Origin of the sequence: Rhizobium sp. K102, assembly GCF_022385315.1 — a bacterium.
In the GTDB taxonomy this organism is placed as follows: Bacteria; Pseudomonadota; Alphaproteobacteria; order Rhizobiales; family Rhizobiaceae; genus Rhizobium; species Rhizobium croatiense.
The window spans coordinates 3718015-3775685 of sequence record NZ_CP092436.1 but is presented as its reverse complement, the minus strand read 5'-3'; the positions used below and the strand labels follow the sequence as shown (position 1 = coordinate 3775685).

48 protein-coding genes, 2 pseudogenes and 1 riboswitch (2 of these 51 only partly in view) are annotated in these 57671 nt (G+C 61.9%); of the genes and pseudogenes, 37 read left to right on the top strand and 13 right to left on the bottom strand.

All coding sequences use genetic code 11. The features are described 5' to 3' along the window. Nucleotides 1–3219, top strand: partial view of a glucoamylase family protein gene (locus tag MHI61_RS24540; RefSeq protein ID WP_239790925.1) — the 3' portion only. Its footprint begins 5301 nt before the window's first position; the window shows 3219 of its 8520 coding nt (coding positions 5302–8520); its start codon lies beyond the left edge, outside the window; it ends in the stop codon at nt 3217–3219. Nucleotides 3220–3320: 101 nt separating this feature from the next. Further along, nucleotides 3321–4559 carry an OpgC domain-containing protein gene (opgC, locus tag MHI61_RS24535; RefSeq protein ID WP_239790924.1) on the top strand — a complete coding sequence of 413 codons (1239 nt, stop codon included), beginning with the start codon at nt 3321–3323 and terminating at the stop codon, nt 4557–4559. Between the two features lie 50 nt (nt 4560–4609). Here opgC and MHI61_RS24530 read toward each other — a convergent pair whose 3' ends face one another. Continuing rightward, on the bottom strand, nt 4610–4963 hold the full coding sequence (locus tag MHI61_RS24530; protein WP_239790923.1) for a VOC family protein: 354 nt from the start codon (nt 4961–4963) through the stop codon (nt 4610–4612). A 360-nt stretch (nt 4964–5323) separates the two neighbouring features. After that, entirely contained in the window at nt 5324–7087 is a 1764-nt protein-coding gene (locus tag MHI61_RS24525; protein WP_064683884.1) for a glucan ABC transporter ATP-binding protein/ permease, read from the bottom strand. Nucleotides 7088–7474: 387 nt separating this feature from the next. Between MHI61_RS24525 and MHI61_RS24520 the strand changes: the two genes are divergently transcribed. The 3 genes from MHI61_RS24520 (at nt 7475) to MHI61_RS24510 (ending at nt 12622) form a co-directional block, all read left to right on the top strand. Next, on the top strand, nt 7475–8224 hold the full coding sequence (locus MHI61_RS24520) for a LuxR family transcriptional regulator (protein WP_239790922.1): 750 nt from the start codon (nt 7475–7477) through the stop codon (nt 8222–8224). Between the two features lie 174 nt (nt 8225–8398). Beyond that, nucleotides 8399–11863, top strand: a complete 3465-nt coding sequence (pyc, locus tag MHI61_RS24515; protein WP_239790921.1) for a pyruvate carboxylase — start codon at nt 8399–8401, stop codon at nt 11861–11863. Between the two features lie 186 nt (nt 11864–12049). Further along, complete coding sequence (locus tag MHI61_RS24510) at nt 12050–12622, top strand: NAD(P)H-dependent oxidoreductase (RefSeq protein ID WP_239790920.1); 573 nt, start codon at nt 12050–12052, stop codon at nt 12620–12622. A 41-nt stretch (nt 12623–12663) separates the two neighbouring features. On the opposite strand, the gene MHI61_RS24505 is transcribed toward MHI61_RS24510, so the two are convergent. From MHI61_RS24505 to MHI61_RS24495, 3 genes are all read right to left on the bottom strand, one after another. Next, nucleotides 12664–13425 carry an amino acid ABC transporter ATP-binding protein gene (locus MHI61_RS24505; RefSeq protein ID WP_239790919.1) on the bottom strand — a complete coding sequence of 254 codons (762 nt, stop codon included), beginning with the start codon at nt 13423–13425 and terminating at the stop codon, nt 12664–12666. After that, nucleotides 13422–14102: an amino acid ABC transporter permease gene (locus tag MHI61_RS24500; RefSeq protein ID WP_239790918.1), complete on the bottom strand. Its 681-nt coding sequence runs from the start codon at nt 14100–14102 to the stop codon at nt 13422–13424. The genes MHI61_RS24505 and MHI61_RS24500 overlap by 4 nt, the downstream gene beginning before the upstream one ends. A 207-nt stretch (nt 14103–14309) precedes the next feature. Next, nucleotides 14310–15083 carry an amino acid ABC transporter substrate-binding protein gene (locus MHI61_RS24495; protein ID WP_239790917.1) on the bottom strand — a complete coding sequence of 258 codons (774 nt, stop codon included), beginning with the start codon at nt 15081–15083 and terminating at the stop codon, nt 14310–14312. A 279-nt stretch (nt 15084–15362) separates the two neighbouring features. On the opposite strand from MHI61_RS24495, the pseudogene MHI61_RS24490 reads away from it, so the two are divergent. The 4 genes and pseudogenes from MHI61_RS24490 (at nt 15363) to hisC (ending at nt 19926) form a co-directional block, all read left to right on the top strand. Beyond that, nucleotides 15363–16138, top strand: a pseudogene (locus MHI61_RS24490) (DeoR/GlpR family DNA-binding transcription regulator). A gap of 66 nt (nt 16139–16204) precedes the next feature. After that, nucleotides 16205–17398, top strand: a complete 1194-nt coding sequence (locus MHI61_RS24485) for an MFS transporter (protein ID WP_239790916.1) — start codon at nt 16205–16207, stop codon at nt 17396–17398. 199 nt (nt 17399–17597) lie between these two features. Further along, nucleotides 17598–18848 (top strand): flavodoxin-dependent (E)-4-hydroxy-3-methylbut-2-enyl-diphosphate synthase, encoded by a 1251-nt coding sequence (gene ispG / locus MHI61_RS24480; RefSeq protein WP_239790915.1) that lies wholly within the window; start codon nt 17598–17600, stop codon nt 18846–18848. Between the two features lie 16 nt (nt 18849–18864). Further along, nucleotides 18865–19926: a histidinol-phosphate transaminase gene (gene hisC / locus MHI61_RS24475; RefSeq protein WP_239790914.1), complete on the top strand. Its 1062-nt coding sequence runs from the start codon at nt 18865–18867 to the stop codon at nt 19924–19926. A gap of 1 nt (nt 19927) precedes the next feature. On the opposite strand, the gene MHI61_RS24470 is transcribed toward hisC, so the two are convergent. Then, a complete protein-coding gene (locus MHI61_RS24470; protein WP_239790913.1) occupies nt 19928–20842 on the bottom strand; it encodes a polyprenyl synthetase family protein in 915 nt (304 codons plus the stop codon). Nucleotides 20843–20979: 137 nt separating this feature from the next. Between MHI61_RS24470 and mtgA the strand changes: the two genes are divergently transcribed. From mtgA to MHI61_RS24445, 5 genes and pseudogenes are all read left to right on the top strand, one after another. Next, complete coding sequence (mtgA, locus tag MHI61_RS24465) at nt 20980–21717, top strand: monofunctional biosynthetic peptidoglycan transglycosylase (RefSeq protein ID WP_239790912.1); 738 nt, start codon at nt 20980–20982, stop codon at nt 21715–21717. Nucleotides 21718–21813: 96 nt separating this feature from the next. Beyond that, a pseudogene (locus MHI61_RS24460) lies at nt 21814–22533 on the top strand (DUF1868 domain-containing protein). A gap of 13 nt (nt 22534–22546) precedes the next feature. Beyond that, entirely contained in the window at nt 22547–23194 is a 648-nt protein-coding gene (locus tag MHI61_RS24455; RefSeq protein ID WP_239790911.1) for a glutathione S-transferase family protein, read from the top strand. Between the two features lie 155 nt (nt 23195–23349). After that, the gene (rpmF, locus tag MHI61_RS24450; RefSeq protein WP_003543812.1) at nt 23350–23535 is read left to right on the top strand and encodes a 50S ribosomal protein L32; all 186 of its coding nucleotides are present in this window, start codon (nt 23350–23352) and stop codon (nt 23533–23535) included. A gap of 147 nt (nt 23536–23682) precedes the next feature. Beyond that, a complete protein-coding gene (locus tag MHI61_RS24445; protein WP_183840209.1) occupies nt 23683–24090 on the top strand; it encodes a hypothetical protein in 408 nt (135 codons plus the stop codon). Here MHI61_RS24445 and phaR read toward each other — a convergent pair. Next, the gene (gene phaR, locus MHI61_RS24440) at nt 24085–24660 is read right to left on the bottom strand and encodes a polyhydroxyalkanoate synthesis repressor PhaR (RefSeq protein ID WP_097583212.1); all 576 of its coding nucleotides are present in this window, start codon (nt 24658–24660) and stop codon (nt 24085–24087) included. The genes MHI61_RS24445 and phaR overlap by 6 nt on opposite strands. Before the next feature lie 238 nt (nt 24661–24898). Between phaR and MHI61_RS24435 the strand changes: the two genes are divergently transcribed. Together MHI61_RS24435 and MHI61_RS24430 are read left to right on the top strand one after the other, a co-directional pair. Then, nucleotides 24899–26080: an acetyl-CoA C-acetyltransferase gene (locus tag MHI61_RS24435; RefSeq protein WP_239790910.1), complete on the top strand. Its 1182-nt coding sequence runs from the start codon at nt 24899–24901 to the stop codon at nt 26078–26080. A 71-nt stretch (nt 26081–26151) separates the two neighbouring features. Then, nucleotides 26152–26877, top strand: coding sequence for a beta-ketoacyl-ACP reductase (locus MHI61_RS24430; RefSeq protein WP_038691952.1), 726 nt, complete (start codon nt 26152–26154; stop codon nt 26875–26877). Between the two features lie 166 nt (nt 26878–27043). Here the strand turns inward: MHI61_RS24430 and MHI61_RS24425 are convergent, their stop codons facing one another. Together MHI61_RS24425 and MHI61_RS24420 are read right to left on the bottom strand one after the other, a co-directional pair. After that, a complete protein-coding gene (locus tag MHI61_RS24425; RefSeq protein ID WP_010029962.1) occupies nt 27044–27304 on the bottom strand; it encodes a YMGG-like glycine zipper-containing protein in 261 nt (86 codons plus the stop codon). Nucleotides 27305–27330: 26 nt separating this feature from the next. Further along, nucleotides 27331–27486 (bottom strand): DUF3309 family protein, encoded by a 156-nt coding sequence (locus MHI61_RS24420; RefSeq protein ID WP_003543790.1) that lies wholly within the window; start codon nt 27484–27486, stop codon nt 27331–27333. A gap of 805 nt (nt 27487–28291) precedes the next feature. Between MHI61_RS24420 and MHI61_RS24415 the strand changes: the two genes are divergently transcribed. From MHI61_RS24415 to MHI61_RS24395, 5 genes are all read left to right on the top strand, one after another. After that, nucleotides 28292–31510 carry a helicase-related protein gene (locus MHI61_RS24415; protein WP_239790909.1) on the top strand — a complete coding sequence of 1073 codons (3219 nt, stop codon included), beginning with the start codon at nt 28292–28294 and terminating at the stop codon, nt 31508–31510. A gap of 2 nt (nt 31511–31512) precedes the next feature. Then, a complete protein-coding gene (locus tag MHI61_RS24410; RefSeq protein ID WP_239790908.1) occupies nt 31513–31917 on the top strand; it encodes an RNA-binding S4 domain-containing protein in 405 nt (134 codons plus the stop codon). 192 nt (nt 31918–32109) lie between these two features. After that, on the top strand, nt 32110–32448 hold the full coding sequence (fdxA, locus tag MHI61_RS24405; RefSeq protein ID WP_011427210.1) for a ferredoxin FdxA: 339 nt from the start codon (nt 32110–32112) through the stop codon (nt 32446–32448). A gap of 393 nt (nt 32449–32841) precedes the next feature. Next, on the top strand, nt 32842–33414 hold the full coding sequence (locus MHI61_RS24400; RefSeq protein ID WP_011427211.1) for a CarD family transcriptional regulator: 573 nt from the start codon (nt 32842–32844) through the stop codon (nt 33412–33414). 376 nt (nt 33415–33790) lie between these two features. Beyond that, entirely contained in the window at nt 33791–34654 is an 864-nt protein-coding gene (locus MHI61_RS24395) for an RNA polymerase factor sigma-32 (protein WP_018244054.1), read from the top strand. Nucleotides 34655–34758: 104 nt separating this feature from the next. Here the strand turns inward: MHI61_RS24395 and MHI61_RS24390 are convergent, their stop codons facing one another. Together MHI61_RS24390 and MHI61_RS24385 are read right to left on the bottom strand one after the other, a co-directional pair. Beyond that, nucleotides 34759–36303, bottom strand: a complete 1545-nt coding sequence (locus MHI61_RS24390) for a M48 family metalloprotease (protein WP_239790907.1) — start codon at nt 36301–36303, stop codon at nt 34759–34761. A 387-nt stretch (nt 36304–36690) separates the two neighbouring features. Beyond that, nucleotides 36691–38229 (bottom strand): MDR family MFS transporter, encoded by a 1539-nt coding sequence (locus MHI61_RS24385; RefSeq protein ID WP_239790906.1) that lies wholly within the window; start codon nt 38227–38229, stop codon nt 36691–36693. Between the two features lie 114 nt (nt 38230–38343). Here MHI61_RS24385 and MHI61_RS24380 point away from each other — a divergent pair, with 114 nt between their 5' ends. Genes MHI61_RS24380 through MHI61_RS24370 form a run of 3 tightly spaced genes read left to right on the top strand, consistent with a single transcriptional unit; the run spans nt 38344 to nt 41408 of the window. After that, the gene (locus MHI61_RS24380) at nt 38344–38871 is read left to right on the top strand and encodes a MarR family winged helix-turn-helix transcriptional regulator (RefSeq protein ID WP_239790905.1); all 528 of its coding nucleotides are present in this window, start codon (nt 38344–38346) and stop codon (nt 38869–38871) included. Nucleotides 38872–38927: 56 nt separating this feature from the next. Next, nucleotides 38928–39584 carry a thiamine diphosphokinase gene (locus MHI61_RS24375; RefSeq protein WP_239790904.1) on the top strand — a complete coding sequence of 219 codons (657 nt, stop codon included), beginning with the start codon at nt 38928–38930 and terminating at the stop codon, nt 39582–39584. Nucleotides 39585–39587: 3 nt separating this feature from the next. Continuing rightward, entirely contained in the window at nt 39588–41408 is a 1821-nt protein-coding gene (locus MHI61_RS24370) for an ABC-F family ATP-binding cassette domain-containing protein (RefSeq protein WP_239790903.1), read from the top strand. A 66-nt stretch (nt 41409–41474) separates the two neighbouring features. On the opposite strand, the gene MHI61_RS24365 is transcribed toward MHI61_RS24370, so the two are convergent. Then, on the bottom strand, nt 41475–43325 hold the full coding sequence (locus tag MHI61_RS24365) for an ABC transporter ATP-binding protein/permease (protein WP_239790902.1): 1851 nt from the start codon (nt 43323–43325) through the stop codon (nt 41475–41477). A gap of 155 nt (nt 43326–43480) precedes the next feature. Beyond that, nucleotides 43481–43558, top strand: a riboswitch (SAM riboswitch). 49 nt (nt 43559–43607) lie between these two features. Between MHI61_RS24365 and metA the strand changes: the two genes are divergently transcribed. The 6 genes from metA (at nt 43608) to MHI61_RS24335 (ending at nt 49500) form a co-directional block, all read left to right on the top strand. Further along, a complete protein-coding gene (gene metA / locus MHI61_RS24360; RefSeq protein WP_004674197.1) occupies nt 43608–44531 on the top strand; it encodes a homoserine O-succinyltransferase in 924 nt (307 codons plus the stop codon). 114 nt (nt 44532–44645) lie between these two features. After that, nucleotides 44646–45668, top strand: a complete 1023-nt coding sequence (locus MHI61_RS24355) for an aldose epimerase family protein (RefSeq protein WP_239790901.1) — start codon at nt 44646–44648, stop codon at nt 45666–45668. A 133-nt stretch (nt 45669–45801) separates the two neighbouring features. Next, a complete protein-coding gene (locus MHI61_RS24350) occupies nt 45802–46575 on the top strand; it encodes a GntR family transcriptional regulator (RefSeq protein ID WP_239790900.1) in 774 nt (257 codons plus the stop codon). Beyond that, nucleotides 46572–47603 (top strand): SIS domain-containing protein, encoded by a 1032-nt coding sequence (locus tag MHI61_RS24345; RefSeq protein ID WP_239790899.1) that lies wholly within the window; start codon nt 46572–46574, stop codon nt 47601–47603. The genes MHI61_RS24350 and MHI61_RS24345 overlap by 4 nt, the downstream gene beginning before the upstream one ends. Further along, a complete protein-coding gene (gene nagA, locus MHI61_RS24340; protein ID WP_239790898.1) occupies nt 47603–48754 on the top strand; it encodes an N-acetylglucosamine-6-phosphate deacetylase in 1152 nt (383 codons plus the stop codon). Before MHI61_RS24345 ends, nagA begins: the two co-directional genes overlap by 1 nt. A 17-nt stretch (nt 48755–48771) precedes the next feature. Further along, nucleotides 48772–49500, top strand: coding sequence for an SIS domain-containing protein (locus MHI61_RS24335; protein WP_097605852.1), 729 nt, complete (start codon nt 48772–48774; stop codon nt 49498–49500). Nucleotides 49501–49559: 59 nt separating this feature from the next. Here the strand turns inward: MHI61_RS24335 and efp are convergent, their stop codons facing one another. After that, nucleotides 49560–50129, bottom strand: coding sequence for an elongation factor P (gene efp, locus MHI61_RS24330; protein WP_010031711.1), 570 nt, complete (start codon nt 50127–50129; stop codon nt 49560–49562). Between the two features lie 147 nt (nt 50130–50276). Between efp and epmA the strand changes: the two genes are divergently transcribed. From epmA to MHI61_RS24295, 7 genes are all read left to right on the top strand, one after another. Continuing rightward, entirely contained in the window at nt 50277–51338 is a 1062-nt protein-coding gene (gene epmA / locus MHI61_RS24325; protein ID WP_239790897.1) for an EF-P lysine aminoacylase EpmA, read from the top strand. Beyond that, nucleotides 51335–52384, top strand: coding sequence for a lysine-2,3-aminomutase-like protein (locus MHI61_RS24320; RefSeq protein WP_239790896.1), 1050 nt, complete (start codon nt 51335–51337; stop codon nt 52382–52384). Before epmA ends, MHI61_RS24320 begins: the two co-directional genes overlap by 4 nt. 262 nt (nt 52385–52646) lie before the next feature. Further along, nucleotides 52647–52898: an acyl carrier protein gene (locus MHI61_RS24315; RefSeq protein WP_010031713.1), complete on the top strand. Its 252-nt coding sequence runs from the start codon at nt 52647–52649 to the stop codon at nt 52896–52898. Continuing rightward, complete coding sequence (locus tag MHI61_RS24310) at nt 52898–54079, top strand: acyl-CoA dehydrogenase family protein (protein WP_239790895.1); 1182 nt, start codon at nt 52898–52900, stop codon at nt 54077–54079. Before MHI61_RS24315 ends, MHI61_RS24310 begins: the two co-directional genes overlap by 1 nt. A gap of 5 nt (nt 54080–54084) precedes the next feature. Beyond that, the gene (locus MHI61_RS24305) at nt 54085–54993 is read left to right on the top strand and encodes an amino acid--[acyl-carrier-protein] ligase (protein WP_239790894.1); all 909 of its coding nucleotides are present in this window, start codon (nt 54085–54087) and stop codon (nt 54991–54993) included. An 8-nt stretch (nt 54994–55001) separates the two neighbouring features. Further along, nucleotides 55002–55964, top strand: coding sequence for a DUF1839 family protein (locus tag MHI61_RS24300; protein ID WP_239790893.1), 963 nt, complete (start codon nt 55002–55004; stop codon nt 55962–55964). A 16-nt stretch (nt 55965–55980) separates the two neighbouring features. Beyond that, nucleotides 55981–57671, top strand: partial view of a glycoside hydrolase family 2 protein gene (locus MHI61_RS24295; RefSeq protein WP_239790892.1) — the 5' portion only. The gene runs 790 nt beyond the window's last position; only the first 1691 of its 2481 coding nucleotides appear in the window; its start codon is at nt 55981–55983; its stop codon lies off the right edge, out of view.

Sequence of the window (57671 nt, the reverse complement as noted above, 5' to 3'; positions counted from 1 at the left end):
GATCCGGGCGCCACACTTTCCGGCAGCGACGGCTTCATGCTCGATCCCGTCATGTCGCTGCGTCGCACCGTGCGTGTGCCGGCCGGCAAAAAGGTCAGCGTGTTCTTCTGGACGATCGCCGCGCCAAACCGCGACGAGGTCGACAAGGCGGTCAATCGCTACCGTCATCCCGACGCCTTCAACCATGAGCTCGTCCAGGCCTGGACGCGCACGCAGGTGCAGATGCGCCACGTCGGCGTCACCTCGCAGCAGGCGGCAGCCTTCCAGCATCTCGGGCGCTACCTCGTCTATCCCGACATGCAGCTGCGCAAGGATGAAGCGACCGTCGAGGCCGGTCTGCAATCGCAATCGGCGCTGTGGCCTTTGGCGATCTCCGGCGATTTTCCGATTTTCACGTTGCGCGTCAACGACGACATGGATCTCGACATTGCCCGCGAGGCCCTGCTGGCGCAGGAATATCTGCGCTCGCGCGGCGTCACCGCCGATCTCATCATCATGAACGAACGTGCCTCTTCCTACGCACAGGACATGCAGCACGCGCTCGACGCCATGTGCGAGAACGTGCGCCGCATGGGCCAGGCCGACGGGTTGCGCCAGCATATCTTCGCGGTTCGAAAGGACCTGATGGAGGAGAGCACCTATCGTGCGGTGATCGCGGCCTCCCGCGTCACCCTGCATGCGAAGAACGGCAAAGTGATCGACCAGATCAACCGCGCCGTCGCCCTGTTTGCACCGTCGAAGGATGAGCTGCAGGAGATGGAACGCGCCGAGCGGAACAAGGCTCCGGTCAAGCGCGTCGCGCCGGTGCCGCCGCCTGTCGTGCCGGCTGTCGTCATCGAGGAGGAAGGCGATCTCGACTTCTGGAACGGCATCGGCGGCTTTGCCCAAGACGGCCGCGAATATGTCGTTCGCCTGCCCGGCGGTCATGCAACGCCCCAGCCCTGGATCAACGTCATTTCCAATGACAGGTTCGGCTTTCACGTGTCGGCCGAAGGTGCAGGCTTCACCTGGAGCGTCAATTCGCGCGACTACCAGCTGACCTCCTGGTCGAACGACGCGGTGGTCAACCGTTCGGGCGAGGCCTTCTATCTCGCCGATCTCGACAGCGGGGCAGTCATGACGCCGTTCGCAGCACTGTCGCGCCGGCCGGACATTCGTTTCGAAGCCCGCCATGGGCTCGGCTATTCGGTCTTCTCGAGCGTCCAGCACGATATCGCACTGGAGCTGACGCAGACGATCGCCCGCGACAAGCCGGTGAAGCTGCAGCGTCTGCGCCTGCGAAATACCGGCTCGACTGGCCGCAGGCTGCGTCTCTATGGTTATGTCGAATGGGTGCTCGGCAGCAATCCCGGACGCACCGCCCCCTTCATCCTGTCGAGCCAAGATGAGGAGACGGGCGCGCTGTTCGCCACCAATCCGTACAGCATCGATTTTTCCAACCGAACCGCCTTCTTCGCGGCGAGCGAGACGCCTTCGAGCGTCTGCGCAAGCCGGCGCGAGTTCATCGGCAAGGCGGGAACGATCCAGGCGCCGCAGGCCGTTACGTCAGCGGCTGCTCTTTCGGGTGCGACCGAACTCGACGGCGATCCGGCCGCGGCTCTGGCTATCGACATCGAGCTTAACGCCGGCGAGGAGCGCGACTTCACCTTCTTCCTCGGCGATACGCCGACGGAAGAAGAAGCGCGCGCCGTCATCGCCGATATCCGCAACGCTTCGTTCGACGAGGCCGTCGAGGCAAACCGCAGCTTCTGGCGGGATTTCACCGGCAGGCTGCAGATCTCGACGCCGGATCGCGGGATGAACAATCTCGTCAACACCTGGCTGCCCTATCAGAGCCTCGGCTGCCGGATCATGGCCCGCACCGCCTTCTACCAGGCAAGCGGCGCCTTCGGTTTCCGCGATCAGCTGCAGGACACGCTGGCCTTCCTGCTGCACGAACCCTCGATCGCCCGCAGGCAGATCCTGAACGCCGCCTCGCGCCAATTCCGCGAGGGCGACGTCCAGCATTGGTGGCTGCCTGGTACGGGTGCCGGCGTCCGCACGATGATCTCGGACGACGTCGTCTGGCTGAGCTATGCGATCCACCACTATTGCAGCGTCACCGGCGACAAGAGCGTGCTCGACGAGGAAATTGCCTTCCTGGAAGGTCCGGCGCTTCTCGAGGGACAGCATGACTCCTTCTACAAGCCGGAGATTTCCGAGGATAAGGCGAGCGTCTACGAACATGCGGCGCTGGCACTCGATCTCGCTATCGCTCGCAAGGGGGCTAACGGCCTGCCGCTGTTCCTCGGCGGCGACTGGAACGACGGCATGAACCGCGTCGGCATCGCCGGCCGCGGCACCAGCGTCTGGCTCGGCTGGTTCCTGGCAGGCGCGTTGCGCGCCTTCATTCCCTATGCCGAAGAACGCGGCGACACGGCGCGCGCAAAGCGCTGGTCTGCACATCTCAAGGACTTGAAGAAAGCGCTCGAAACCGCGGGATGGGACGGCGGCTACTATCGCCGCGGCACGTTCGACGATGGCGCACTGCTCGGTTCCAAGGAAAGCCCGGAATGCCGGATCGATTCGATCGCGCAGTCCTGGAGCGTTCTGTCCGGCGAGGGCGACCCGACCCGCGCCGTCAAGGCCATGGATGCCGTGCTCGATCAACTGGTCGACGAGGAAGCCCGCATCATCCGGCTGTTCACACCGCCTTTCATCAATTCCGCCAGGGATCCCGGTTATATCAAGGCTTATCCGCCGGGCGTGCGCGAAAACGGCGGCCAATATACCCATGCCGCGACCTGGGTGGTGATGGCGCTGGCGGAGCTCAAGCGGGGCGACGATGCCTTCCGCTGCTTCCAGATCCTCAACCCGATCACCCATGCGCTCGACAAGGCTTCGGCCGAGCAATACCGGGTCGAACCCTATGTCGTGGCCGCCGACGTCTATGGACATGAGCCTTATACGGCGCGAGGCGGCTGGACCTGGTACACCGGCTCGGCCGGCTGGCTCTACCGGGCTGCCGTCGAGGGCATCCTCGGTATCCGGTTGAAGGACGGCCGGCTTTATGTGCGTCCGTCGCTCCCGTCGGAATGGGACGGTTTTGCGGCAGAGGTGGAGCGGGGCGACGGCAAATACCGCATTTCGGTCTCAAAAGCGTCCAATGCCAGCGGCTACACTCTGTCCATCAACGGCAGCGAAATCGCCGATCCCGAAGAGGGATATCCGCTCGGATAAAAGCGTTTCTCCACGCAGACATCACGGCGATTCGCGAACGGCCAAAAGGGAACCCTTTTGGCCGTCGTCGCGTTTGCAAATCGGATAACAGGAGACACCCCATGGCAAGCACGCTGACCGAGGCCATCGGCGCCGAGCGCAGTTCCCTATCCGTAGCTGCGCCAGGGCGCGATACACGGCTTGACGTGCTGCGTGGCCTCGCCTTGATCATGATCTTCATCAATCATGTTCCCGGGCAGTTCTTCGAATATGCCACGACGAAGAATTTCGGCTTCTCCGATGCCGCCGAGGCCTTCGTGCTGATATCGGGCATTGCCGTCGGCCTTGCCTACGGCTCCCGCTTTCAGCCGGGAAACCGGCTCAGAATGGCGACCAAGGCGGCAAAGCGGGCCTTCACGCTTTACCTCGCCCATATGATCACGACCTTCATGACGCTGGCGCTGTTCATCTGCGGCGCCTGGCTGTTCCACCGGCCCGGACTGCTTGTCGAAATCAATATTCTGGCGGTTCTGATGAACCTCAAGGACGGCATCCCGGCGCTGCTCCTGCTCGGCCACCAGATCGGCTACAACAATATCCTGCCCATGTACGGGGCATTGCTGCTGATGGTGCCCATCCTCCTTCTCCTGAACGAGCGAAGCCCGCTGCTGGCGCTTGCCGTCTCGGGCACGGTCTGGCTGCTCGCCGGCATTTATCAGGTGGCGCCGCACAACATGCTGATCGAGGGCTATTGGTTCCTCAATCCGCTGTCCTGGCAGTTCCTGTTTTCGATCGGTATCGTCTCGATCCTGCATATCAAGCGCGGCGGCCGGATCCCGCGGCATCCGCTATTGCTTACGGTCGCCACCGCTTACGTCGTGCTGTCCTTCGTCTGGGTGACAGGTCATCTCTGGATTTTCGGCAACTCGCTGGCAGCGCTTGGCCTGCCGCCTGTTATCACCGGTTTCGACAAGACCTTCCTGTCGCTGCCGCGGCTGCTGCATGTGCTGGCGCTGACCTATCTGATTATCAGCATCCCCGCATGCTCCCGCATCCTGCGGCGTCCCGCGGACCACCCGCTGACGATCCTCGGCCGCCATTCGCTCAACATCTTTGTCGCCGGCACGATCCTCGCCATGGTCGGCCAGGTGGTGCTCTACATCACCAACAAGGATCCGCTGGTCGGCCCGATCTTCGTCATCGCCGGCATTGCGACGCAATTCACCTATGCCTACTATCTCGAGCACAAGCGTCAACAGGGCAAGGTCAAGAGCAAGCTCGTCACCGAGGTTGCCGCCGTCCCGGTGCCCGTGCGGATCGGCGGAGCGGCAAACACCTATCGCCGCACCAATCGGAAATAGCAGCCAGCCTTGCCTTGATATAAGTGAGCCGGCGGGCCATGCCCGCCGGCTCAGTTTTTGTGAACGAGGATGTTCACCAGCCTGCCCAGGGGATCGCGGACATAGAAGCGCCTGACGCCCCAGGGCTCGTCCACCGGGCCGTATTCGATCGGAAAACCGGCGGCCGACATCGCCGCGAAAGCAGCATCCAGATCGTCGACTTCGATCGAGAGGTCCGGCACCGGCGTGCCGGAGCCGCCTTGGCTGGCGACGCTCACCTGAACGTTCATAGGCCTTGCCGCGCCGAAGGTGGTGATCCAGCCGTGATCCATGATGACGTCGAGACCCAGGATATCCTGATAGAACCGCCGCGCCGGCGTGATGTCGCGTGCCGCAATATTGGCGACGATGCGCAGGACCTTCATGGGCTTTCCTTCCGATGCTTGGACAAGGCGGAAGGTAGGAAGATCGGCAGGGTGGTCAATCGGGGTTCGGCTTGGAATGGCGGTGTATGGCACCCCCTCTGCCCTGCCGGGCATCTCCCCTACAGGTGGGGAGATTGGTTGGGCGCACCGACTTCCCCAAACAACAACGAACCTATGTTCCACACGGCGACGGAAAGGGACTACGGGGTCAACCTTTTGCCGATCTCTCCACTTGTGGGGAGATGCCCGGCAGGGCAGAGGGGCTCATGGCACCCGGAGGAATTGGACTGGCCTTACCCCGCCAAAGCAAAAAGGCCGGAAGGAGCTACCCTTCCGGCCTTTGTTTTGAAACCCGACCGATCAGGCGGCTTCGGTGGCGTGGGCCTTGCGGACTTCGTCGTCCGTCAGGATGCCGCTGGCGCGCAGCAGGGCGGCGAAGCGGCCGTTGCTGTGGCTGAGCTCGTCGAAGCTGCCCTGCTCGGCGACGCGGCCGTTGTCCAGGAAGAGGACCATATCGGCTTCGCGGACCGTCGACAGACGGTGGGCGATGATGAAGGTAGTGCGGTTCTCACGCAGGTTGTCGATCGCGGCCTTGACGCGGGCTTCGGTCTCGACATCGAGCGCCGAGGTCGCCTCGTCGAGCACCAGGATCGGCGCATCCTTGAGGATGGCGCGGGCGATCGCGATGCGCTGGCGCTCGCCGCCGGAGAGCTTGTTGCCGCGTTCGCCGACATGCGTATCGTAACGGTCCTTGCGGGTTTCGATGAAGTCGGCGGCGGCGGCGGCCTCGGCCGCACGGCGCATTTCCTCTTCGCTGGCACCCTCGCGGCCGAGGCGGATATTGTCGCTGATCGAGCGGTTCAGCAGGCCGGCATCCTGGAAGACAGTGGCGATATGGCGACGCAGCGACTTGCGGGTCACCTTGGTGATATCGGTGCCGTCGACCAGAATCTGCCCACCCTGCGGGTCGTAAACGCGCTGCAGCAGGTTGACCAGCGTCGTCTTGCCGGCGCCGGTCGGGCCGACGATGGCAACCGTCTGGCCGGCCTTCACCGAGAAGGAGACATTGTGCAGACCCTGCGAGCTGTTGCCGAAGCCGAAGGAGACGTCGCGGAATTCGACCGCACCCTTGACGCTCTTGATCTCGCCGTTGCCGGCCGGCTCTTCGCGTTCACGCACCGAATCTTCGAGCGTGTAGAAGTCCTGCAGCTTGGAACGGGCCTCGAAGATCTGCGTGGCGAATTGGCGCATCAGGTCGAGGCGGGCAATCAGCAGGTTGGCAAAGCCGATGAAGGCAATGACGTCACCGACGCGCAGCTGGCCGGACTGGACGAGCATCGTGCCGATGATCAGAACAACCATCATCGCGATGGTCGAGGCCATGCGGTTCAGCGCACTGGCGATCGCCCACCAGTCGAGCACCGGATACTGGGCTTCGAGCAGCCGGTCGGCGAAGGATTTCAACGCCTTGGTTTCGGCCTCGATGCGGTTGTAGCTATGCAGAACGGACACGTTGCTGATCGAGTCGCTGACATGCGAGAAGACGGTATGGTAGTGGTTCTCGACCGAAGCCTGGCCATCCTTGGTGCGGCTCATGACCACACGACCGATCAGCCAGTAGGCAATGCCGAGCACGATGAGGACGGCCGACAGGCGCAGATCCATCGATATTGCGGTCGGCACCAGCAGGGCAAGCGCGATGACCGTCGACAGATGGTTGCGCATGAATTCCAGCCAGAGGCCGAACAGCGTCTCGCAGGCGCGCAGCAGCGTATGCAGCGCGTTGGAGGTGCCGCGCTGGTGGTGCCAGGCGAGCGGCATGGATATGATCCGGCCGAAAGCCTCTGTCAGCAACGTGGCCCGCCGCCCATGGGCAAGCCGGTCGGCTTCGCGCGACACCAGGACGAAGGCGATGGTGTTGAACACGGCGAAGCCCGCCCACATGAACAGGATGGGCTTGACTTCACCCTTGCCCGAGATCGCATCGATGATGCGACCGAACAGGATTGGTTCCGCAATGGTGATGGTCGCCAGAACAATATTGGCGATAACGACCAGGGATACGCGGAGCTTGTAGGCGCCAAGATAGCGCAGAGCTCTTGCATAGACCTTGAATAGCGACACGTCTAACCTCTTGTGCATCTGCGAAAAACGGGAATGGAGCAATGCTACGAAAGGCTACCTGAACCGGCGATTAACGGAGTATTCAGAGTTCATCCGAGGGTTAATCAACCTGGGCCGACTTTCGCGGCTTGCGGCTAATCCGAAGCGGCATCAACAACATAGAGCAGTGGATCGGGTGACAAAAACTCACATTTTTCGTTATCGGGGTCTGGCGCGGGAATTGCGGGCACCTTATATGCCGCAACAATTTGCGCTTGCATTTTAATAAATGTTTAGCACAGCATTAAATAGAGACTGCATATTTTGAAGAAGACCGTTCCGCGACCAAGGTGAGAATGCCGCCAACGGCCTCGATGCGGACTTGGGGTCCGGACAAAGGGCGTTTTTGTGAATATTAGTTCGTTAATTCAATTGCTTGTCATTTTGGAAGAATGCTCCGATCCGGACGCCGTCGTCGCCGAACTCGAGCAGGTCCTCCACCTTTCCGGCTTCGAGTATTACGGTCTGCTGCGCCATTTGCAGCAAAGTCCGGCGCAGCAGGAACTGCGGGCCGCGCCGCTCGCCGGCCGCTGGCCGGAACAATGGCTGCAGATATATGCCGCGAAAAAATATGTCCGGATCGATCCGATGGTGCGCTATCTCACCCATGCACAACGGCCGTTCCGCTGGCGGGAGAGTATGGCGGCGTTCAACGGCGATGCACATCGGCGCCGCATGGAGCAGATGATGGTCGATGCCTTCGGCCACGGATTGGAGGACGGCTATCTCTTTCCGATCCACGGGCGCAACGGCATTCTGGGCAGCCTCAGTCTCGGCGGCAGACCGGTCGAATTGTCGCCGGTGGAGATCGCCTTGCTCGAGGCCGTGGCGCGCAAGACGTTCTGGCGCTTGCTCGAGCTGACAGGCGAAGCCGAGGCGCTGGAGACGCTGTTGCCGTCTGAGACGCCGCTGACGCGGCGCGAGATGGAAATCCTGCACTATCTCGCCGAAGGCATGACGTCGATGGAGATCAGCAAGATGCTGAAGATCTCGAACCACACCGTCGATTGGTATATGAACGGCCTGCAGAACAAGCTGAAGGCGAAGAACAGGCAACAGGCGGTGGCGCTTGCTTTCCGTCATGGCCTGATAAGCTGAGCTTTTCCTTATCCATTTCGCCAAGATCGCTGCATACTGTCAGTCGACATGTCTTTGCATGGCGAGAAATTGCGTTTCGCAGTCGCAAGAGAAATTGAACTTCCTGTGACAAGAAGTTAAGAATTTTCTTCGCGGGTGCAGCATGCCCGCGTCTGAACGACGGAGGAGACCGTTTTGCCCATTTCCAAGATACTCGTTGCCAATCGCTCTGAAATAGCCATCCGCGTGTTCCGCGCGGCCAACGAGCTTGGAATAAAAACGGTGGCGATCTGGGCGGAAGAGGACAAGCTGGCGCTGCATCGCTTCAAGGCGGATGAGAGCTATCAGGTCGGGCGCGGCCCGCATCTTGCCCGCGATCTCGGGCCGATCGAAAGCTATCTGTCGATCGACGAGGTGATCCGGGTCGCCAAGCTTTCGGGCGCCGACGCCATTCACCCCGGCTACGGCCTCCTGTCGGAAAGCCCGGAGTTCGTCGATGCCTGCAACAAGGCCGGCATCATCTTCATCGGCCCGAAGGGCGATACCATGCGCCAGCTCGGCAACAAGGTGGCGGCGCGCAATCTGGCGATCTCGGTCGGCGTGCCCGTCGTGCCGGCGACTGAGCCGCTGCCGGACGATATGGCCGAAGTGGCTAAGATGGCCGAAGAGATCGGTTATCCCGTCATGCTGAAGGCTTCCTGGGGCGGCGGCGGGCGCGGCATGCGCGCGATCCGCGATCCGAAGGATCTCGCCCGCGAGGTGACGGAGGCCAAGCGCGAGGCGATGGCGGCCTTCGGCAAGGACGAGGTCTATCTGGAAAAGCTGGTCGAGCGCGCCCGCCATGTCGAAAGCCAGGTCCTCGGCGACACGCACGGCAATGTCGTGCATCTCTTCGAGCGCGACTGCTCGATCCAGCGCCGCAACCAGAAGGTCGTCGAGCGCGCGCCGGCACCCTATCTCTCGGAGGCGCAGCGCCAGGAGCTCGCCGCCTATTCGCTGAAGATCGCAGCGGCGACCAATTATATCGGCGCCGGTACCGTCGAATATCTGATGGATGCCGATACCGGCAAATTCTACTTCATCGAGGTCAACCCGCGCATCCAGGTCGAGCATACGGTGACCGAAGTCGTCACCGGCATCGATATCGTCAAGGCGCAGATCCATATCCTTGACGGGGCTGCGATCGGCACCCCGGAATCGGGCGTTCCCGCCCAGGCCGACATCCGCCTCAACGGCCATGCGCTGCAGTGCCGCATCACCACCGAAGATCCGGAGCACAACTTCATTCCGGATTACGGCCGCATCACCGCCTATCGCTCCGCTTCCGGATTCGGCATCCGTCTCGACGGCGGCACCTCCTATTCCGGCGCCATCATCACCCGCTATTACGATCCGCTGCTCGTCAAGGTGACGGCCTGGGCGCCGAACCCTTCCGAAGCGATCAGCCGCATGGACCGGGCGCTGCGCGAATTCCGCATCCGCGGCGTCGCCACCAACCTGACCTTCCTCGAAGCGATCATCGGCCACCCGAAATTCCGCGACAACAGCTATACCACCCGCTTCATCGACACGACGCCGGAGCTCTTCCAGCAGGTCAAGCGCCAGGATCGCGCGACGAAGCTCTTGACCTATCTCGCCGACGTCACCGTCAACGGCCATCCCGAGGCTAAGGACCGGCCGAAGCCGCTGGAAAACGCCGCCAAGCCCGTGGTGCCCTATGCCAACGGCGATGGCGTCAAGGACGGCACCAAGCAGCTGCTCGACACGCTCGGCCCGAAGAAGTTCGGCGAGTGGATGCGCAACGAGAAGCGCGTGCTTCTGACCGATACGACGATGCGCGACGGCCACCAGTCGCTGCTCGCCACCCGCATGCGTACCTACGATATCGCCCGCATCGCCGGCACCTATGCGCATGCGCTGCCGAACCTCTTGTCGCTCGAATGCTGGGGCGGGGCGACCTTCGATGTCTCGATGCGCTTCCTCACCGAAGATCCGTGGGAGCGTTTGGCACTGATCCGCGAGGGGGCGCCAAACCTGCTCCTGCAGATGCTGCTGCGCGGCGCCAACGGCGTCGGCTACACCAACTATCCCGACAATGTCGTCAAATATTTCGTCCGACAGGCGGCCAGGGGCGGCATCGATCTCTTCCGCGTCTTCGACTGCCTGAACTGGGTCGAGAACATGCGGGTATCGATGGATGCGATCGCCGAGGAGAACAAGCTCTGCGAGGCGGCGATCTGCTATACCGGCGATATCCTCAATTCCGCCCGCCCGAAATACGACCTGAAATACTATACCGATCTTGCCGTCGAGCTCGAAAAGGCCGGCGCCCATATCATCGCCGTCAAGGATATGGCGGGTCTCTTGAAGCCGGCCGCCGCGAAGGTGCTGTTTAAGGCGCTACGCGAGGCGACCGGCCTGCCGATCCACTTCCACACGCACGACACCTCGGGCATTGCGGCCGCGACCGTTCTTGCCGCCGTCGAAGCCGGTGTCGATGCCGTCGATGCGGCGATGGATGCGCTGTCCGGCAACACCTCGCAGCCCTGTCTCGGCTCGATCGTCGAGGCGCTTTCCGGCTCCGAGCGCGATCCCGGCCTCGATCCGGAATGGATCCGCCGCATCTCCTTCTATTGGGAAGCGGTGCGCAACCAGTATGCCGCTTTCGAAAGCGACCTCAAGGGGCCGGCTTCTGAAGTCTATCTGCATGAAATGCCGGGCGGCCAGTTCACCAACCTCAAGGAGCAGGCCCGCTCGCTGGGGCTGGAAACCCGCTGGCACCAGGTGGCGCAGGCCTATGCCGACGCCAACCAGATGTTCGGCGATATCGTCAAGGTGACGCCCTCCTCCAAGGTCGTCGGCGACATGGCGCTGATGATGGTCAGCCAGGACCTGACGGTCGCCGATGTCGTCAGCCCCGAGCGCGAAGTCTCCTTCCCGGAATCGGTGGTCTCGATGCTGAAGGGTGATCTCGGCCAGCCGCCGTCGGGATGGCCGGCAGCGCTGCAGAAGAAAGCGCTGAAGGGCGAAAAGCCCTATACGGTGCGTCCCGGCTCGCTGCTGAAGGAAGCCGATCTCGATGCCGAGCGCAAGGTCATCGAGACCAAGCTGGAGCGCCAGGTCAGCGATTTCGAGTTCGCCTCCTACCTGATGTATCCGAAGGTCTTTACCGACTTTGCGCTCGCCTCCGATACCTATGGCCCGGTCTCGGTGCTGCCGACGCCGGCTTATTTCTATGGGCTGGCCGATGGCGACGAGCTGTTTGCCGATATCGAAAAGGGCAAGACGCTCGTCATCGTCAATCAGGCGATGAGCGCCACCGACAGCCAGGGCATGGTCACCGTCTTCTTCGAGCTCAACGGCCAGCCGCGCCGCATCAAGGTGCCGGACCGGGCGCATGGGGCAACGGGGGCGGCCGTGCGCCGCAAGGCGGAGCCCGGCAATGGTGCCCATGTCGGCGCGCCGATGCCCGGCGTCATCAGCCGCGTCTTCGTCTCGTCCGGCCAGGCCGTCAGCGCCGGTGACGTGCTCGTATCCATCGAGGCGATGAAGATGGAAACGGCGATTCATGCGGAAAAGGATGGAACCATAGCCGAAATCCTCGTCAAGGCCGGCGACCAGATCGATGCCAAGGACCTGCTTGTCGTCTATGCCGGTTGAGCCTTGCCGAGAGGCTTGTTCAACTGGCCGGCCGCTTCGGCCAATCACCCGATTGTGTGTGATCGGGCTGTCGGAAAGCTGATTTTTCGAAGCGTTTACGGCCTCCTCGCCTTGCCCGGCGAGGAGGCTTTCTCATAGACTTGAGGTCGTATTATCCGCCCCAAGACCAACCAGGAAATCCTCTCCATGAACAAGTTGAAGATTGCCGTCATCGTCGGCAGCACGCGTATTGGCCGTTTCGCCGAACATCCGGCCAAGTGGATCGCCGGGCTCGTCGGCCAGCGCTCCGATCTCGAATGTGAGGTTCTCGATCTTCTCGACTATCCCATGCATTTCTTCGGCGAAGAGCGCGCAACGACGGCGGAAAGCGAAGCCGCCGAGCGGTGGAAGAAGAAGCTGCGCGAATTCGACGGCTTCATTTTCACCGTCGCCGAGTACAATCATGCGCCGACGGCGGTTCTGAAAAATGCCATCGATCTCGGCGAGTTCATCCAGAAGCCGGTCGGCTTCGTCGGCTATGGCGGCGTTGGCGGGGCGCGGGCCGTCGAGCAGCTTCGCCTGATCTTCGTCGAAATGAGCGCAGCCTCCGTCAAGACCGGTGTTCACATTGCCTTCAGCGAATATCTTGCCGTTCTCAAGGAGGGGAAGCAGCTTGCGGACTACGCGCATCTCAACGAAGCCGCCAAGAACATGGTCGACCAGCTGACTTGGTGGGGCAACGCCTTGAAGGCCGCGCGCGCCGTCGTCACGGCCGCTTGATCGAAATGCCGGCGGTGCCGGGGCGATAGCCCGGCACCGTTTTAAATATCGTAGGTATGCGCCGCGTTGATCGTCGAGATGAACCGCTTGGTGCGTTCGCGCTCCGGCGCGGTGAAGATCGCTCTGGCGCTGCCCGTTTCCACCACACTGCCGGCTTCCAGGAAGACGACGTCATTGGCGATCTTGGAGGCGAGGCGCAGATCATGAGTCGCCATCACCATGGTCGTGCCTTCCCGGGCCAGCTGGCCCAGCACATCGACCACTTCCGCCGAGAGTTCCGGATCGAGCGCCGAGGTCGGCTCGTCGCACAGAAGCACGCGCGGCGACGGCGCCAGCGCCCGGGCGATCGCCACGCGCTGCTGCTGGCCGCCCGATAATGTCGAGGGCCAGGCATCGGCCTTGTGCGCCATGCCCACCTTTGTCAAGAGTTCCGTGGCGCGTTCGCGGGCTTTCTCCTTCGGCCATTTCAGCACCGTGACCAAACTTTCCATGACATTTTCGATCGCGGTTTGATGCGGGAAGAGCTGGAAGTTCTGGAAGACCATGCCGGTCTGGCGGCGGATTTTCTGAACCGCCTGCCAGCCGACGCGTTTGCCGGGCGCGAAGGAAAGCTCTGCCTCGCCGAGGCGGATTGCACCTGATGTCGGGATTTCGAGCAGGTTGATACAGCGCAGCAGCGTGCTTTTGCCGCCGCCGGAGGGTCCGACCAGCGCGGTGACGCTGCCCTCGGGGATGCGAATGCTGATATCCTTCAGGATGATGGCGTCGCCGAAGCGCTTTTCGATGTTGGAAAGCTCGATCATGCATGTGCCTCCAGCATGCCGCCATATCGCGCGAAGCGGCGTTCCAGCCGCACCTGCAGCTGCGAGAGGATGGAGCTCAGGACAAGATAGATCAGCGCCGCCTCGATATAGAGGATCAGCGGCTCATAGGTGGTGGCGACGATGCGCTGAGCGGCCTGGAAGAGCTCCGGCACGGTGATGGCGGCGGCAAGCGACGTATCCTTCACCAGCGAGATGAAGGTATTCGACAACGGCGGTACGGCGACGCGGCCGGCCTGCGGCAGGATGGTGCGGCTCATCGCCTGGCGCCAGCTCATGCCGATCGAATAGGCCGCTTCCCACTGGCCCTTGGGCACGGAGGAGATGACGGCGCGGATGATCTCGGAGCTGTAAGCGCCGATATTCAACGTAAAGCCGATGAGGGCGGCGGGAAAGGCATCGAGCAGGATGCCGATGCTCGGCAGGCCGTAGAAGATCACGAAGAGCTGCACGAGCAGCGGTGTGCCGCGGATGACCCAGACATAGAAACGGGCGACGATCGCGACCGGTGCGGGACCGAAGAGGCGGGCGATCGCGGTGATCAGGCCGAGGATCAGGCCGGAGCTGAAGGACAGCAGCGTGAGGGGGATGGTGAAGATCAGCCCCGCCCAGAGGAGCGAGGGGAGCGATTCCGCCATCAGTTGAAGCCAGTGCTGCAAGGGCGTTCCTTCTCGTCGGTTGGGTGGTGATATCTCGAATACCCCTCCCCAACCCCTCCCCACAAGGGGGAGGGGCTTGGATGCCGCCCCCGACGCTTTCCACCTCGTCGTTTCATCCGCAGGAAGGCTGCTGTTTTCTGCAAGCGGATGCTGCGAGTTAGCCCCTCCCCCTTGTGGAGGGGTTGGGGAGGGGCTTTTTCCCCGAGCTTACTTCGATACGTCCTGGCCGAAATATTTGTCGGCGATCTTCTTGTACGTACCGTCCGCCTTGATGTCGGCGAGCGCCTTGTTGATTTCGGCGAGCAGTTCCGGCTCGCCCTTGCGGATGATGATGCCGGAGTAATCGGCATTTTCCTGCTCTGCGGCAATCTTCACCGGCGCGTCCGGCTTATGCTTCTTGAAATCGAGGAAGGAGAGGCTGTCGTTGATCGTCGCATCGGCGCGCTTGGTCAGCACGAGCTGGATCGACTGGTCGAAACCGTCGGTGCCGACGAGTTCTGCGCCGGCTTCGGTCGCGAGCTTGCCGAAATTGCTGGTCAGCGACTGGGCGGATTTCTTGCCCTTCAGATCGGCGAAGGTCTTGATGCTGTCGTCGCTGTCGCGGACGATCAGCACCGCCTTGGAAGCGATATAGGGTTCGGAGAAATCATACTTCTGCTTGCGGGCTTCGGTGATGCCGACCTGGTTGATGACGGTGTCGTAGCGCTTGGCGTCGAGGCCGGCGATCAGGCCATCCCACTTGCCTTCGACGAATTCGGCCTTGACGCCGAGCTTTGCGGCGATCGCTTCGCCGATCTCGACGTCGAAGCCGACGAGCTTGCCGCTTTCGTCATGATAGGTGAAGGGCGCATAGGTGCCCTCGGTGCCGATCTTGAAGACGCCGGCCGATTTGATGGCGGCAAGGTTTTCGCCGGCATGAGCGGGCAGGAGGGCAGCAGCCTGAATGAGGGCAGCGGCGGCGACGGTTTTCAACCAGTTCATTGTTTTATCCATCCTCGGGAGGTTGTGATCGGATGCGGCATAGTTGGCAGAAAACTAGGGCATCGGAAGCGAAGAAAACTGCGAATAAAAGCAGCAAGTGCAAATATTTTTCTCAAGCGGCCGACCGGGCCTCGAATTGCCTGGAACCGGGCCATTTTGCCCTTCGTTGGTGAGACTTTATTTCAATAGGTCAGAAAACGTGTGACCGTGCATGTTGCATGCACGGTCGTAAGCGTTTATGCACGTTTCGTACCATTCAACTTTCGATCTGGTAGAAACATGCAGGACTTTCTGTTGCGAGAGCGCCAAGGTGTGATTTCCGAGAGGCTGCGGCTGAACGGCCGCGTGCTGGCGGCGGAACTTGCGCTCGAATTCGGCGTCTCCGAAGATACGGTGCGGCGCGACCTTCGCGAGATGGCGGCGGCGGGGCTCTGCGAGCGGGTCTATGGCGGTGCCTTGCCGGTCGCGCCGGCCTATGGAAGCCTGACTCAGCGCATCGGCCTTGCCGCCGACCGGAAGCAGGCACTGGCGCGGGCCGCGGCAAAGCAGATCGCGGCCGGTTTGACGGTGTTCTTCGATGCCGGCAGCACCAATCTGGCGATTGCCAATGCCTTGCCGGCCGAACTCGAACTGACGGCTGCGACCAATGCGCCGGCGATTGCCGCGGTGCTGATCGACAAGCCCGCCGTCAACGTCATCCTGATCGGCGGCATGGTGGATCGGCAGACCGGCGGGGCGCTCGGCGCCAAGGCGCTGCGGGATATGGAACAGATATCGCCGGATCTCTGCATTCTCGGCGCCTGCGGCGTCGATCTCGAGGCCGGCATCACCGCGTTCGGCTTCGAGGATGCGGAGTTCAAACGGTTTGCCACGTCGAAAAGCAGAAAAGTTCTGGTGGCCGTGACCTCGGAAAAATTTGGCACCGCTGCCCCCACAGCATCCTGCCGATGGCGCATTGCGAATGCCTGGTTGTCGAGCACGATGCCGACCCGGCCGTCCTTGCCGGCTACCGCGAACGCGGCTGCAGGACCGTCATCGCCGAGCAAACGAACTGAGACCGCTGTCATAGAGTTTAGGGAAACCGGGCTTGTTTAGACCCGGCAACGAGGAAAGACCGACAAATGGACAGTCATGTGAGTGCACCGCGGGGAGCCAGGAGCGGCTTCATTACCAGAAACAGGGCGGCGGTTTCCCTGCTCTTTCTCATGAACGGCTTCGTCGTCGGCTGCTGGGCGCCGAAGATCCCGGATTTTGCCGAGCGTCTTGGGCTGAGCAAGTTCGAGCTCGGGCTTATGATCATCGTCTTCGGTGTCGGCTCGCTGGTCATGATGCCGATCGCCGGCGCGCAGATCGCCAAACATGGCTCGCGTGTCGTCGTTCGGGCAACCGCCGTTTGCGTGCTGCCGCTGCTCCTGGCTTTGACGCTCGCCCCGAACGTGATCACCGCGGCTATCTCGCTCTTCCTGTTCGGCGGCTTCATCGGTGCCATGGACGTGGCGATGAATGCCAACGCGGTCTCTGTCGAAAAATCCATGCGCCGCGCCATCATGTCGTCCTGCCACGCCTTCTGGAGCCTCGGCGGGTTGATCGGCTCCGGTCTCGGCGGCATTGTCATCGCCAAGCTCGGCATTCTCGGCCATGCCCAACTGGCGACCGTGCTGGCGGCGATCTTCGTTGCCATCGCCTGGCCGATGATCCTTGCGGATCCGCCCCATCCCGATGCCAAGAAGGAGAAGACGAGACTGCCGATGGTACCGCTGCCGTGGCTGCTCGGCTTGATGGCGCTGTTCTCCATGGTGCCGGAAGGCGCGGTTCTGGATTGGGGCGCGCTCTACCTCCGGCAGGAAATGGATGCGTCGGTCGCCCTTTCGGGTCTCGGTTTCGCAGCCTTTTCGGCGACCATGGCGACCATGCGCTTTGCCGGCGATCTGGTGCGCGATCGCCTCGGAGGCGTCAAGACGCTACGCATCTGCACGCTCTTTGCCATCGTCGGCATGTTGCTTGCTGGCCTTGCGCCGGACGCCGAGATCGCCATCCTGGGTTTTGCCCTTTGCGGCATCGGCATTTCCAATATGGTGCCGATCGCTTTCTCGGCGGCAGGCAATATTCCCGGCCTCAAACCCGGCATCGGCATCTCCGTCGTCACGACGATGGGCTATTCCGGCATGCTCGTCGCGCCGTCGCTGATCGGTTTCGTTGCTGAACATATCGGCTTTGCCGTGGTCTTTATGGCGCTGCCGGTGCTGCTGCTGTTCGTTCTCGCGTTTTCGAAGCTGGCCCATTACGCCGACGGAGTTTCCGGCGGCGGCCATTGAGCCGCCTCCAAACAAAAGTGATATAGGGGGCGGTTGACAAGAAAGCGGTCATGATCCACCTGAAAGGCACCATTTCTAAAGCGCGGCGCAATCTTTTCAGATTCGCTTGCCGCGCTTTAGATCTTTGTTTTACGCATGTCGTTATCGCAAAACCGCTGCGCACTTTTGCGCGACATGCTTAGGGGTGCAAGAGCTTTCAATGTTGTCAGCCGCCGATTTTGATCCGAAACCGCGCCGCGCTTCCGTTGCCGTCGATGTCGGCGGCGTCATCGTCGGCGGCGGCGCGCCGATCGTCGTGCAATCCATGACGAACACCGATACGGCCGATATCGACTCGACCGTCGCCCAGGTCGCGGCCCTCCACCGGGCAGGCTCGGAGCTGGTCCGCATCACCGTCGACCGCGACGAGAGTGCGGCCGCGGTGCCGAAGATCCGCGAGCGGCTGCTGCGGCTCGGCATGGACGTGCCTCTGATCGGCGACTTCCACTATATCGGTCACAAGCTGCTCGCCGATCACCCTGCCTGCGCCGAGGCGCTGGCGAAATACCGCATCAATCCCGGCAATGTCGGTTTCAAGGATAAGAAGGACAAGCAGTTCGCCGAGATCATCGAGATGGCGATCCGCTACGACAAGCCGGTGCGCATTGGCGTCAACTGGGGCTCGCTCGATCAGGACCTGTTGACGGCGCTGATGGATGAGAATGCTAGAGCCGGCTCGCCGCTCTCGGCCCGGCAGGTGACGCGCGAAGCGATCGTGCAGTCGGCGCTGCTTTCGGCGGCGCTCGCGGAGGAAATCGGCCTGCCGCGCAACCGCATCATCCTCTCGGCCAAGGTCAGCCAGGTGCAGGATCTGATCGCCGTCAATTCCATGCTCGCCGAGCGCTCCAACCATGCGCTGCATCTCGGCCTGACCGAAGCCGGCATGGGCAGCAAGGGCATCGTCGCCTCGTCGGCGGCGATGGGCTTCGTGCTGCAGCATGGCATCGGCGATACGATCCGCGTGTCACTGACGCCGGAGCCGAACGGCGACCGCACGCGTGAAGTCCAGGTGGCGCAGGAAATCCTGCAGGTGATGGGCTTCCGCCAGTTCGTGCCCGTCGTTGCCGCCTGTCCGGGCTGCGGACGCACGACGTCAACGGTGTTCCAGGAACTGGCCCAGAACATCCAGAACGATATCCGCAAGAACATGCCGGTCTGGCGCGAGAAATATCCCGGCGTCGAGGCGCTGAATGTCGCCGTCATGGGCTGCATCGTCAACGGGCCGGGCGAGAGCAAGCACGCCGATATCGGCATTTCGCTTCCCGGCACCGGCGAGACGCCGGCCGCACCCGTTTTCATCGACGGCAAGAAGGCGCTGACGCTGCGCGGCCCCAATATCGCCGCTGATTTCGAAGCACTTGTCGTCGATTATATCGAGAAGCGCTTCGGCCAGCGGACAGCGGCGGAATGAAGACCGGCATGTTTGGATGAGCCGGTACTGGTCGCCCATTGTCAGCAAGCTTCGGCCCTATGTCGCGGGGGAGCAGCCCCGCATTCCCGGCCTGATCAAGCTTAACACCAACGAGAATCCCTACGGGCCGTCTCCCAGGGCGCTCGAGGCGATCGGGCAAGCGGCGGACGATCGTCTGCGGCTCTATCCCGATCCGACTGCGACGGAATTGCGCGAGACGATCGCGGCTCGTTTCGGTCTGGCAGCAGATGAAGTCTTCGTCGGCAACGGCTCCGACGAGGTGCTCGCTCATACGTTTCAGGCGCTGCTGAAACACGAGCTGCCGCTTCTCTATCCGGATGTCAGCTATCCGTTCTATCCAGCCTATAGCCTGCTATACGATGTCGAAACCATCGAAGTGTCTGTCGACGACAGGTTCCGGATCCGGCCGGCGGATTACGACAGGCCGTGCGGCGCGATCCTCATCCCCAATCCGAATGCGCCGACCGGCATCGGCCTGCCGCTTGCCGACATAGAGGCGCTTGTCGCCGCCCATCCGGATGCGGTCGTGGCGATCGACGAGGCCTATGTCGATTTCGGCGGTGAAAGCGCTGTCCCGCTCATTTCCAAATATCCCAATCTGCTTGTCATTCAGACCTTGTCGAAATCCCGCTCGCTTGCGGGTCTGCGCGTCGGTTTTGCGCTGGGGCAGCGGGAGCTGATCGAGGCGCTGGTGCGCGTCAAGGACAGCTTCAACTCCTATCCGCTCGATCGCCTGGCGCAGGTCGCCGCGACGGCGGCGATCAAGGACGAGGCGTGGTTCGGGACGTGCCGGAAGAAGCTCATCGCCAGTCGGGACGCTCTCGTCCGGGAACTCGAAGCGCTGGATTTCGAGGTACTGCCGTCTCAGGCGAATTTCGTTTTCGCAAGGCACGTAAGCCGGCCGGGTGCCGCGCTTCAAGCGGCGCTGCGGGAACGTGGCGTTCTCGTGCGGCATTTCGCCAAGCAGCGCATTTCGGAATTCCTGCGCATCAGCATCGGCACAGACGAGGAATGCGCCTGTCTGGTGTCCGCTCTCAAGGAAATATTGGCGGCCTAATCTAACTCTTCCGGTCGGCGATGAAATGCGCCGCGGCGATGAGGGTCGATGCACGGGCGCCGTAGGGAGCCAGCAACGCCTCGGCGTCGGCGACATGCCGGCGGAGCTCGGTCTCGGCCCATTCCACGCCATGCAGCGCCACGAGCGTTCCCTTGCCTCGGGCCGCATCCTTGCCGGTCGCCTTGCCCATGGTCGCGGCATCCGAGGTCAGGTCGAGAATGTCGTCGGCGAGCTGGAAGGCAAGGCCGATCTTTTCGCCGAAGGCGCGCAGGCGGCGGCGATCGTCCTGCGGGCTTCCCGCGATGATGGCGCCGGCCTCGCAGCCGAAGCGGATCAGCGCGCCCGTTTTCATCGCCTGCAGGCGGATAATGCCGGCCTCGTCTGGAGCCTGCCTTTCCGCCGCCAGATCGAGCGCCTGGCCGCCGGCCATGCCTCCGAGACCGGCGGCGCGCGCAAGAGCCAGCACCAGCGATGCCTTGCTGGCATCGGGAAGCGCCGTTTCCGGTGCTGCGACTATGTCGAAGGCGTAGGTCAGCAAGCTGTCGCCGGCGAGGATCGCGGTGGCTTCATCGAACTTGATGTGCACCGTCGGTTTGCCGCGGCGCATGTCGTCGTCGTCCATGGCCGGCAGATCGTCATGCACGAGGGAATAACAGTGCACGCATTCGAGCGCGGCGCCGATACGAAGGGCGGCCTGCGCATCACCGCCGATAAGAGCGGCACTTTCGACGACCAGGAAGGGACGCAGCCGCTTGCCGCCGTTCAACACGGCATAGTGCATGGCGCTGCGCAGGGTCTCGGGCCTGGCGATTTCGTCGGAGAGGGCGTTCGGCAACAGCAATGCGACGAGCAGCGCCTCGATCTCGCGGGCGTTATTCTTCAGCCTCGTTTCGAAAGTGTCCCGGTTCGCGTCCATCGGCGCTGTTTGGCATGGGGCAAGGGGGCTTGCAACGGAATTGTCGATGGCCACCGCAAGATTTCCCATGTGCTCTGGCATAAGCGCCTCACAGGCGTTATGAGAACGACAGGGGAGCGAAGTGGACTGGGGACATTTTGGATATAGCGCCGGAGACAGAGGATATCGCCGACATGCCGGCCCGTCGGCGATGGTTCGAAAATCGGCCTGTGTTGAAGCGCATCGTTCTTGCCGTGCTGGCGTTGGTCGTCCTTCCCTACGTGCTGATCTTTTTGTATCTGCTGCCCTTCATCCACCCGGTCTCGACGCTGATGCTGCGCGATCTCGTGCTGTTGCGCGGTTATGACCGCAGATGGGTGTCGCTGGACGAGGTCTCTCCGGCCCTGGTGCAGTCGGTGATGATGTCCGAGGACGGGCAATATTGTTTCCATGGCGGCGTCGACTGGGCCGAGATGCGCATGCTGGTCGTGGATACGCTGAAGGGTCAGGCAACGCGCGGCGGCAGCACCATCCCGATGCAGACGGCCAAGAATCTCTTTCTCTGGAACAGCCGCTCCTTCGTGCGCAAAGCGATGGAGCTTCCGCTCGCCGTCTCCACGGATTTCGTGCTGTCGAAACGGCGGCTGATGGAGATCTATCTCAACATCGCCGAATGGGGTCCCGGTATCTACGGCGTCGAGGCGGCAGCCCAACATCATTTCAAGGTGCCGGCCTCAAAGCTGACGCGGCGGCAGGCATCGCTGCTTGCCGTCTCGCTGCCGAACCCGATCGACCGCAATGCCGGCAAACCCGGACGCGGCCTTCGTCGGCTGGCCGGCGTGATCGAGAGGCGTGCGCAGGGTTCCGGCGATTACGTCAAATGTATCTATGATTGAGATCAGAACTTGTCGTTAGAAGCCGCAAGCGTCATCTGACATTCTTGGTCCTGCCATATGGGCGAGTGCAGTCCAGCCAGAACTCTTGAGTCGCCCATGACCGCCATGACCTTTTCTCCCGAGCTTCTCCTTTATTCGAAGAGGCACAATCCCAGCCCGCCCCCCATCTCGGCAGCCGTTATCGCAAGGTCGGCGGGTTCCTGCCGGAGGCCGGCAACACCATCGTCTGCCACCCGGTGAAGGGTTCAAGGACGCTGACGGCATTGAGCGAGGCGCGGGACAAATATCTTGCGATGCCGGAGGCGCCGCAATTCCTCTTCACCGATCTCCAGCCTTCACATGACGCTCTTCGACGGCATCATCGAGACCATGCGGCGGCAGGAGCGCTGGCCGGCCGATCTTCCTCTCGAGACGCCCATCGAGGACATGACAGCGCTGCTGGCGGCTCGGCTCGAAGGTTTTTCGATGGCCGAGCCTTTCGAGGTCGCCGTCACCGGAGCCCGAGCGTCGGGACTGCTTGTCGATGGGGCAACCGAGAAGGACCGCAGGATCATGCGCGCTTGGCGCGATGCCTTTGCCGATCTATTCGGATATCGCCAACCGAACCATCCAGACTACACGTTCCACATCACGTTCGCCTATCCGATCGAATGGCTGGAGGACGAAGCCTTGCCGCGCTGGCAGGCGATGCTTGACGAGGTGGTCGAGGATATTCGCCGTAAAATCCCTGTTTTCGAGCTGATGCCGCCGGCATTCTGCGTCTACGAGGACATGAATCATTTCCAAGAACTGCTGATCTTTGATTTCGACGCCTGAATAGGAGAAGCCCATGGACAGACCGACGCTCTACATCGCCAACAAAAACTATTCCTCCTGGTCGTTCCGGCCATGGATGGCGCTGACCGGCGCCGGTGTTGATTTCGAGGAAATCCTGATCCCCTTCGACTATCCCGGCGGCAATCCCGACATCAAGGCCATCTCGCCAAGCGGCAATGTGCCGGTCCTGCAGCACGGCGCATTGAAGATCTGGGAATCGCTGGCGATCATCGAATATGCTGCCGAGCTTTATCCCGAAGCCGGCCTTCTGCCGAGGGATCGCGCTGCGCGGGCGCTCGCCCGTTCGGTTTCGATGGAGATGCTGTCGAGCTTCCGGGCCCTGCGCGGCGCCTGCCCGATGAATATCCGCCGGCCGAAGGCCAGGATCGTCTTGCCGGATGGTGTCGCCGCCGATATCAGCCGTATCGAGACGATCTGGCGCGACCTTCTGCAGAAATCCGGCGGACCGTTTCTCTTCGGTGCCTTCAGCGGTGCGGATGCGATGTTTGCGCCTGTCGTCAACCGGTTCGACATTTATGACCTCGTCGATCGGGACGACACGCTCGCCTATATGACGACGATGAAGGCGCATCCGGCCTGGCGCAAATGGGAAGAGGCGGCCCGCGCCGAACGTTGGATCGTGGCGGAAGACGAAGTCTGAGGCAGGAATCGTCGCCTCGCAAAAAATATTCATGGGGACTGGTCAAGGCCGCCCCTTGCATGTATAAGCGCGCAAAATTTCCGAAATCGCGACATGTCCGTTTCGGCCGCCAGTCTGGCCGTGGGAATGTTTTGCCCGCAAGTGGAGTAAGAGAAATGGCTGTACCGAAGAGAAAAACGAGCCCGTCCAAGCGCGGCATGCGCCGTTCGGCTGATGCGCTGAAGGCTCCGACCTATGTCGAAGACAAGAATTCCGGCGAACTGCGCCGCCCGCATCACATCGACCTGAAGACCGGCATGTATCGTGGCCGCCAGGTCCTGACGCCGAAGGAAAGCGCATAATTTTCCGATCCGGCTTGTCCGCTCGAAAGTTTCAGAGGCCGGCGTCACGCCGGCCTTTTGCATTTCGGCGATATAATATTTGCAATGACTTGCGGTGGGGCAACGGTTTACGGCAGTATTCTTCCGGTCGCCAAGGAGAGATTGCCGATGATAGCCGCCATGCCGCTGATGATTATCCCGTTTATTCTCTACAACCTGGCGATGCTCGGCCTGATGGGCGACGGCGGCATTGCAGCGCTGCAGCACGACATCATTGTGCTGTCGATGCTCTCGGGCGCGATCTGGAGCATGGCGCTCGGTGATCTCTTCATCGTCATAGCGCTCGTCGTGCTCTTCTTCGAAATCCTGAAGGCAACCAGAACCGGCCCCGGCAACCTCATCAACCACATCTTGTCGATGCTGGTGTTCATCGCCTTCCTGGTCGAGTTTCTGCTCGTCCAGGACGCTGCGACGCAGGTATTCTTCATACTGATGACGATCGCTCTAATCGATGTGATCGGCGGTTTTGCCGTTTCGATCCGAAGCGCCGGGCGGGATGTCTCGATCGGCTTATAGGTTATCGAGCTTGTTCTGAAGGGCGCGGAGCTGTTCCTTCAGCTCGTCGATATCCTTGGCCTCGGCCTTGCGGCTTTCCTTGGCAGCCGGCGGGTTCATGAAAGGCGAGAACATCTGCATTGCCTGCTGAAACAGCTCCGTATTGCGGCGAACCTGGTCCTCGACCATCTGCATCGGCAATTGCAGGTTCTTGCCGAGCGGCGTTTCACCAAAGGCGCGGTTCACCTGCTCGCGCATCTGCGCCTGCTGTTCGCTGAAGGCGCGCATCGAATGTTCGAGAAAGCTCGGCACGACCATCTGCATCTGGTCACCGTAATAGGTGATGAGCTGGCGCAGGAAGGAGATCGGGAGCAGTGTGTTGCCGGTCTTCGATTCCTGTTCGAAGATGATCTGGGTCAGCACCGAATGGGTGATGTCATCTCCGCTTTTTGCATCCTGGACGGTAAAATCCTCGCCCCTCTTCACCATCTCCGCCAGATCTTCCAGCGTCACATAGGTGCTGGTGCCTGTATTGTACAGGCGGCGATTGGCGTATTTCTTGATGACTATCTGACCCTCATTCTTCGCCATATCAGTCTCCTGAACCCCCGTCTGATTTATGGATGTTCCTCCACTTCAGACTGTAAACGCAAAAGAAGGCCGGTGACAATCTCTTTGTGCGATGCGGCAAACCTTTAACAGATCATACGAAATGGCTTTACTGGCCGCCGCCGAAAAATGCCGACGGCCGGTCTTCGCGTTTGACTTGTGCTCAAAGCTTTGCCAGTTTCCCCTTATGTAAGTGGGACGAAAAACGAGGAGCCTCCCCATGAGCAATTCATCCGTCGTCATCGCCAACGCAGGTCGAACCGCAGTCGGTTCGTTCAACGGCGCTTTCGCAACGGTCCCCGCCCATGAACTCGGCGCGGCGGTCATCAAGGGTGCGCTCGCGCGCGCCGGCGTCGACGCCGGCGAAGTCGACGAGGTGATCCTCGGCCAGGTGCTGGCCGCAGGCGAAGGCCAGAACCCGGCCCGCCAGGCGGCGATCAAGGCCGGTATTCCCAAGGAAGCGACGGCCTGGGGCGTCAACCAGCTCTGCGGCTCCGGCCTGCGTGCCGTCGCGCTCGGCATGCAGCAGATCGCCACCGGCGATGCCAGGATCATCGTTGCCGGCGGCCAGGAATCCATGTCGATGGCGCCGCATGCCGTGCATTTGCGCGGCGGCGTCAAGATGGGCGACGCGAAGATGGTCGACACGATGATCAAGGACGGCCTGACCGATGCCTTCCATGGTTACCACATGGGCATCACCGCCGAGAATATTGCGCGCCAATGGCAGCTTTCGCGCGACGAGCAGGATCAGTTCGCCGTCGCTTCGCAGAACAAGGCGGAGGCCGCCCAGAAAGCCGGCCGCTTTACCGATGAGATCATCCCCTATGTCATCCAGACGCGTAAGGGCGACGTGACCATCGATGCCGACGAATATATCCGTCACGGCGCCACGCTGGAGGCGATGGGCAAGCTGCGTCCGGCCTTCGACAAGGACGGCACGGTGACGGCTGCAAATGCCTCCGGCCTCAACGACGGCGCCGCCGCCGCGGTGCTGATGAGCGAAACCGAAGCGGTCCGCCGCGGCATCCAGCCGCTCGCCCGCATCGTTTCCTGGGCAACGGCGGGCGTCGATCCTTCGATCATGGGCACCGGCCCGATCCCGGCGTCCCGCAAGGCGCTCGAAAAGGCCGGCTGGTCGGTCGGCGATCTCGATCTCGTCGAAGCCAACGAGGCTTTTGCGGCGCAAGCCTGCGCCGTCACCAAGGATCTCGGATGGGATCCGGCCATCGTCAACGTCAATGGCGGGGCGATTGCGATCGGCCATCCGATCGGCGCTTCCGGCGCGCGTGTTCTCAACACGCTGTTGTTCGAAATGAAGCGCCGCGGCGCGAAGAAGGGCCTGGCCACGCTTTGCATCGGCGGCGGCATGGGCGTCGCAATGTGCTTCGAGGCATTTTAATAGCATACGATACGATCCGTCATTGATTGAAATCCCGCCAAACGCGGGCGAAAACACAAGGGGAGCGGAACATGAGCAGAGTGGCTCTGGTCACCGGAGGTACACGCGGCATCGGCGCAGCCATATCCATGGCCCTGAAAAACGCCGGATACAGGGTTGCGGCGACTTATGCCGGCAATGACGAGAAGGCCAGAGCCTTCCACGAGGTCACCGGCGTTGCCGTATTCAAGTGGGACGTTTCGGACTACGCCGCCTGCGGTGAAGGGATCGCCACGGTTGAAAGCGAGATCGGACCGGTCGAGATTCTCGTCAACAATGCAGGCATCACCCGCGATGCAATGTTCCACAAGATGACGCCGCAGCAGTGGCACGAGGTGATCAATACCAACCTCACCGGCCTGTTCAACATGACCCATCAGGTCTGGACAGGCATGCGCGACCGCAGCTTCGGGCGCATCGTCAACATCTCATCGATCAACGGCCAGAAGGGCCAGATGGGCCAGGCGAACTATTCGGCCGCCAAGGCCGGCGATCTCGGTTTCACCAAGGCGCTTGCCCAGGAAGGGGCAGCGAAAAACATCACGGTCAACGCCATCTGCCCCGGTTACATCGGAACGGAAATGGTGCTTGCCGTGCCGGAGAAAGTGCTGAACGAACGCATCATTCCCCAGATTCCCGTCGGCCGTCTCGGCGAGCCGGAAGAGATCGCCCGTTGCGTCACCTTCCTCGTCTCCGACGATGCCGGCTTCATTACCGGCTCGACGCTGACGGCCAATGGCGGACAGTTCTTCGTCTAGCTCATTCTGCGAGCATCGGAATCGATTTCGAAATGATCGCGTAGACTGAAAAAGGAGCGCATCCGACTGGATGCGCTCCTTTTCTGTCCGGCATGCCACCGTTGGCGGCCGCAAAGAAAAACGGGCGCCGAAGCGCCCGTTGGGAAGTCCGATATGAGCTTGCCGGTCAGTAGCGGCAGCGGGCCTCGTAGCGGCGGCCGTAGCGGTCGCGATAGATGCAGTAGCCGCGGCGTTCGACCGACTGGCCGATCAGAGCGCCGGTCAGACCGCCGGCCACGGCGCCGACAGCGGCACCACCCCAGCTGTTGGTGACCGCGCCGCCGATGACCGCACCGGTGCCGGCGCCGATTGCCGTGCCCTGCTCGGTCGCCGTGCAGGATGCGAGAGCGCCTACAAGCGCGCCAACGAGAACTATCTTCTTCATCATGTCGTAACTCCCCAGGTTGTCGGGCTTTAGATGCGGCCCATTAGTACAAGGATAATGATAATGACGAGAACTAGCCCCAAACCGCCGGAAGGTCCATAGCCCCAGCCACGGCTATAACCCCAATTCGGCAGGGCTCCGATCAAGAGCAGAATGAGGATAACGAGAAGTATCGTGCCAAGCATGGTGTATTTCCTTCATTTCATCCGCAATCTGAATGGACAAGAAACACGCATTGGCGATTTTTGTTCCCGGTTGAGCGCGCGAATTGTGATGCGACGCGATTCATGGTTTGCGATCCGTCTTTCCCGGAAAGTTGTCGATATGGTTAAAAAGACGTTTAAATACAATATGTTGCGATGAACAAAGCGGGAAAGTCGCAATGTCTCCGATTCGTCGGTGATTCGTTCCGTTTTTGATCGATCCGATCGCGCAAGCGGTTTCCGGGTTAAGACTGTGTGAATTTGGTCGTCAAAAGGTTAACGCCCGCCCGAACGGTGAGACATGAGGATCTGTCGCCTCCCTGCATCTAGCGGCGGCATAGGGCGGCGGCACCAGATCTCGCCATGAACGAAAGGTGAAAGCGGTTCGGTCGGCGATTCGTCTCCGATTCGTTCCGGATTTGGTCGAGGGTTAATTTGGGTGGAATTTCGCTCGGCAAAAAGCGCGCGGCAGACAGCCGGCAAGGCGACGGAAATGCGAACGGGACAGAGTCTCGCGATTCAGCATCTAGTGGGAAAAAGTGATTCAAAATCAATACTTAGCCGTGAACAAAAGCTGAATCAGCGGGAGTCAGCGATTCGTCGCTGATTCGTTCTCACGCTGTTCCGAATCGGAAATGCAGGCGTTCCCGATGACTCGCAAAGGTCGTAATCGCGGAAGCATTTTAAAATCTGCCCTTGCGTTTGCGGCGGCAGCTGTCCATGTGTTCTATGCCTCCGTCGCGAGGCGACAGTTTTCCTGGGGCCGCCTGCCTCATTTGCATGGACCATGACTCTGACTTCGCAGCCGATGATTCTGAGCGGGCGCGGTGTGACCGCGATGCTCGGACCAACCAATACCGGTAAGACCCATTATGCCATCGAGCGCATGGTTGCGCACGGGACCGGCGTGATCGGCCTGCCGCTCCGGCTGCTGGCGCGCGAGGTCTATACGCGGGTGGTGGAGAAGGTCGGCGTGCAGAACGTGGCGCTGGTCACCGGTGAGGAAAAGATTTCGCCGGCCAACGCACGTTTTTCCGTCTGTACCGTCGAAGCGATGCCGCGCGACACCAAGGCCGCCTTCGTCGCGATCGACGAGGTGCAGCTCGCCGGCGATCTCGAGCGCGGCCATATCTTCACCGACCGCATCCTGCACCTTCGCGGCCGTGAGGAGACGCTGCTGCTCGGCGCGGCAACGATACGGCCGATCCTGCAGCAGCTCCTGCCCGGTATCACCATCGTCGAGCGACCGCGGCTTTCGCATCTTTTCTATGCCGGGCAGAAGAAGATCACCCGGCTGCCGCAGCGCTCCGCCATCGTCGCTTTTTCGGCCGACGAGGTCTATGCCATAGCCGAGCTCATCCGCCGGCAGCGCGGCGGTGCGGCGGTCGTGCTGGGCGCGCTCAGCCCGCGCACCCGCAATGCGCAGGTCGCGCTTTATCAGGCGGGCGACGTCGAATATCTGGTGGCGACCGATGCGATCGGCATGGGCCTCAATCTCGATGTCGATCACGTCGCTTTCGCCCAGGACAGAAAATTCGACGGCTACCAGTTCCGCAACCTCAATCCGGGTGAACTCGGCCAGATCGCCGGCCGCGCCGGGCGGCACGTCCGCGACGGAACCTTCGGCGTCACCGGCCAGGTCTCGCCCTTCGAAGAAGAATTGGTGCAGCGCATCGAAGGCCATGAATTCGACAGTGTCAAAGTCTTGCAGTGGCGCACGACCGAGATGGACTTTTCCTCGATCCAAGCGCTGCGCGCCAGCCTCGAGGCGGGACCGCGCGTGGCGGGGCTGACGCGAGCACTGCCCGCGGTCGACCAGCAGGCGCTCGAACAGCTTTCGCGCTATCCCGAGGTCATCGATCTCGCCGATCGGCCGGCCCGCGTCGAAAAACTCTGGGAGGCTTGCGCACTTCCCGACTACCGGCGTATCACTCCGGCACAACATGCCGATCTTATCTCGACCCTCTTTTCCGATCTCGTCCGCTATGGCACGGTGAACGAGCAGTTTCTGGCGGAGCAGGTTCATCGCTCCGATCGGACAGATGGGGAAATTGACACGCTTTCGGCGCGAATCGCGCAGATAAGGACCTGGACCTATGTTTCGAATCGGCCCGGCTGGCTGGCTGATCCGACACATTGGCAGGAAAAGACGCGGGAAATCGAAGATCGATTGTCCGATGCGTTACATGAAAGGTTGACGAAACGCTTTGTTGATCGCAGGACATCTGTGCTCATGAAGCGCCTGAGAGAGAATGCGATGCTGGAAGCTGAAATCAGTGTGAATGGCGATGTCTTCGTTGAAGGACATCATGTAGGGCAGTTAAGCGGATTCCGTTTCACGCCGGTGGCGGGAACGGACGGACCGGATGCCAAGGCGGTTCAGGCTGCGTCACAGAAGGCGCTCGCGCTCGAATTCGAAGCCAGAGCGGCGCGGATGCATGCCGCCGGCAATAGCGATCTGGCGATCGGCTCGGACGGGTTGATCCGCTGGCTCGGCGACCCGGTGGCGCGGCTTTCGGGCAGCGATCACGTCATGCGCCCGCGGGTGATCCTGCTGGCCGACGAACAGTTGACGGGCAATGCCCGCGATCACGTCGCCGCCCGCATCGAGCGCTTCGTCAATCATCATATCAGCACGGTGCTGAAGCCGCTCGACGATCTGTCGCGCGCCGAGGACCTGCAGGGGCTGGCCAAGGGGCTGGCCTTCCAGCTCGTCGAAAATCTCGGCGTGCTCTTCCGTCGTGACGTGACCGAGGAGGTGAAGTCGCTGGATCAGGAGGCCCGCGCCTCCATGCGTCGCTACGGCGTGCGTTTCGGCGCCTACCATATCTTCGTGCCGGCACTTCTGAAGCCGGCGCCGGCCGAACTGATCACGCTGCTCTGGGCGTTGAAGAACGACGGTCTCGACAAGCCGGGTTACGGTGACCTTATTCCCGTGCTGGCCGCCGGCCGAACCTCCGTCGTGACTGATCCGAGCTACGAGCGGATGTTCTACAAGCTCGCCGGCTTCCGTTTCCTCGGCAAGCGCGCCGTGCGAATCGACATTCTTGAGCGGCTTGCCGATATCATCCGTCCGCTGCTGCAGTGGAAACCCGGTCAGAACAACCGTCCGGAGGGCGCCTATGACGGCCGCCGCTTCACGACGACGACGGCGATGCTGTCGATCCTCGGCGCGACGCTCGAAGACATGGAAGAAATCCTCAAGGGTCTCGGCTATCGCGCCGATGCCGTGAAGGCGGAAGAGGCCTCGGCTCATCTTGCCGTGCAGGACGCCGCTTCGGCGCCTGCCGCCGCTGCGGAAACCTCCGCGGAAGAGACGGTGGAAAAAGCCGATCATGACGACGCCGACGCGGCGGCGGAGGAGACTGCTTCCGAGCCATCCCCAGCCGAGGCGGCCTTGGCCACAGCCGACGCGCCCGCGGCAGAAGCACTCCAAGGCAACCCTGCGGCCGAAGCGGTCGAAACATCCGCCTCGGCGGAGGCTTCGGCTGCCGGCGACGCGGCCGCTGCTTCCGGGGAGGCTGGCGAACCGGCGGAACCGAAGCCGGTTCTTCTGTGGCGCCTCGGCGGCCGTAACGATAATCATCGCCAGGCGCGTGGTCATGGCGAACGCCGCGGCGGCCAGGGCCACGATCGCGGGCAGAACCAGGAGCGCGGCGAGCGCAATCGCCGTCCGGGCGGCGGTGAAGGCGGCGAGGGCAATCGCGGCGGCGACGGACGCGACAACAACCGCAACAACCGCGGCAAGGACGGCGGTCGCGATGGCCGGCCGCAGCAGGCAAGGGGCGGCGAGCGCAAGGACCAGTCGCGCGGCGACCGGCAGGACCGTGGCGATCGCAAGGATCGCGGCGAGCGCAACGATCGCAATGACCGTAACGATCGCAACAACAATCGCGGCGCACAGCCGCTGCGCTTCGAGGCTAAGCCGCCACGCAAGGAGAAGCCGATCGATCCGGATTCGCCCTTCGCCAAGCTCGCCGCTCTCAAGGAACAGATGAAGAAGTAGTCATGGGCGGGGAGACACAGCCGGCAAGCGGTTCGCGCCAGCGCATCGACAAGTGGCTGTTCTTCACGCGCATGGTGAAGTCGCGTTCGCTGGCGCAGAGCCATGTCCAGTCGGGGCACGTTCGCATCAACGGCGAGCGCTGCAGCCATCCGAGTCAGATGGTCAAGCCGGGCGACCGCATCGAGTTGACGCTGGAACGGCGTGACGTCGTTCTCATCGTACGTCTCGCCGGGGAGCGGCGGGGTCCCTATGAGGAGGCCCGCCTCCTCTATGATGACCAATCCCCGCCGCCGGATGAGGCAAAACGCCTCACCCCCTACGAGCAGGCGATCCGGGCGACCGGGACCGGCCGTCCGACCAAAAAGGAAAGACGCGCAATCGACAGGCTGATGTCGGACGAGGATTAGAAAACTCTGTCTGCGGCGGCGGCTTTTGCAGATCGTTTATCCTTGAAATCCGGCGATAAAGCCGATACGTCACTGACAACCTGCCGGAAGCGTGCTTGCCTCCCAAGCCTGTCCACGCTTCGTCCGGCACGGGGATAGGCGCGACGTTCCAGGTTGCCCGGCCCCATCCGCATGGAAATCCTGGAGTTCTTCATGACCTATGTCGTGACCGACAATTGCATCAAGTGCAAATACACCGATTGCGTAGAAGTCTGCCCCGTCGACTGCTTCTATGAAGGCGAGAATTTCCTCGTTATCCATCCCGACGAATGCATCGATTGCGGCGTCTGCGAGCCCGAATGTCCCGCCGAGGCGATCAAGCCGGATACCGAGCCAGGCCTCGACAAGTGGCTGAAGATCAACACCGAATATGCCAGCATCTGGCCGAATATCACGGTCAAGAAGGACCCGCTGCCGGAGGCCAAGGAGATGGACGGCCAGACCGGAAAATTCGAGAAGTATTTCTCCGAAAAACCCGGTTCCGGTGATTAACACGGCTGCCCGATCGACCGCCGGATTTGGGCGTTTCCGCGATGAAACGTTTTAAATCCTGCGTGTCTGATATGGGTGATGTGTGTTGCCCGCATGACTCAGGCGAACCAAATTATTGATTTCCTCATATTTTTATGATAGGTTTCGCCTACTGTTCCATTTGTGGCATGACGCATGCCCAAAACCATCACGAAAGCAAAACCAATCCGTACGCGGTTTCCGTGACATATCAACGCTTTGAGCGCCGGGTCCCCCAGATCGCGCGCAAGAAGTCTTTGCTTTTGCCTGATGGGACCAGAGTGAAGTCACCCGACGGATGCAACCGTCTCAACCGGGCCTGACTGACCCGGCTCCGGCCGCCGCCGGATGCGTAACAGGGAGTTTTTGAATAGAATGACGACTCAGCAGAAAAAACCTTCTACAGCACGTCACGGCTTCAAGACCGGTGAATCGATCGTCTACCCCGCTCACGGCGTCGGTACCATCACGGCTATTGAAGAGCAAGAAGTTGCCGGCATGAAGCTCGAACTTTTCGTTATCGATTTCGAGAAGGACAAGATGCGCCTGAAGGTTCCGGTCGCGAAGGCGATGAGCATCGGCATGCGCAAGCTTTCGGAAACGGATTTCGTCGATCGTGCATTGAAGGTTGTGCAGGGCAAGGCGCGCGTCAAGCGCACCATGTGGTCCCGGCGTGCCCAGGAGTATGATGCCAAGATCAATTCCGGCGATCTGATTTCCATCGCTGAAGTCGTGCGTGATCTTTATCGTGCGGAGAACCAGCCAGAGCAGTCCTATTCCGAACGCCAACTCTACGAGGCTGCGCTCGACCGCATGGCGCGCGAAATCGCCGCTGTCAACAAGATGTCGGAAACCGAGGCTGTCCGCCTCGTCGAGACCAACCTCAACAAGGGTCCGAAGCGCGGCAAGGCCATCGAGGAAGACGATTCGCAGGACGAAGCCGCATAAGGCGAGCTGTTTTTCCTATGAAAAAACCCGGCCTTCGTGCCGGGTTTTTTATTGGAACTTTTTCCCCGCTGCCGCGTTTATCACACGTAATTGCGGACTGCTCGTCGGGCGCTGGCTCGTCGGGCGAACTGCCATTCCGTCAATGTTCGGTGAGGAGCGGATCATGCCTTTTCATTATCGCCCATCCGGCAACGTGAAGAAACAGGTCCGGCCCGGCCGTCTTAGCGGCACATGATGAGAATTAGGGCCTCCCCCTGAAAAGTCCAGGGGTGAGGCCTTCATGCACTCGCAACCCCATTCAGTCCGGACAGCGATGTTCCGGAAGGTGAGTTTTATTGTTCATTTTGAGGGCGAAGGCCTGTTTTGGGAGATCGAAATGAAGAACATGTCTGCAGATCGGCGCATGATCAAAATCGCGATGGCCGCCCCCTATCTCGCCCGCCAGGAAGAGCACGACCTCGCCACCCGCTGGAAAGATCACGACGATCGCGGTGCGCGCAACCAAATCGCCATGGCGCATATGCGCCTGGTGATCTCAATGGCCGGCAAGTTCCGCAATTTCGGTCTGCCGATGAGCGACCTCGTGCAGGAGGGCTATGTCGGCCTGCTTGAGGCCGCCGCGCGTTTCGAACCGGAACGTGATGTGCGCTTTTCGACCTATGCCAGCTGGTGGATCCGGGCCTCGATCCAGGACTATATCCTGCGCAATTGGTCGATCGTGCGCGGCGGCACGAGTTCGGCACAGAAGGCGCTGTTCTTCAATCTGCGTCGCCTGCGCGCCAAGCTCGCCAAGGGCGACACGCAACTGACCCTGCAATCCATTCATCAGGAAATCGCCGCCGCCCTCGGCGTCAGCCTTGCCGACGTTCAGACCATGGATGCCAGACTTTCCGGCAACGACGCTTCGCTGCAGGCGCCCTCGGTCTCCGGCGATGCCGAGAGCGCGGAGAAGATGGATTTCCTCGTCAGCGACGACCCGTTGCCGGACGAACAGGTTTCCAACATGATCGACGGCGAGCGCCGCCGCGTCTGGCTCGCCTCGGCGCTGAAACATCTCAACGAACGCGAGATGAAGATCATCAGCGCCCGGCGACTAGCCGAAGATGGCGCCACGCTCGAAGAACTCGGCGCCGATCTCGGCATTTCCAAGGAGCGCGTGCGCCAGATCGAAAGCCGGGCGATGGAAAAGCTTCGCAGTGCGTTGGTCAGCGCCGACCCGCATATGGCGGCCTACGCTTAGTCCGACAGTGCTTAGAGCATCCTTTGCGCGTCTGAAAGGACGCGCGCCGTAAACCTCGTTCCCCTCCAGCAGCACAGACTGGCCCGGCGCAAGCCGGGCTTTTTTTACTCGGCAATGATCTTGACGCGATCGCCGGGTGAAACGGCCGCGCCCATGGGCAGGGCGTTGATGAGCTTGAAGAGATCGAGCTTGCGATCGGTGCCCATCATGCGGGCGGCGAGCGTCGAGATGTTCTCGCCCGGCCGCACCGTGACGACACGGATGCGCAACGGCTTCAGCGAGGCCGCCTCCGCCGGCGTCATGCGCCGGAAACTCGCCCGCAGAACATTGGCCGTCGGCTCCAGGGCCGCGCTGCCTTTCGGCACCGCGGTGAGGAAACGGAAGATCTGCGCATTGTTACGGATCACGGTGACATCGAAATCCCAGCGGTCGGCGCTGGCGCGTGCGGTGGCAGCTTCCATGCCGTTGACGGTGATCTGCTGGATGGTCGACGGATCGAGACCAGTCACCCAGCCGCTGGAGATATAATTGGTAAGGCTCTGGTTCTGGTTGTCGGCGACGCCATCGAAACGAACGGCGATGTCGCTCGGGCCGGTGGCCATCACCGCCTCGACCTTGTTATCGATGTGAAAGTCCGGCGGCACGTCGAAGCGGATGCCGAGACCGCCGTGCAGGAAGGTCTGACCGCGCACATAGCCTTCTTCCGGGCTGTCGCCGTAGAGTAGGCCGTCTATGCCGTCCAGATAATAATCGCGGCCCTTGTCGCCGACCGAACCTTCCTGGCCGAAGGCCCGCGCATGGGTGCGGGCAAGCTCGATGCGCTGGGCGGAATTCGGGTGGCTCGACAGGAAGTCGAGGCTCTGGTCGGCTTCCGGATCGACCGACATGAAGCGGCTGTAGGCCGCCATGGAATCGAGGAAGCGGGCGGCCGCATAGGGATCGTAGCCGGCTTCGCCAAGCATGCGCACGCCGATGACATCGGCCTGCAGCTCCTGCTGGCGGGAAAAGGCGGCGAGCCGCAGCTTGCCGCGGGCCAGCGCCTGTTTGCCGGCAATATCGCTGGAAAGGACTTCGGCGACGACACGGCTGGCGATGACCTCCGCCTCTTCGCGCTTCTGCCGCTCGATGCCGTGGTTCGCCGTCACGTGGCCCATCTCATGCGACAGCACGGCGGCGACCTCCGAGGCGTCATTGGCAAGGGCGAGCAGGCCGCGGGTAACGTAGAGGTAACCGCCCGGCAGTGCAAAGGCGTTGATGGCCGGCGAGTTCAAGATCGTGATGCGGTAGGACTGGCTCGGATTTTCCGACACCGCCGTCAGCGCGCCGGCGATGCGGGCGACGAGACGCTCGGTCTTGGCATCCTTATATTCGCCGCCGTAGCTTGCCACGATGCGCGGATGTTCGCGGGCGCCCATCGCCGCACGCGGGTCGTTCTTCTGCACCTCGTCAACGATCTGCGGATTGGAAGACGGCGAGATGCTCGGCTGATAGGATTGTTCGATCAGCGATTGACACCCGTTCAGCGTCACTGCGATGGCTGAAAGCAACATCAGGCGACGCGCGAAACGGCGCGGCGCGGAGATGGCATCACTGGAAAGCGCGGGTGATTTCCACGTCGTCAAGCTGTCCAGTCTGGTTCTCCGCATCATGTCGCTGCTTTGCCGGTTTGCCGCAAATCGGGACCGGCCTTGGCAAGGGGAACTCAACAGGTGTGCACCCCTGATCTCGCGCTGCACGATAGGCCGATACAAGTCATTGCTGTAGCTGATTTACGCATCGGTTGCATAGCGAGACTCTGTTTAATTGTGGCGCCGTTGCATTTTGGCAATGCCTCAGCCTTGAGGCCTCCCTTCGCTCGGATGAAATTATGGCGAAAGTTCCGTCACGCGGCGCAGATTTGTCGGCGGCACGGAAAAAGAACGGGCTGATTGAGGCAATCGCCGTGGAAACAGCAGCCGCGCGGGAAAATCACAACTCTTGATCGTGATTTGGAGGAGGGAACGCCTGATGTGAGGCATTCCGGTCTTGCCATTGGGCTATTCCGCCGCTTCCGCCGTTGCCGGTTGCAGTTGCTTCGTCTCGCCGGCGCGTGGCAGCTGCACCGGCTTCAGCATCACGGCGGCGGCAAGACCGATCAGGGCAATGGCGCAGGAAGTCATGAAGAGCGGCGAGAAGGCGGCGGCATAGAGATCGGCGACGGCTTGGCGGCTAGCTTCGGGAAGGGCGGCCATCATCTTCGGCGTCAGCTGTTCGATATCGGCAACACCGGCAATGGGAACGCCGGCCTTGCCGAGACCGGAGGCGATGATGGCGCCGTAGATGGAAATGGCGATCGAGGCGCCGCCCATGCGCGAGAGCGTCACCGAGCCGGTCGCGGCGCCGACGTCGCGGGCCGGCGCGGCATTCTGCACGCCGATAACGGGAACCTGCTGGGCAAGGCCGATGCCGATTCCGTGCAGCAGCATAATCGCGCCGATGAAGGCGATCGGCGTTCCGGCGTGGATCTGCGACATCAGCGCGAATGCGACGGCGCTACAGGTGAAACTGGCGATGGCGAAGGGTTTGTAACGTCCCGTTCTGGAAATGATGCGGCCTGCCGACAGCGATCCGCACACGAGACCGCCCGTGAGAAGGATGAACAGAAGGCCGGCGGCGGAGGGCGAAAGACCCGTCGTCGTCTGCAGGAAAAGAGCGAGATAGTTGACCATTCCGATGGCGATGGCGCCGCCCATGATCGAGATGATCAGCAAGAGGCTGAAGGTCGAATTGCGAAAGAGCTGCAGCGGCACGATCGGCTCCAATGCGCGGCGCTCGACGAAAACCCAGGCGACGGCGGAAGCGACGCCGAAGGCGACGACGCCAATGCTCTCAGGCGAGATCAATGCGCCGAACAGTTCGCTGCTATCGGTGGCGAGCACGATGCTCGTCGCCGTCAGCGCAAGCAGCAGCGCACCGGCATAGTCGATCTTGGGGCGGCGATGCGGTTTGCGGTAAGGCAGCATGAAGGCGAGGCCGGTCAGCGCGATGACGCCGATCGGCACGTTGACGAGGAAGATCGAGCGCCAGCCGAAGAAGTCGCTCATCGTGCCGCCGAGCACTGGTCCGATCGCGCCCGACGCCATTAGCACCAGGCTGGAATAGCTCTGATAGCGCGCCCGCTCGCGCGGCTCGAACAGATCGGCGTTGACGGCAAAGATCGATACCATGATGCCGCCGCCGCCGAGGCCCTGCAGCACGCGCGCGGCGATCAGCGTATCCATCGAGACGGCGAGGCCGCAGACCGCGGAGCCGACGGTGAAAATTGCGATCGCCGTCATCATCACATATTTGCGACCGAAGAGATCGCCGAGCTTGCCGTAGAGCGGCATGACGGCGCTGAGCGCCAGAAGATAGGCCGAGCCGATCCAGCCGAAACGTTCGAGATGGCCGAATTCGCCGACGATCGTCGGCAGTGCCGTGGAAACGATCTGATTATCCAGCGTCGCCATGAACATGGCGGTCATCAGGAAGAAGAAGAGGATAAGCCGGCGACGAGGGTCCGTCACCAGCGGCGCAGGCGCGAGTTGCATGTCCATGGAGCGTCGTTCCGATTGGTCGGCTTTTTATGTGCTGTTAGCATATAATTGTCAATAGCACATTATTGACGTCGGCATATTCAGTTTCCGCTTCCGCTCTGTTATGGTGCCGTCATGAATGAAACTCTGACCAGCATCCTGTCCAACAGTCCGGCCGAGCCGGACGACGACAAAGTGCCTCTCATCGGCCGGAGCATGGCGCGCATGCGGCTGATGACAGGGCGGCGGCTGATCGGCCGGTTGGCGATCCAAAGCGCCGCACCGGGCCTCGAGCTTTCGCATCTCGATGTGCTCGATGCCGTGCGCAGGGCGCAGCCTGCCGGCGAGGTCACGGTCGGCCTGATCGCGGAGATGCTGCGCATCGATCCCTCACGGGCAAGCCGGGTGGTCGCCGACATGGTCGGACGCAACGTGCTGCGCCGCGAGGCGTCGCAGGCCGATGCGCGGCGGATCGTCGTCGTCATGACGGCGGCGGGCGAGGCCCTGCTTGCGGAGATCCGCGCGCAGAAATTCGCAATCATTTCTCAGATCGTCTCCGAGTGGCCTGAAGAGGATGTCGAACGTTTCGCGACGCTGTTCGATCGCTTTATCGGCGGTTACGAGGCGATCTTCTTATCGCGTGACAAGGATACGCCGGGTTGAGGTGATCCGCCGATCCTTCGGCCCTTCCCCTCGACCCCCCGTTTGCGCTAAGGGCAATGCCCATGAGCCAATCCACCTTCACCATTCTGCTCGGCGGCGAACTCAGCCTGACGGAGCGTCTGCGCCGTGCGATCGGCGGCAGCCGCTTCATCGCAGCCGATGGCGGCATGCGGTATGCGGCCGCACTCGGCGTGACGCCGGAGCTCTGGGTCGGCGATTTCGATTCGACGCCGGCCGATCTCGAAGAGGCGTTTCCCGATGTGCCGAAACAGCCCTATCCCGTAGCGAAGGCGGCAACGGATGGCGAAATCGCGGTATCGGAAGCGATCGCCCGCGGTGCACGGCGGCTGATCCTCGCTGGCGCGCTCGGCGGCGAACGCTCCGATCATGCCCTTCAGCATTTGCTGTCGGCTGTCGGCCTGGCGGAGGCGGGTTTCGATGTGCTGCTGACTTCGGGCAAGGAGGAGGCAGTGCCGCTGATTGCCGGCACGATCGAACTCGATCTTCCCAAAGGCAGCCTGTTTTCCGTTCCCGGATTCGGCCCGCTGACCGGCCTTTCGATTGAAAATGCGCGTTATCCGCTCACAGATTTCCACCTGCCTTTCGGCTCGTCGCGCACCATTTCCAACGTGGCGGAAGGCAAGGTTCGTTTTTCGCTCAGCAGCGGCCGGGCGATCGTGCTTGCCCGACCTTATGATCTTTCCGGAGTCTGATTTTTGGCCCCTCCCATTCTGAAACTCGACGATATCTTCCTGAGCTTCGGCGGCGCGCCGCTTCTGGCGGGCGCTTCGCTGCAGGTTGAGCCCGGCGACAAGATCTGTCTCGTCGGCCGCAACGGCTCGGGAAAATCGACGCTGCTGAAGATTGCCGCCGGCCTAGTCGAGGCGCAGTCCGGCGAGGTCTTCCGCCACCCCTCTTCGACGGTGCGTTACCTCGAACAGGCGCCGGATTTTGCCGGCTTCGGCACGGTGCAGGCCTATGCGGAAGCCGGGCTTGGGCCGGGCGACGACCCCTATCGCGTCACCTATCTGCTGTCGCATCTCGGACTGACCGGCGAGGAAGACCCGAACACCCTTTCCGGCGGCGAATCGCGCCGTGCCGCCCTTGCCCGCGTCCTGGCGCCGGAACCTGACATTCTCCTGCTTGACGAGCCGACCAACCACCTCGATCTGCCGACGATCGAATGGCTGGAAGGCGAACTGCAGAAGACGCGCAGCGCGCTGGTTCTGATCTCGCACGACCGGCGATTCCTCGAAAAGGTTTCGACCGCAACCGTCTGGCTCGACCGCGGCAGCTCGCGCCGCCTCGACAGGGGGTTTGCGCATTTCGAAGCCTGGCGCGACCAGGTCCTGGAGGCCGAGGAGCTGGAACAGCACAAGCTCGGCAAGGCGATCGAGCGCGAGGAACACTGGCTGCGCTACGGCGTCACGGCGCGGCGCAAGCGCAATATGCGCCGCCTCGGCGAACTGCAGACGATGCGTTCGCAGTATCGCGGCCATAAGGGACCGCAGGGCACGGTGCAGGCGACGGTTTCAGATGCCCAGGAATCCGGCAAGCTGGTGATCGAGGCCGACAAGATCACCAAGAGTTTCGGCGAGCGGGCCATCGTCACGCCCTTCTCCATCCGCGTGCATCGCGGCGATTGCATTGGCTTGGTTGGGCCAAACGGCGCCGGCAAGACGACATTGCTGAAAATGCTGACCGGGCTGCTTGCCCCGGATAGCGGCACGATAAAGCTCGGCACCAATCTGGAGATCGCGACACTCGACCAGAAGCGCGAGGATCTCGATCCCGAGGATACGCTTGCAAACTACCTGACGGACGGGCGCGGCGAAAACCTGATCGTCAACGGCGAGCAACGGCATGTCACTGGCTACATGAAGGAGTTCCTGTTTCAGCCGGAACAGGCGCGGACGCCGATCAGGAGCCTCTCCGGCGGCGAGCGCGCCCGGCTGATGCTGGCCCGCATCCTGTCACGCCCTGCAAACCTCCTGATCCTCGACGAGCCGACCAACGATCTCGATATCGAGACGCTCGACCTCCTGCAGGAAATCGTCGCCGGCTTTCCCGGCACCGTCATTCTCGTCAGCCACGACCGCGATTTCCTCGACCGCACCGTGACCTCGACGATCGCGCCCGCCGTGCCGGATGCGCCAGACGGCCGCTGGATCGAATATGCGGGCGGCTATTCGGATATGCTAGCCCAGCGCAAGGGCGCGCTTGAAGAGCGTAAGAAGGCCGAGAAGACGGCGGAGAGGCCGAAAACCCAGGAGACGGCGCCTGCCACGGGAAGCGCGAAGGGCAAGCTCTCCTTCAAGCAGAAATTCGCGCTGGAAACCCTGCCGAAGGAGATGGCGAAAGCCGAAGCCGAGATTGCCAAGCGCGAAGTTGTGATGGCTGATCCCAATCTCTTCACGCGTGATCCCGCTGCCTTCAACCGGCTTGCCGTCGAGATGGAGAAACTGCGCGCCAGCCTCACGAAGATGGAAGAGGAGTGGCTGGAGCTCGAAATGCTGCGGGAAGAGCTGGAGGGCTGACTTTCGCAACTCAGCCGCTCGCGTCATCCATGTAACCAGAGTACCGGCCGGACGGCCGGAGCGGCGCTAAAGCGCCGGGGCAGGGACGGCGGCGGCGCCCGTACTGGCGCCCGTCTGGGCGACCTGCGGCTGCGGCTCTTCGGATTTTGACGGCAGCGCCTGCAGATGCAGGACGCGCGGCTGCAGCACCTCGAGATAGGCTTCGGAGCGGCCGATATAGATCATGCCGGTTTCGGGCATGGAGGTCAGCAGCTTTGCCATCGTTGCTTGCCACTCCGGCTCCATGCCCTCGAGCACTTCGTCGAAGATGATCCAGCGCGGACGTACGAGCAACAGGCGGGCGAAACCGATCGCCTTCTGTTCGTCGCTGTCGAGCAGCTTGTCCCAGCGGGCGCGGGTATCGAGCCTTGTGATCAGCGAATGCAGACCGGCCTTGTCGAGGGCGGCCTCGACGGCGGCTTTCTCGTAAGCATCGGAGCTTTCGGGGAAGGCCAGCGCCTCGCGCAGCGTGCCGCCCGGAACATAGGCGATCTGCGGCACGAACAGCATATCGTCGACCGGCGGCAGACCCATCGTGCCGCTGCCGCACGGCCAGAGGCCGGCCATGGCCTGGAACAGCAGCTTGCGATTGACGCTATGATCGCCGTTGATCATGATTTTTTCGCCGGCCTTGATCACGACATCGGTTTCGCGCAGGCGGAAACCCCCGCATTCGTCGATATCTTCACCGATCTTGGCGTTGATCACTACATCCTTCAGCGTCAGCGTGTCGGGTGCGGTATTTTCATAGGCGATGCTGTCCTTCAGGTCGTAGTCCTCGTCCATGTCGAGCAGCGCCTGGCGGAAATCGGTGACGCGCATCAGTGTGGCGCGCCATTCGGCGATCGGGCCGAAATTGGCGACATACCAGCGCAGCGCGGTGTTGACCTGGTTGAAGGCGCCGACCGACATCATCAGCTGGCCGAGGGTGAGGCCGCCGGAGAAATAGGCGGGCGCAGCGACAATGATCGGGATAACGATCACCAGCCAGCCGTAGCCGGCCGAAACCCAGGTGAGGTTGGTATTGGCCATGGCGAGCCGCTTGACGACCCTCAGCACCGAGCTGATATCGGTGTTGATGCGCCGGCGCTCGTTCTCCTCGCCGCGCGCGACGGTGATCGCCGGCATGTTCTCATTGGCATGCATCAGCGTGAAGCGAAGCTCGGCCTCTTTCGAGAAGCGGTCGGCATTGAGCTTGACCAGTTTGCGGCCGACGACCTGGCTCAGCACCGAGGCGGAGGCGGCGTAAAAGATTGCGGCCCAGACCATGTAGCCCGGAATGGAGAAGCTGTGGCCGTTGATGTGGAAGATGAAGCCACTGGAAAGCTGCCAGAGCACGCCGATGAAGCTCACCAGAAGAATGGTCGACTGCAGCAGGCCGAGAACGAGCCCCGTCGTGCTTTCGGCGAGATTGCGGGAGTCCTCGTGCAGCCGCTGATCCGGGTTGACGCCGATCAGACCGCTGGAGGCGAGCCGCAGCGCCCGCTTGCGCTTCAGCCACTGGTCGACGAGATCGCGCGACAGGCCTTCGCGCATATAAAGCGCGGTCATCTGATTGAGCCAAGCCTGCAGCACGTTGAGCAGCAGCAGCGTGCCGGCGATCATCGCGAAGATTTCGAGCTGGTGGAAAAATTCGCCGAGGTCTCGGCGCTCGAGCGAATCGTAGAAGGGGGCGTTCCATTCATTGAGAATGACCTGGCCATAAGACGTCGCCAGGATGACGAGGATCAGCACGGTCGCCAGAAACAGCACCTTGCCACGCACTTCAGAATTCCAGAATGCTGAGAACATCACCCCGAGGCGATAAGTCAGGCTGAAATCATACCCTACTCCATCCTGCCTGCGGATACCCGGCCTCCCCTTGGTCTTATCTGCCATCACGCTTTTCCAACACCGCCCATACTGTCATTATTAGCATGGTGGCGTTACCGGTCTATCAACAGATTCTATCAGTCATTAAACTGTGATGAGGCTTGCCTGAGTCGCCGCTGCATGCATTCGGCAGTTGATTCGTCGCGCAACTGGGGCTAATTAAGGCATTCCGTGGTGATTTGGCCGGCCGGCTTGCAGCCACGTTAAAAAAGTCGCTAAAGGGCCGCGTGCGGACCGGTAGCGATTTTTTGTCGCCGCCGGTTTTTTATTTTTGATCGAGTGACCGCAATGCCCATCAAGATCCCCGATACGCTGCCCGCTTTCGAAACCCTCGTCCAGGAGGGTGTACGGGTAATGACCGAGACGATGGCGATCCGACAGGACATCCGCCCGTTGCAGATCGGGCTGCTCAATCTCATGCCCAACAAGATCAAGACCGAACTGCAGATGGCCCGCCTGGTCGGCGCCTCGCCGCTGCAGGTGGAGCTGTCGCTGATCCGCATCGGCGGGCACAAGGCGAAGAATACTTCCGAAGATCACCTGCTTGCCTTCTACCAGACCTGGGAGGAGGTAAAGCAGCGCAAATTCGACGGCTTCATCATCACCGGCGCGCCGATCGAACTCCTGCCCTATGAAGACGTCACCTATTGGAAAGAGATGCAGGAGATTCTCGACTGGACCGAAACCAATGTCCATTCGACGATGAACGTCTGCTGGGGCGCCATGGCGGCGATCTATCATTTCCACGGCGTTCCGAAATACGAGCTGAAGGAGAAGGCCTTCGGCGTCTACCGCCACCGGAACCTGAAGCCTTCCTCGATCTATCTCAACGGCTTTTCCGATAATTTCGAAGTGCCGGTGTCGCGCTGGACGGAGGTGCGGCGCGCCGACATCGAGAAATCCGACAGCCTGGAAATTCTGATGGAATCGAGCGAGATGGGCGTCTGCCTCGTGCATGAGAAAAGGGGCCGGCGACTCTACATGTTCAATCATGTCGAATATGATTCAACCTCGCTCTCGGACGAGTATTTCCGTGATGTCGACGCCGGCGTGCCGATCAAGATGCCGCACAATTACTTCCCGCATAACGATCCGGCGCTTGCGCCGCAGAACCGCTGGCGCAGCCACGCGCATCTCCTGTTCGGCAACTGGATCAACGAAATCTACCAGACGACGCCCTATGACGTTGAAGAGATCGGCATGGATCTCTGAGCGGATGAGCGGATGCCGCGGCATTTCTTTCTGTTCCGACCGGTTGCGGATTGAAGCAAATGCGGGCAGGTTCCGGTCCTGAACCCCAAGGATAGAACGGAACGGATGTCGATCATGTCGGAGAAGTTGGAGCGGGAAGTTTTCGGGCAGACGAAGGCGGGCGAAACGGTCTATCGCGTCGTCATCAAGGGCGGCGGGCTGACGGCCAAGATCATCAGCTGGGGCGCGGTCATCCAGGATCTGCGCCTTGACGGACATGACGCGCCGCTCTCGCTCGGCTTTGAGAAGTTCGACAGCTATCCGCTCTATTCGGCCTATTTCGGCGCGACGCCGGGCCGCTGCGCCAACCGGATCGGCGGCGGCAAATTCACGCTCGACGGCAAGGACTATCAGCTCGAGCCGAACGAAAACGGCGTCACGCATCTGCATGGCGGCAGCGACAATATCGCCAAACGCAACTGGACGATCGTCGAACATGACGTCGACCGCGTGGTGCTGAAGATCGTCGATCCCGATGGCCGCGCCGGCTATCCCGGCAATTGCACCATCCAGGCAACCTTCTGGGTGCACGGCAACGGCGAACTGTCGGTTACCTACGAATCGACCAGTGATCAGCCGACGCTCGCCAATGTCTGCCAGCACGCCTATTTCAATCTCGACGGCCGCGAGGATGCGCTTGGCCACGATATCATGATCGCCGCCGATCACTATCTGCCGACCGATGAGCGGCAGGTGCCGACCGGCGAGATTCGTTCCGTTGCCGGCACGGAATTCGACCTGCGCGAAATGACGCCGATGAAGCGTTTCGTCGGCAGCGAGCAGGTGCTGTACGACCATAATTTCTGCCTGTCAGCCGAACGCACCGCCAAGCGCAGCGTCGCGCTCGCCCGCAGCCTTTATTCCGGTATGTCGCTTGAGGTGCGCAGCACCGAGCCGGGCGTGCAGTTCTATGCCGGTTTCAAGCTGAATACCGGGGCGCCCGGCCTCGGTGGGCGCAAATACGGCCCCTTCGCCGGCTTCTGCCTGGAAACCCAGGTCTGGCCGGATGCCATCAATCACCAAGGTTTCCCGAATGCGGTGCTGCGCCCCGGCGAAGTGCTGCGCCAGGAGACGGATTATATCTTTACCAAGAGCTGAGCGTCCGCCGGAGGAACGCCTGTCAATTCGAGCGCTATGAAACCCTCTCCGGACACTCGCCGGGGAGGCTTTTTTCTATCGACATCCGATTGAGTCTTGCCGATTGGTTCTAAATAGGTTCTATTACCTGCCCATGGATAGAACCAGTCTGATAGGGGAACTGAATAGCCGCGGCCTGCGTGACGCGGGGCTGACCGGGCCGCTCTACAAGCGGCTGGCGCAGGCCCTGACCGGCCTTGTGCAAGAAGGCCTGCTGAAGCCTGGCGCAGCGCTTCCGGGCGAGCGCGACCTTGCCGAGGCCTTGAAGCTCGGCCGCGTCACCGTGCGCACCGCCTATCGCGATCTGATGGCGTCGGGCGTACTGGAATCGCGGCACGGAAGCGGTACTTTCGTATCGAGCAGAGTGGAGCGCATGGAACAGTCGCTCTGGCGGCTGTCCTCCTTCTCCGCCGACATGCGCTCGCGCGGGCGGCTGCCGGCCGCACGGATCTTGTCGCGGTCGGTCAACAGGCCGTCACCGGAGGAATCCTTCCTGCTCGGCCTCGGTGGCGACGAGTCGGTTCTGCGGCTCGACCGCTTGCGTCTTGCCGACGGCCTGCCGCTGGCGATCGAGCGCGCGGTGGTGCCGATCAAGTTCCTGGGCGACGATGCCGGCGGCGAAGGATCGCTTTACGATGCGCTGGCGGCCAACGGCCACAGGCCGGTGCGGGCGCTGCAGCGGCTGACCGCGGTCACGCTCGACCCGTCCTCGGCCGCCATCCTGAACGTCAAATCAGGCGCGCCGGCGCTTCTGATCGAGCGCGTCTCGCGCCTGGAAGACCAGCGCGTCGTTGAATACACCCGCTCGCACTATCGCGGCGATGCCTATGATTTCGTTGCCGAATTGAGAATCGGAGATGACCTATGAGTGAGAACCAGTCGCTGATGCTGCAGGAAGCCGGCCAGTCGCCGGAGGTGGTAGCCACACTTCTCGAAAAGGAAAAGCCGGTCTTTGACGAGATCGCCCGGCTGTTTTCGTCCGCCCGCCCGAGCGTCGTGACGACGGCGGCGCGCGGTTCCTCGGATCACGCCGCCACCTTCTTCAAATATCTTTTCGAGATCACCTGCGGCGTTCCGGTTGCGTCCGTCGGTCCGTCGATCGCTTCCGTTTACGGCGCCGCGCTCCATCTGAAGGGCGGCGTGCATTTCACCGTCTCGCAATCGGGTGCAAGCCCCGATATCGTGGCGCTGCAGGAGGCGGCCAAGAAGGGCGGGGCGACGACGATCGCCGTCGTCAACGTCACCGACAGCCCGCTGGCGAAACAGGCCGATATCGTTCTCGGCCTGAATGCCGGCGCCGAAAAGAGCGTTGCGGCAACGAAGTCCTTCATCGCTTCCGTTGCCGCCCTTGCCGGCGTGACGGCTGCGATCGGCGGCGCGTTCGACCTGCAGACAGCGCTCGCCAAGCTGCCGGAGGCGCTTTCGGCAACCGCCGGGATCGATACGGCGGCAGCCGAAGAAGTGCTCTTCCATGCGACCTCGCTCTATACGGGCGGCCGCGGCCCGGCTTTCGCTATCGCGCTTGAAGCGGCGCTGAAGGCCAAGGAAACTGCCGGCCTGCATGCCGAAGCTTTCTCGCTGGCGGAACTGATGCACGGTCCGATGCGCCTGGTGCAGCCGGGCTTTCCAATCGTCGCCTTTGCGCCTGACGACGCGGCCTTCGCCAATAACGGCCAGGCGCTGGAGCGCCTGCAGAAGCTCGGCGCCACCACTGTCGGTTTCTCCACGCAGCCACTCTCTGGCCTCAATCTGCGGGTGCCGACGACGGGCAACGGTCTCGTCGATCCGCTGGTGTCGCTGCTCGTCTATTACCGGCTGATCGAGTCGGTGACGCGCCGCAAGGGCTTCGATCCGGACAAGCCGGCAAACCTGCTCAAGGTGACGGAGACGGTCTGATGGCCCGCAAGATCTTCATCGGCGCCCGTATTTTCCACGGCGAGCGCTTCCACGACGACAAGGCGCTGATCGTCGCCGACGGCCGGGTCGAAGCGATCGTTGCGACAAACGATCTGCCGGACGGCGAGACGGTGACGCTTGCCGGCGGCGTGCTTTCGGCCGGCTTCATCGATGCGCAGGTCAACGGCGGCGGCGGACGGATGCTGAACGACGAACCATCCGTCGCCTCGATGGAGATCATCGCCGGCGGGCATCGGCCCTACGGCACGACGTCGCTGCTGCCGACGCTGATCACGGATACGGCAGAGGCCTCCATTGCCGCGATCGAGGCCGCGATCGAGGCTGTCAAAGGCAACCGCGGCGTCGCAGGCCTGCATCTCGAAGGCCCGCATCTGGCGCCGGCGCGCAAAGGCGCGCACCTGGCCGAATTGATGCGGCCGGTGGAGGACCGCGACGTCAAGGCCTTCATCCGGGCGCGTGAGGCGATCGGCACGCTGCTCGTCACTATTGCCGCCGAACAGGTGACGGTTGCCCAGGTGCGCGAACTTGCCGAAGCCGGCGTCACCGTCAGCATCGGCCATTCCGATTGTTCGAGCGAGGCGGCGGAGGAACGTTTCGATGCCGGGGCGCGCGGCGTCACGCATCTCTTCAACGCGATGAGCCAGATGGGACATCGCGCCCCCGGCCTCGTCGGCGCGGCGATCGATCATCCCTCGACCTGGTGCGGCATCATTGCCGACGGCCATCACGTCGATCCGAAGGCTTTGCGCACGGCGCTGCGCGCCAAACGCGGCGAAGGCAAACTGTTCTTCGTCACCGACGCGATGTCGCTCGTCGGATCGGAAAAGGATTCGTTCACGCTGAACGGGCGCACCGTCCGGCGCGAAAAAGGCGGCTTCTGCTCGAAGCTGGTGCTGTCCGACGGCACGCTGGCCGGCTCCGACGTCGATATGATCTCGACGATCCGTTACGGCGTCGCTTATCTCGACTTGACGCTCGCCGAGGCCTTGCGCATGGCGACCCTCTATCCCGCGCGTTTCCTCAGACTTGCCGATCGCGGCCATCTCTCGCCGGGCGCGCGCGCCGATCTCGTCCATCTTACCGATGAGCTGACTGTTACCGCCACCTGGCTCGCCGGCGAGGCGGCCTGACATCAAGGAGACGTGGCATGACTGATATCACCGATGCCTATTTCTCCAATCTGATCGGTCGACTGGAGACGCTGAAACAGGTACTTGCCGAGCCGATGGCGCAGGCAGCGTCGGTCATCCTCGATGCCGCCCGCGGCGACAAGCGCGTTTATGTCTTCGGCACCGGCCATTCGCACATGCTGGCGGAAGAGGTGCACTACCGCGCCGGCGGGCTTGCCTTCACCGTGCCGGTGCTTGTCGGGTCGGCAATGCTGCACGAGGGAGCGGTCATCAGCTCGGTCTATGAACGCACCCAGGGCCTCGTGCGGCCGATGCTGGAGCGCTACGGCATGCAGCCGGGCGACGTTATTATCATTGCCTCGAATTCCGGCGTGAACGCCGCGCCGATCGAGGCCGCCGACTATGCGCATGAAATCGGCGCCAAGGTGATCGCCATCACCTCGATCGCCTATTCCGCAGCGATCGCCAATGGCCGCCGGCGGCTCGCAGAAGTCGCCGATATCGTGCTCGACAACGGGCTGCCTCCGGGTGATGCCGTTCTCGACCTCGCAGGCACAGGACTTCGGGTCGGCCCGGTCTCGACGGCGGTCGGGGTCACAGTCATCAATGCGATCTTTGCCGAAGTCGCCTCGGAGCTTTCCAAATCCGGCGATGCGCCGGTCTATCTCAGCGCCAACATGCCGGGGGCGGCCGAGATCAATCAGAAGCTGGTGAAGAAGTACAGGCCGCGCAATCCGCATCTCTGATATCGCGGATACAAAAAAGGCCGGTCTGAGCCGGCCTTTTGCGCGAGATGCAACCAGAATCAGTCCTTGGCGCGCTCGACGTAGGAATTGTCTTCGGTCGCGATGACGACGCGGGTGCCGGCATTGATGTGCGGCGGCACCATGGTGCGCACGCCGTTCGACAGCATGGCCGGCTTGTAGGAAGACGACGCCGTCTGGCCCTTGACGACCGGCTCGGTCTCGGTGATTTCGAGCGTGACGTGGCGCGGCAATTCGAGCGCCAGCGGAATGCCTTCATGGATCGACAGGATGCAGGACATGCCTTCCTGAAGGAAGGCCTTCTGGTCGCCCATGGTTTCGACGTCGACCACGACCTGGTCGTAGGTCGCCGGGTTCATGAAGTGGAAGCCTTCGCCGTCTTCATAGAGATACTGGAAGGAGACGTCTTCGACGAAGGCGCGCTCGACCTGTTCGGTGGTGCGCCAGCGCTCCGAGACCTTCACGCCGTCGACGATGCGGCGCATGTCGACCTGGGTGACCGGCGTGCCCTTGCCCGGATGAAAGTTCTGGGCAGTGAGGACGACGTAGAGCTTGCCGTCGACATCGAGAACGTTGCCCTTGCGGACCGAAGAGGCGATGACCTTGACCATAAGACTTCCTTGTAACTCGGCTTTCGGCGTCGTAGAGGACTGTCGAAACGCCCCGAAGACGCAAATGTTTTTCTTTGGGGGCGCAACTAACCTAAAATCCGGGAAATAGCCACCCCATACCGGCTTCTCCGGCGAAGAAAGCTTGGAATGAACTCTGCGGCCAAAGCGTCCCCCTGGTGGACCCCGTCCGTGCATGCCGATCGCCGCCCGTTCCTCATCGGGCGCAATGCGATCCAGGCGGCGTTGCGCGGGTTTTTCGCACGCGAGGATTTCATCGAGGTGGATACCGCGGTGCTGCAGATCTCGCCGGGCAACGAGGCGCACCTGCATGCCTTCGCGACGGAAGCGGTGACGACGGACGGGCAGAGGGCGCCGCTTTATCTGCACACCTCGCCGGAATTCGCCTGCAAGAAGCTGCTCGCAGCCGGTGAGCAACGCATCTCCTGCTTTGCCCATGTCTACCGCAATCGCGAGCACGGGCCGCTGCATCACCCGGAATTCACCATGCTCGAATGGTATCGGGCCGGCGAAAGCTATGAGAGCCTGATGATGGATTGCGTGCGCATTCTGGCGCTTGCGGCCGAGACGGCGAAGACTGACAGGCTTGTATATCGCGGTCGTGAGAGCGATCCCTTTGCGGGGCCGGAGCGGGTGAGCGTCGCCGAAGCGTTCGAGCGCCACGCCGGCATCGATCTTCTCGCCTCCGTCGCCGCCGACGGTTCGACCGATCGTGAGCATCTGGCAGCCGAGCTCAGACACGCTGGCATGCGTGTGGCCGAAGACGACGGCTGGGCCGATCTCTTCAGCCGGGTGCTTGTCGAGAAAATCGAGCCGCATCTCGGCTTCGGCCGCATCACCATCCTCGACGAATATCCGGTCTCGGAGGCGGCCCTTGCCCGCCCATCAGCCGGCGATCCGCGTGTTGCCGAGCGTTTCGAACTCTATGCCTGCGGCGTCGAGCTCGCCAACGGCTTCGGCGAGCTCACCAACGCCGCCGAACAAAAGCGGCGGTTCGAGATCGAGATGGCCGAGAAGATGCGGGTCTATGGCGAGACCTACCCGATCGACGAGGATTTCCTGGCGGCACTTTCGTCGATGCCCGAGGCAAGCGGCATTGCGCTCGGTTTCGACCGGCTGGTCATGCTGGCGACGGGCGCTTCGCGCATCGATCAGGTGCTCTGGGCACCGGTTGCGGAGTATGGGCGATGAACGTCGTCAAACCGCTCAAGAGCGTCGATGATCTTCTGCAGGCAGGGCTGGTCTTGCCCGGCGATCGTGCAATGCTCGACGAAGTGGCCGCGCGTTACGCGATCGCGCTGACGCCTGCCGTCACGAGGCTGATCGACCGCGATCCCGATGATCCGATCGCACGGCAATTCGTGCCCGACGCCGCCGAACTGACGGTCGCGCCCGAGGAACGCGCCGATCCGATCGGAGATCATGTCCACAGCCCCGTCGAAGGCATCGTTCACCGCTATCCCGATCGCGTATTGCTCAAAGCCGTGCATATCTGCCCGGTCTATTGCCGTTTCTGCTTCCGGCGCGAAATGGTGGGACCGCAGGGTCTCGGCACGCTCGATGCGGCGGCGATGCAGAAAGCCTTCGATTACATAGCCGGCCACCAGGAGATCTGGGAAGTCATCCTCACCGGCGGCGATCCGCTGGTACTTTCCGCGCGCCGGCTCCGCGACATCATGGAGGCGCTGTCGGCAATCGCGCATGTCAAGATCGTGCGCTTCCACACCCGCATTCCCGTGGTCGATCCCGAAAAGATCGATGCGGCGCTGATCGATGCCCTGAAGGCAAGCGGCAAGACGGTCTATGTGGCACTGCATGCCAACCATCCGAGGGAACTGACAAGCGAAGCGCGCGCGGCTTGCGCCCGCATGGTCGACGCCGGCATCGCCATGATCAGCCAGTCGGTACTGCTGAAGGGCGTCAATGACGATCCCGACGTGCTCGCCGAACTGATGAAGGCCTTCGTTGAGATCCGTGTCAAACCCTATTATCTGCACCATCCGGATCTCGCGCCCGGCACCGGCCATTTCAGATTGACGATCGACGAGGGGCAGCGGATCGTCGCGGCGCTGCGCGGACGGATTTCCGGGCTTTGTCAGCCGGCCTATATCCTCGATATCCCGGGCGGTCACGGCAAGGCCGTCATCAGCGAAAGCGTTGTCAGGGCAACAGGTGACGGATGTTACTCCGTCTCGGACTATCGCGGCGGCGATCATTCCTATCCCCCCGCCGGTTGACGCAAAATGGCGCTTTGCGTGTCATTTCTGTACTCGTCGCGTCGGAGAGTGCCGCAAGTTTCGTCGACGAAACTCTATTAAATTATTGATGTAGAATTGTTATTTTTACTCCAGCCGGGCCGATCGCTAAAATCCTAACTGTGAGTGCTAATCATATTTAACCCAACAAATTAGCGGAATGTTCTGTTTTCCGCACTAAAAGAACGCTCATGACAAGGCGATGAACGCCGGTTCGGGATCATGAGAATCTTGGAGTGATGGGATGAATACGACAATCCGCGACCTCGTAGCCAAATTCGGCAAGCTTCCGACGTCGATCGACCAGATCGCCGACGATGCCGATCTTTATGCAGCAGGTCTGACGTCCTTCGCTTCGGTGCAGCTGATGCTCGGCATTGAAGAGGCGTTCGACATCGAATTTCCCGACAATCTCCTGAACCGCAAATCCTTCGCGAGCATCTCGGCGATCGCTAAAACGGTCGATCTCATCCGGGACGGTCGGAAGGTCGCCTGATGAATTTCCCCGTCAAGATCATGCAGGACGGTCTTGTCGCAAGGGTGGCTCGCGTCGCCGAAATCGCGGCCAAACATGCCGATGCCGTTGACGCCGAGGGCCGTTTCCCACGGGAAGCCGTGGATGCCATGAAGGCCGAGAGGCTGCTCGGCATCCAGGTGCCGCACCATCTCGGCGGTGAATCGGCCTCGATCACCGAGATCGCCGAATTGTGCTCGATGCTCGGCCAGGCTTGCGCGGCGAGCGCCATGGTCTTCGCCATGCACCACATCAAGCTGTCGAGCCTTGTCGAACACGGCGCCGACAGCCAATGGCATTGCCATTTCATGCGCAGCATTGCTGCCGAGCAACTGCTGATCGCCTCCGCCACCACCGAGGGCGGAATCGGCGGAAACCTGCGCAACAGTATTTGCGCGGTCGAAATCGATGGGGATATCTGCCGCCTCGAAAAGGATGCGACCGTCATTTCCTACGGCTCGCATGCCGACGCCATTCTCATCACCTCGCGCGCCCACGCCCAGGCCGCCTCCTCCGATCAGGTGCTGACGGCCTTTCTCAAGGATCAGTACACGCTCGAAAAGACGCATGTCTGGAATACGCTCGGCATGCGCGGCACCTGTTCCGACGGTTTCCTCTTCAAAGGGCAAGCGCCGGCGCATCAGATTCTGCCGAAGCCTTTCGCGGAAATCGCCGCGCAATCCATGCTCGCTTCCTCGCACCTCCTGTGGAGCGGCGTCTGGTACGGGATTGCGGTCGACGCCGTTGCTCGCGCCCAGGCCTTCGTGCGTGCTGCTGCCCGCAAGGCCCCCGATGCCCAGCCGCCCGGCGCCCTGCGCCTTGCCGAGGTCTCGAACCTGCTGCAGATGGTGAAATCCAATGTGGTGGCCGGCCTGAAGGCCTATGAACATGCCAAGGCCGATCCCGACAGGCTGTCGTCGATGGGCTTTGCCGTGGCGATGAACAACGTCAAGATCGCCTCGTCGGAGACGATCCTGGAGATCGTCAACCATGCCATGCTGATCTGCGGCATCATGGGCTACAAGAACGGCACGCCCTTCAGCCTCGGACGCCATCTGCGCGACGCGCATTCCGCACAACTCATGATCTCGAACGACCGCATCCTCGGCAATACGTCGAGCATGCTTCTTGTCCACAAGCAGGACACTAGCCTACTGGGGTAACAGTCATGGATATGCAGACCTCGTTTCTCGACCGGCTTTTCGAAGCCGGCCTGCTGATCGACACGGGCATCGATGGACTCTATGGCCGCAGCGGCCAGTTCGAAGAGGTGATCGCTGCCTTCGAGCGCCTCATCGACAAGGTCGGCGGCGGCGACGGTGCGGAGGCCATGCGCTTTCCTCCAGGCATGAACCGCGCCTTCTTCGAAAAGAGCGGCTACATGAAGAGCTTCCCGCAGCTGGCCGGCACGGTGCACAGCTTCTGCGGTAGCGAACTTGACCATGTCAGCCTGCTGCAATGCATGGAAGTCGGCGAGGACTGGACCAAGGGGCAAGAGGCGACGGATATCGTGCTGACGCCGGCGGCCTGCTATCCGCTCTATCCGACGGTTGCCAAGCGCGGCAATCTGCCGAAGACCGGCGGCCTCTTCGACCTGCAATCCTATTGCTTCCGCCACGAGCCGTCGAAAGACCCGGCCCGCCAGCAGCTGTTCCGTATGCGCGAATATGTCTGCATGGGCACCGAGCAGCACGTCACCGATTTCCGCCAACGCTGGATGGATCGCGGCCTCGAGATGATGAAGGCCGTCGGCCTCGACGTGACGATCGATATTGCCAACGATCCGTTCTTCGGCCGCGCCGGCAAGATGCTCGCCAACAATCAGCGCGACCAGAACCTGAAGTTCGAACTGCTGATCCCGATCACCTCGACCGCCAATCCGACCGCCTGCATGAGCTTCAACTATCATCAGGATGCCTTCGGCGCGAAATGGGGCCTCAACCTCGAAGACGGCAGCGTTGCACACACGGCCTGTGTCGGCTTCGGGCTCGAGCGCATCGCGCTTGCCTTGTTCCACCATCACGGGCTCGACGTGAAGGAATGGCCGGCCAATGTGCGGAAAGCGCTGTGGGGCTGAGCTACTCGATGACATCGGTATTCCCGGGGATCAGCCCGGAAAGCTACCGGCAGCACGCGCTGCATTCCAGCGAGCGCGCCTGGCCGGAAACCAACTGCTACGTCGACCTGTGGATCGAAGTGCTCGCGACATCGGGGGCGGCACCCGAGGCGATGCTCGGTTTCACCCTGGCGCAGGATTTCGAAGGCGACCAGTTCACCTTCTTCAAGGTGCCGCTCGAGGATCTCGAAACGCTTTACGGCATCCGCGCGAGCGAGCTTGCCATCTATGACCGGGTCGAGCGGCATGTCGAGGTGCAGATCGCGCGGGGCCGCCTCTGCCTGATCGAGATGGATTCCTTCTACATGCCGGACACGCGCGGCACCGCCTACCGGCAGGAACACGGCAAGACGACGGTTGCGATCAACCGGCTGGACGTTGCGGCAAAGCGTGTCGAGTATTTCCACAATGCCGGCTATTTCCACCTCGAAGGCGAGGATTTCGACGGGCTGTTCCAGCTGCAGCTGACGGAGAACAACCCGCCGTTCCTGCCTTATACGGAATTTGCACGATTCCCGGAAAAGCCCGCCGACGAAGCACATCTGCGCGCGACCGCGCGTCGGCTTGCCGGGGTTCATTTCATCAGGCGTCCAGGACAGAACCCGATCCGCGCTTTCGCCGCCGTCTTTCCGCAACAGGTGGAAGCGGTGGCCGAGCGGCCGTTCGGCTTCTTTCACAAATATGCCTTCAATACGCTTCGTCAGGTCGGCGCCAATTTCGAACTGGCGGCCGATCACCTGGCGTGGCTCTCCGCGGATGAATTCGCAACGGCCGCCGAGCATGCCAGGCGCATTTCGGACGCAGCGAAATCCGTGCAGTTCCAGCTCGCCCGCGCCGTCGCCCGCCGGAAGTTTGAGCCGCTGCAGGCAGCTCTTGATCCGGCCGCCGATGCATGGGATTTGATGATGGCATCGCTTGCAGAGCGAATCTGAGGCCGGAGATCAGACCATGCGGGGGCGTTTGGCAAGCATCGGAGCCGAGGAAAGCGTGCTTTCCGAAGGCTGGAACCTGGTCCTGACGGAACCGGATGCCTGTGCGGTGCCGCACGACATTCCGCTCTCCGCGCGGTTCATTCCTGCACCCGTTCCCGGCACCGTCGCCGCCGCACTCGAAAGAGCCGGGCTCTTCGACCGGGAAAATCCGGAACCGCTGAACACGAAAGATGCCTGGTATCTCTGCCGCCTCTTCGATTCTGAGCCCGGCGAAGCGATCCTGCGTTTGGCGGGGCTTGCAACGCTGTGCCATGTGTTCCTGAACGGCCAGGAAATCCTCTTTTCCGAAAGCATGTTTACGGCGCACGAGATTCCGGTGACGCTTACGGGCGGCGACGAACTGGCGCTTTGTTTCCGTGCGCTCGGCCCGCGTCTGTCGGAGCCCGGCCCGCGCGCGCGCTGGCGGCCGCAGATGATCACCCCGGTGGGCCTCAGAAATTTCCGCACGACGCTGCTCGGCCATATGCCGGGCTGGTGCCCCGATATTCATGCGGTCGGCCCGTGGCGACCGATTTCGCTGCTGCGCCGCAATCCCATCTCGATCGACAATGTCTCCATTCGCGCCGTCCTGGAGGAGAGTGGCGTCGGCCGGCTGAGCGTTTCCCTGCACAACAATGCCGACAACCCTTCGATGCTGCTGCACTGCGGTGGCATGGAACAGCCGTTCGAGAAGGTTGGCGATAATCATTACTCGGCTATCCTCAAGCTTGCCGACATCGAGCCCTGGTGGCCGCACACGCATGGCGCTCCACGTCTTTACGAACTGACGCTGGTTTCTGACGGCGCCGAGTACTCGCTCGGCAGCACCGGCTTCCGGCGTATCGAGGTCGAGCGCGGCGATGACGGCGACGACTTCGCGATTCTCATCAATGGCGAGCGCGTCTTTTGCCGCGGCGCGGTGTGGACGACGGCGGATATCGCGCGCTTGCCAGGCCGACGGGCGGACTACGAGCCGTTCCTGCGTCTTGCCACCGACGCCGGCATGAACATGATCCGCATCAGCGGCACCATGGCCTATGAGACGCCGGATTTCTTTGCGCTCTGCGACGAGCTCGGCCTGCTCGTATGGCAGGACTTCATGTTCGCCAATTTTGACTATCCGCGCAACGACAAGTCTTTTCTCGGTCACGTGCATGCCGAGGTCGAGGAATTCCTGCACGGCGTCCAGGCCTCGCCTTCGCTCGCGGTGCTTTGCGGCGGCAGCGAGATCCACCAGCAAGCGGCGATGCTCGGCCTGCCGATGGAATTCTGGAGCGGGCCGATCACCGATGAGATCATCCCGGCCGTCATCGCGCGCATGCGTCCCGACGTGCCCTATGTCCCGAATTCTCCCTATGGCGGCGCAATGCCTTTTTCGCCGAATGCCGGTATCGCGCATTATTACGGCGTCGGCGCCTATATGCGGCCGATTGCCGACGCCCGCCGTGCCGAGGTGCGGTTTGCCTCCGAAAGCCTCGCCTTCGCGCATGTGCCGCAGCAAAGGACGCTGCATCGTCATCTCGACGTGCCCGCCGTCCACAGCCCGCTCTGGAAGGTGCGCGTGCCGCGCGACCGCAGCGCGTCGTGGGATTTCGAGGACGTTCGCGACTTCTATCTGGAGCTGCTTTACGGCTGCGATCCGGCCCGGTTGCGCCGCGAGGATCCGGA

Coding starts and splice junctions, on each gene's coding strand:
- MHI61_RS24345 (WP_239790899.1), top strand. CDS start 46,572: ATGAGTGAGAACCAGTCGCTGATGCTGCAGGAAGCCGGCCAGTCGCCG.
- MHI61_RS24300 (WP_239790893.1), top strand. CDS start 55,002: ATGACATCGGTATTCCCGGGGATCAGCCCGGAAAGCTACCGGCAGCAC.
- MHI61_RS24425 (WP_010029962.1), bottom strand. CDS start 27,304: ATGATGAAGAAGATAGTTCTCGTTGGCGCGCTTGTAGGCGCTCTCGCA.
- MHI61_RS24315 (WP_010031713.1), top strand. CDS start 52,647: ATGAATACGACAATCCGCGACCTCGTAGCCAAATTCGGCAAGCTTCCG.
- MHI61_RS24430 (WP_038691952.1), top strand. CDS start 26,152: ATGAGCAGAGTGGCTCTGGTCACCGGAGGTACACGCGGCATCGGCGCA.
- MHI61_RS24380 (WP_239790905.1), top strand. CDS start 38,344: ATGAATGAAACTCTGACCAGCATCCTGTCCAACAGTCCGGCCGAGCCG.
- MHI61_RS24420 (WP_003543790.1), bottom strand. CDS start 27,486: ATGCTTGGCACGATACTTCTCGTTATCCTCATTCTGCTCTTGATCGGA.
- MHI61_RS24445 (WP_183840209.1), top strand. CDS start 23,683: ATGATAGCCGCCATGCCGCTGATGATTATCCCGTTTATTCTCTACAAC.
- MHI61_RS24355 (WP_239790901.1), top strand. CDS start 44,646: ATGTCGGAGAAGTTGGAGCGGGAAGTTTTCGGGCAGACGAAGGCGGGC.
- fdxA (WP_011427210.1), top strand. CDS start 32,110: ATGACCTATGTCGTGACCGACAATTGCATCAAGTGCAAATACACCGAT.
- MHI61_RS24305 (WP_239790894.1), top strand. CDS start 54,085: ATGGATATGCAGACCTCGTTTCTCGACCGGCTTTTCGAAGCCGGCCTG.
- rpmF (WP_003543812.1), top strand. CDS start 23,350: ATGGCTGTACCGAAGAGAAAAACGAGCCCGTCCAAGCGCGGCATGCGC.
- MHI61_RS24530 (WP_239790923.1), bottom strand. CDS start 4,963: ATGAAGGTCCTGCGCATCGTCGCCAATATTGCGGCACGCGACATCACG.
- MHI61_RS24400 (WP_011427211.1), top strand. CDS start 32,842: ATGACGACTCAGCAGAAAAAACCTTCTACAGCACGTCACGGCTTCAAG.
- MHI61_RS24510 (WP_239790920.1), top strand. CDS start 12,050: ATGAACAAGTTGAAGATTGCCGTCATCGTCGGCAGCACGCGTATTGGC.
- nagA (WP_239790898.1), top strand. CDS start 47,603: ATGGCCCGCAAGATCTTCATCGGCGCCCGTATTTTCCACGGCGAGCGC.
- MHI61_RS24485 (WP_239790916.1), top strand. CDS start 16,205: ATGGACAGTCATGTGAGTGCACCGCGGGGAGCCAGGAGCGGCTTCATT.
- opgC (WP_239790924.1), top strand. CDS start 3,321: ATGGCAAGCACGCTGACCGAGGCCATCGGCGCCGAGCGCAGTTCCCTA.
- MHI61_RS24365 (WP_239790902.1), bottom strand. CDS start 43,325: ATGGCAGATAAGACCAAGGGGAGGCCGGGTATCCGCAGGCAGGATGGA.
- MHI61_RS24395 (WP_018244054.1), top strand. CDS start 33,791: ATGAAGAACATGTCTGCAGATCGGCGCATGATCAAAATCGCGATGGCC.
- MHI61_RS24335 (WP_097605852.1), top strand. CDS start 48,772: ATGACTGATATCACCGATGCCTATTTCTCCAATCTGATCGGTCGACTG.
- efp (WP_010031711.1), bottom strand. CDS start 50,129: ATGGTCAAGGTCATCGCCTCTTCGGTCCGCAAGGGCAACGTTCTCGAT.
- ispG (WP_239790915.1), top strand. CDS start 17,598: ATGTTGTCAGCCGCCGATTTTGATCCGAAACCGCGCCGCGCTTCCGTT.
- MHI61_RS24415 (WP_239790909.1), top strand. CDS start 28,292: ATGACTCTGACTTCGCAGCCGATGATTCTGAGCGGGCGCGGTGTGACC.
- MHI61_RS24505 (WP_239790919.1), bottom strand. CDS start 13,425: ATGATCGAGCTTTCCAACATCGAAAAGCGCTTCGGCGACGCCATCATC.
- metA (WP_004674197.1), top strand. CDS start 43,608: ATGCCCATCAAGATCCCCGATACGCTGCCCGCTTTCGAAACCCTCGTC.
- MHI61_RS24455 (WP_239790911.1), top strand. CDS start 22,547: ATGGACAGACCGACGCTCTACATCGCCAACAAAAACTATTCCTCCTGG.
- MHI61_RS24350 (WP_239790900.1), top strand. CDS start 45,802: ATGGATAGAACCAGTCTGATAGGGGAACTGAATAGCCGCGGCCTGCGT.
- MHI61_RS24495 (WP_239790917.1), bottom strand. CDS start 15,083: ATGAACTGGTTGAAAACCGTCGCCGCCGCTGCCCTCATTCAGGCTGCT.
- MHI61_RS24390 (WP_239790907.1), bottom strand. CDS start 36,303: ATGATGCGGAGAACCAGACTGGACAGCTTGACGACGTGGAAATCACCC.
- MHI61_RS24410 (WP_239790908.1), top strand. CDS start 31,513: ATGGGCGGGGAGACACAGCCGGCAAGCGGTTCGCGCCAGCGCATCGAC.
- epmA (WP_239790897.1), top strand. CDS start 50,277: ATGAACTCTGCGGCCAAAGCGTCCCCCTGGTGGACCCCGTCCGTGCAT.
- MHI61_RS24470 (WP_239790913.1), bottom strand. CDS start 20,842: ATGGACGCGAACCGGGACACTTTCGAAACGAGGCTGAAGAATAACGCC.
- MHI61_RS24310 (WP_239790895.1), top strand. CDS start 52,898: ATGAATTTCCCCGTCAAGATCATGCAGGACGGTCTTGTCGCAAGGGTG.
- MHI61_RS24320 (WP_239790896.1), top strand. CDS start 51,335: ATGAACGTCGTCAAACCGCTCAAGAGCGTCGATGATCTTCTGCAGGCA.
- hisC (WP_239790914.1), top strand. CDS start 18,865: ATGAGCCGGTACTGGTCGCCCATTGTCAGCAAGCTTCGGCCCTATGTC.
- MHI61_RS24375 (WP_239790904.1), top strand. CDS start 38,928: ATGCCCATGAGCCAATCCACCTTCACCATTCTGCTCGGCGGCGAACTC.
- phaR (WP_097583212.1), bottom strand. CDS start 24,660: ATGGCGAAGAATGAGGGTCAGATAGTCATCAAGAAATACGCCAATCGC.
- MHI61_RS24385 (WP_239790906.1), bottom strand. CDS start 38,229: ATGGACATGCAACTCGCGCCTGCGCCGCTGGTGACGGACCCTCGTCGC.
- MHI61_RS24435 (WP_239790910.1), top strand. CDS start 24,899: ATGAGCAATTCATCCGTCGTCATCGCCAACGCAGGTCGAACCGCAGTC.